Here is a 56,314-nt window from a genome sequence, read left to right as displayed (position 1 = left end):
GAACACTGGCCGCCCAATCTTCGACTGGCCCGGCGCGCCCTCGAACCGCGCGGCGTGCGGGTTGTCGACGTCGCCGAGGACGCTCCGTTCCCGTTTCCCGACGAGACGTTCGACCTGGTCGTGAGCCGGCATCCCAACGTGGTGCTCTGGGACGAGATCGCCCGGCTGCTCACCCCGGGCGGGCGGTACCTGGCCCAGCTGATCGGCCCCGGCTCGAACCGGGAGCTGGCCCAGTTCCTCACCGGCCCCCGGGAGATCAGCGACGAGCGCAGCCCGGCCCGCGCCGCCGCCGACGCGCAAGCCGCCGGGCTGGTCATCGACGAGCTACGGCACGAAGCGCTGCCGACCACCTTCAACGACGTCGCCGCGGTGGTGCACTTCCTCCGCAAGGTCATCTGGACGGTGCCGGACTTCACCGTGGACCGGTACCGGGCCCGCCTCGCCGACCTGCACGAGCACATTCGTCGGCACGGCCCGTTCGTGGCCCACGCCCAGCGCATCCTGGTCCGAGCGCACAAACCCCGACGCTGACCCGAACGAGCACCAGTCGGGCCGGCCGACCACGGATGAACCGCGGCCGGCCGGGTAAGCGGCAACCTTGCCTGGTGGGGAGACGACCGGGTGCACGGGCGGGCGGTGACGAACCAGCCCGCCCGTGCACACCCGGTCAGTTCGAGGAGATCCAGTTCCAGGCCGAGACGACCCACTCCGTCTGCTGGAGCCAGGCCACCCCGAGGCCGGCGAGGAACACCGCGGTCGCCAGGTGGGCACCTCGGGCGCTGCGCCGGACCCGGCCCAACTGCCGCTCCAGCACCACCCTGCCGACCAGCCGGAACAGGGCGAACAGGCCGACCGCCACCAGCAGGCTGAGCACCAGCACCAGCAGCGGGCCGCTCAGGTCACCCTGACCGGACAACGCCCAGATGCCCCAGCACACGAACGCGAAGAGGCCAGCCGCCGCGCTCCACTCACCGCCCCGTCGTAGTTGCGCCATCCGCGAGCTCAGCGAGCGGCGGGGCACCGGCCCACCGGGCCAGCCGGTGCCGGTCGGCTCCTGCTCGACCACCGGGAACGGCTCGGTCCGCAGGGTGCGCGGCTCACCCACCGGGGCGACCCCCCGACGGAACCCGTCGCGCTGCGGCGGCACCCCGACGCCGGCCTGCGGTGGCACCTCCACGGTCCGCTCCGCCCACGGCTGCGTCTGGTCTGCCATCTCGTCCTCCCCCTGACCGACGGCAACAGCACCGCCTGGATTCGAGGGTAGCCAGCCGGCAAATCGGTCGCCGACCCCGGCCGGGACGCGGGGCCCGCGACAGCGGCGGAACACACCCGGGCACGGTACGGTCGGCTGATGGGTGACCCCGACCGACGACGGCGACGGCTGCGCCACCACGCCGACTCCGACCCGGCCAGAGCGGGTTCCGACGCCCCGACGGCCAGCACGCCGGGCGTGCACGACGGTGCCGACCCGCCACCACGGCGCAGGAACACTGGCGACGACCGCGACAACGAGCGCGGGCTGCGCGGGCTTGTCGGCTCCGGCTCGTCCCAGGTGGGGTTGAGCGCCGCGCTACGAGCCCGGGACGCGGCCCGCCCCGACGAGGACGACCTGGCCGAGGCGGAGGCCCGGGTGGTGGTCGTCCGTCGCAACTGGGTGCCCCGCGAGGAGCTGCCCCGCTCGCCGCGCTGAACGCCGCCCGGTCAGGGCAGCTCGGGCAGCTTCCGGGTCTGCTCGTACTCGGCCACCTGGGCGATCCGGCGCGCGTGCCGCTCGTTGCCGGAGAACGGCGTGTTCAGGAACGCCTCGACGATGCCGGTCGCCTCGTCCAGGGTGTGCTGACGGGCACCGATCGCGACCACGTTCGCGTCGTTGTGCTGACGGGCAAGCTGAGCGGTCTCGACGCTCCAGGCCAGGGCGGCGCGGACGCCGGCGACCTTGTTCGCGGCGATCTGCTCGCCGTTGCCCGAGCCACCGATGACCACGCCGAGGCCCGTCTCGTCGGCCACCACCTGATCGCCGGTGTGCAGGCAGAACGTGGGGTAGTCGTCGTCCGGGTCGTAGCCGTGCGGGCCGACGTCGACCACGTCGTAGCCCTGCATGGCCAGGTGGTTGGCCAGGTGCACCTTCAACTCGAAACCGGCGTGATCGGATCCCAGGTAGACGCGCATACCGGGCAGTCTGTCAGGCCGGGCTCGGGGACGTCACAGGGGCGTCCCCGAGCCGAGTTCGTCACACGATCGTGGCGGTGGCGCTCAGTGCGGCAGCTCGGCGACGACCAGACCGCCGCGCGCCTTCGGGGTGAACCAGGTGCTCTTTCGGGGCATCTTCTCCCTGGCCAGGTTGACCGCGACGAAGTCCGCCACGGTCACCGGCGCGATGAGGATGGCCAACTCGGCCCGCCCGGCGTCGACCTCACCGGTGAGCCAGCTCGCCGGGTAGTCACCGCCGACGTAGGTGATCCGCTTGTCACCCGGGTCGAGACCGAGAGCGTCGCGCAGCACCAGCCGCTCGACCAGGGCGTGGTCCAGGTTTTCCAGGTCGCCGGAGGCGGTGGCGGGCAGGCGTACCGCGTACCCCTTGCCGTCGAGGTGCAGGTGCACGGTGCCGCCGGCCGCCGGAACGCCGACCGGGCCGTCGATCGGCTCGACCTCGGCGCCCGCGGCCCGCAGCCGGTCGAGCAGCTCGGCGGGTGTGGTGGTCAGCTCGCTGACCAGCCGGTTGTAGGGCTGGATGGCCACCGACGCGGGCGTGGTGACCACGGCCAGGAAGCGCGGCAGCCCTCCGGTCTGGGCGGCCAGGCTGCGGTGGTTGCCGTCCGCGACGACCAGCTCCCCGCCGCCGGCGAGGGCGGTGAGCGTGGCCTGCTCCGGGCCGGGGCCGAGCAGCCAGATGGCGTGCGTGCGCCCCGCCTGGTCGGTGTCCGTCGCGGCGGGCGCGCCGGCCGTCTCGGTCGCCGCCGCGAGCGCGGCGTGCAGCTCGTCGCCCCGACCGGTCTGCAGCAGGAGTACGGGGGACAGTAGGTGGCCCAGCGCCTCGGCGAGCGCCACCCGCTCGCGCACCTTGGCGATGAAGACGTCCTCGTTGCGGATGACCAGGCCCGGCTCGTCCGCCCGGGTGGAGATCTGGTCGGTGTCCACCATCGCAAACAGCCCGTACGCCGGCTCCTCGCCCGGTGCGGTGATCCGGTAGAGCACCACCACCTGCTCGGCGGGGGTGTAACTGCCGTCGGCCTTGGCCTCGGCGAGGCGGGCCACCGCGTCCGGTAGCGCGTCGAGGAACGACGTGCCCAGACTCTGCGGGGCGCGGTGCGGCATCTCGATGCCGAGAGCACTGTGCGGGTTCGACTCGATGATCGCGGTGATCTCCGCGTCGTCGGCGAACTCGTCGTAGTTTTGCGCGCCGGTGCCGCCAGTGGTGACCCAGGCCCGGGTGATCGGATGCACGACCGTCATGCCCACTGACGCTACCGGCGACGGTGTGGCCGCCGACGGGGACCCGCTGGGCGTCCACCAGATGAAAGGGCCCGGCCGCTCAGCCAGCGCGGTCGGACGTGCCCCGGCGGTGCTTACCCGCGCCCACCGGCCCACCGTTGCCGCGCCGAACGGTCCCGATCGGCCCGGCGTTCAGGGCACGGCGGGGCGACGCGGGCGGCCCCGGCACGGGACGCTCCGGGGGTGGCCCCGGAACGGGCCGCGGGCTCAGCGGCGGCGTCGGCACCGGGCGCGGAGGTGCCGGCGCCGGCGGCGGGGGCGCCGGTTCGGCAGGTGCCGCCCCCGACGGCACCAGCGCCGGCACGACGTCGACGGGCGACGGCAGCGCCGGCACGACGTCGACGGACGACGACAGCGGGTCCACCGAGGCGGGCGGGGTGAGCCGAGAGGTCACCGGGACCCGCGCCACGCCCACCACGATGGGTGGTGCGAGCAGGTCCACCAAATGGGCGGGCAGGTCCGGGCGGACCGTCGGCCAGCGGGAGTCGTCGACCGACCAGTAGTCCGCGCCGGGAGTCTCGATCACCCCCTGCCAGGTCAACTGATCGTCACCGGACGCACGGTGCTTGGCCATCGGGATTGCCTCCACGAGCTGCGGCGCGCGGCCCTGCGGGTCGCTGCGGCGGACACCGAGGGAAACGACGCCGCCTGCCTCCCGGTGACGCCACGAGTCTCCGCCGACCTCGGCCGCCGAACGGAAACGCCCCCGTCCACGCCACTGACGAAGCATGGACGAGGGCGCGGTGGCCGTCGGTCAGTCGAAGATCGGGCTCTGCTCGCGGGTGCGCTTGAGCTCGTAGAAGCCCGGGGTGCCGGCGACCAGCAGCACGCCGTCCCAGAGTCGGCCGGCGGCCTCCCCCTTGGGAGCCGGAGTGATCACCGGGCCGAAGAACGCGACCGGCGTGCCGTCCGGGCCGGGCGCGTGCACGACCGGGGTGCCCACGTCCTGCCCGACCGGGCGCATGCCCGCCTCGTGGCTGGCCCGCAGCGCCTCGTCGTAGTCGGTGCTGTCGGCGGCGGCGGCAAGCGCCGGGTCCAGGCCGACCTCGGTGAGCGCGGCGACGTACAGCTCCGGGCCCCGCGCCTGCTTCTGCAGGTGGATCCGGGTGCCGAGCGCGGTGTAGAGCGGCCGCAGCACGTCGTTGCCGTGCGCCTGTTCGGCGGCGATGCAGATCCGCACCGGGCCCCAGGCGGTCTTCAGGAACTCCTTGTAATCCTCCGGCAGCTCGTCCCGGCCGTCGTTGAGCACGGACAGGCTCATCACGTGGAAGCGGATGTCCACGTCGCGGATCTGCTCGACCTCGAGCAGCCAGCGGGAGGTGATCCACGCCCACGGGCAGGCCGGGTCGAACCACATGTCGGCGGTGACACGTTCGGTCACGGTGAGGTCCCTTCACGATGGGTGGCGCCAGCGGGTCGGCGTCCCAGGAGAATCTTCACCCCGCAGCGCACCGACCGGCACCCGAATGAGAGCGTGACCTCGGCCACCGCGGGCTGCCCGTACATGGAAGACTCGAATCGGGCCAGCCGTCACGAGCGGTAGGCGAACGGGCGCCGCCGGGCGTACGGCGACATGTGGGATGGAGACGAACAGTGCCGGGAGTGCGCAACCTGACGCAGGTCGAGGCGACCGAGCGGGCACGCCTGCTCAACGTGACGGGGTACGACATCAGTCTGGACCTGTCCAGCGCCGTGCTGGCGGCCGACGGCCGCACGTTCTCCTCGACGACCGAGGTGCGGTTCCGCTGCTCCGAACCGGGCGCGAGCACCTTCGTCGAGTTGGCCGCCGAGTCGGTGCGCTCCGCGACGCTCAACGGCACGCCCGTCGACCTCTCCGACTGGTCCGCCGAGAAGGGCCTGACCCTGTCCGGACTGGACAGCGACAACGTCCTTGTCGTCGACGCCGACTTCGGTTACTCCAACAGCGGTCAGGGTCTGCACCGGACGGTCGACCCGGTGGACGGCGAGACGTACCTCTACAGCCAGTTCGAGACCGCCGACGCGCAGCGGGTCTTCGCCTGCTTCGACCAGCCCGACCTGAAGAGCGTCTACACCTGGCACGTCACCGTTCCGGCGCACTGGCGGGCGGTGTCCAACATGCCGGTGCAGCGCGAGGAACCGGCGGGCGAGGCGCTCAAGACAATTCACTTCACCGAGTCGCCGCGGATGAGCACCTACATCACGGCGATGTGCGCCGGGCCGTACCACGAGGTGCGCGACACCCACGACGGCATCGACCTGGGCGCGTTCTGCCGGGCGTCGATGGCACAGTACCTGGACTCCGACGACCTCTTCCTGGTCACCAAGCAGGGCTTCGACTTCTTCCACGAGAAGTTCGGCGTGCGGTACCCGCTGCCGAAGTACGACCAGCTCTGGGTGCCCGACTTCAACGCCGGCGCGATGGAGAACTTCGGCTGCGTGACGCACGCCGAGTCGCACTACCTGTTCCGCTCCCAGGTCACCGACTTCGAGTACGAGCAGCGGGCCAACACGATCCTGCACGAGCTGGCCCACATGTGGTTCGGTGACCTGGTCACCATGCGCTGGTGGAACGACCTGTGGCTCAACGAGTCGTTCGCCGAGTGGGCAAGCCACTGGTGCAACACCAACGCGACCCGGTTCACCGAGGCGTGGACGACGTTCCTGTCCATCCGGAAGAACTGGGGTTACCGGCAGGACCAGCTCTCCTCCACCCACCCGGTCTACACCGAGATGCCGGACATGGAGGCCGTCGAGGTCAACTTCGACGGCATCACCTACGCCAAGGGCGCGAGTGTGCTCAAGCAGCTCGTCGCGTACGTCGGTGAGGAGCCGTTCGTGGCCGGGCTGCGGGCCTACTTCGCCAAGCACGCCTGGGGCAACGCCACCTTCGACGACCTGCTCAGCGAGCTGGAGGCCGCATCCGGTCGGGAGCTGCGCAAGTTCGCCGCGCAGTGGCTGGAGACCGCGCAGGTCAACACGCTGCGGCCGGAGGTGACCATCGGGGCGGACGGCACGTACGAGCAGGTACTGGTACGGCAGGAGGCGCCGGCGGCGTACCCGACGCTGCGGACGCACCGGATCGGCGTGGGCCTGTACGACCTGACCGACGGGCGGTTGGTCCGCCGGGAGCGGTACGAGCTGGACGTGACAGGTGAGCACACCGACCTCGCCCCGCTGCGTGGTGTGCGGGCGGCCGACGTGTTGCTCCTCAACGACGACGACCTCAGCTACACCAAGCTGCGTCTCGACGACCGGTCGATGGCGACGGTGGTGCAGCACATCGGCGGGTTCGACTCGTCGCTGGCCCGCGCGCTGTGCTGGACCGCCGCCTGGGACATGACCCGCGACGCCGAGCTGTCCGCCCGGGACTACGTGGCGCTGACGCTCAGCGGGCTGCCCGCCGAGACCGACATCAACCTGGTCACCGCCACCCTGCGGCAGGCGACCACCACGCTCACGCTGTACGCCGACCCGGCCTGGGCTCCGACCGGCTGGGCCGACCTGGCCCGTACCGCCCGGGACGCCCTCGCCGCCGCCGAGCCGGGCAGCGGGTTCCAACTGGCCTGGGCTCGCGCGTTCACCTCGGCGGTCCGTTCCGAGGACGACCTGGCGACGCTCCGCGGTTGGCTGGACGGCACCGGGGTGCCGGCCGGGCTTACCGTCGACACCGAGCTGCGCTGGTCGGTCCTCGCCGCGCTGGTGGCCAATGGTGCCGCCGACGCCGCCGAGATCGAGGCGGAGCTGAGCAGCGACCGCACGGCCAGCGGTGAGCGGGAGGCCGCGTACGCGCACGCGCTGCTGCCCACGGCTGAGAACAAGGCCGCCGTCTGGGCCCTGCTCACCGGCCCGGACGCGCTGCCCAACTGGCGGCACCGGGCGCTGTTGCAGGGCTTCGCCCACCCGGCACAGGTGGAGCTGGTCGCCCCGTACCGGGAGCGGTACTTCGCCGCGGTCGGGCAGGTGTGGGCCACTCGGGACAGCGAGCCGGCTCAGGAGTTCGCCCAGCTGGCCTACCCGGCCTACCTGGTCGAGGACGACACGGTGGCGGCCACCGACGGGTGGCTGGCCGGTGACGGGCACCCCGGCCCGCTGCGTCGGCTGGTCGCCGAGGGCCGCGACGGCGTGGTGCGGGCGTTGAAGGCCCGCGCGAAGGACGCCGCGCAGAGCTGACCGACGAGGACCCGGCCCGGGCCGGCGTGGGTGCGAACCCACGCCGGCCCGGGCCATTATGGTGGCGAGAGGAGGTGAAGTTGATGGCGCAGCCGACCTACCAGTGGCAGCCCCCGGAGCGGGGTTGGCGCGAGCAGGACCTGTCCGACCTGCCGGAGAACGGAAACCGCTACGAGATCATCGATGGGAGCCTGCACGTGGCACCACCGGCCGACGACGATCACCACGAACTGGCCGACCATATTCGGACGGCTATGGGGGCTACGGCACCGGACGGGTGGCGCGTTATTCGTGAGATCGGGCTGGGGCTACCGTCGGGCAACCTGATTCCGGATGTAACCGTGCTGAAGCCAAACACCCCCCGTGGTGTGCGTTGGCATCAACCGGAGAGCGTCAGTCTCGTTGTCGAGGTGGAGTCTCCGACGAGCCGTCGCCACGATCGCTTCACCAAGCCCGCTCTCTACGCCGAGGCGGGCATCCCGCACTACTGGCGGGTCGAACGGGGCGACTTCGGCCCGGTGGTCTACCGGTATCGGCTTGGCGAGAGCGAACACTACGAACTGTTGGGCACCCTCGGCCCGGACAACCCGGTGAACGTGGACGAGCCGTGGCCGATGAAACTGGACCCGTCCGCCTGGCCTCGCTGACACGACGAAGCCCCGGCCCGCTGCGAGCAGGTCGGGGCTTCGTCGTACGAGTGGGTCAGCCCTTACCCGCGTGACTGGCGAGCTGGTCGAGACCGTTGATGATGCCGCCGGCCAGGTCGCCGCCGCTGAACGCGCCGGCCATGGAGAGCGCGGCGAGCTTGGCGTACGTGTCGGGGATGCGCTTACGGGCGTACCGCCCGGTGATGATCTCCAGCTGACGCTGGTTGGGTGACACCGCGATCAGCACCGACTTGTCGGGCTCGGCGAGCTGCCGGTGCAGCCGCTGGGCGTGCTCGCGGATCGGCTCGTCGAGACCGCCGACGAAGACCGAGAAGACCAGGCCGGTGCCCTGGTCGGCGAGCCGCAGCGCCTCGTCGATGCGCAGCAGCTGGCGGGTCGAGAACGGCCCGTCGAGCACCTCGGGTGGATTCTCCGACCCGGTCTGCTTCTCACCAACGGTCACTTGCGCCTCCGGTTCCACCGGCCGGCGCCTCGACGCTGGCCTGCTCAAGCTTGTGGCTGGTCAACGCGGGCGCCTGCGCCCCCGCCGTCAGCGCGGTGCCGGCCGAATCGGCCAGCTGCTCCGGGCGGCCCAGGAACCAGACCGGAGTGAAGTCGAAGGGTCGGCCGGGACGGTAGCGCTTGGCGCCACCGCCACCGCCGGTGGCACCCCCACGGCTACCGGCGTACGACAGGCCGGCGATGACCAGCACCGCGGCCAACGGGATGCCGACGAAGACCAGCAACGTCTCGGTAACAGACAATCCCAACGCCCCCAGGCGGAAGAAGGACGACCTTGAAAAACCGGGTCGGATGGACGATCACGCTGCCGACCGCCCGACTCCGTCGCCATTCACGTTAGCGGAGTCGGCGGCCCGCCAGATTGCGGGGTGCCGATCCCATCCGTCACTTGAGTTTTCCAGTTGCGCAGCGGTAGCGATAAGCCGCGCGTCGTCCCCGTACCGCCCGGTGAGCAGCACCCCGACGGGCAGGCCGTCGGTCGTGCTGCCCAGCGGCAGGGACACGGATGGATCACCGGTGACGTTGAAGATGGCGCAGTAGGGCGAGAATCGGCGTTGCCGGTCGAAGTCGGCGGCCGGGTCCGCGTCGGCGGTGAACCAGCCGACCGGTGCCTGCGGGGTGGCCAGGGTGGGACAGAGGAGCAGGTCGCAGCCGGCGGTGCGACGGGTGCCGAGCCGCACCTGCGCCTGCAACTCGCCGAGGGTGGCGGCCAGGGTGCCGGCCGAGACCTCGGCGCCCCGGGCCCGGAGCAGCCGCGTCAACGGCAGCAGCTCCGCCTCCCGCTCCGGCGGCACGGGGGCGAGCGCCAGCACGTACCAGAGGATCTCGAACAGCGGCCACGCCGCCGGCCCGAGCGGCGGCGGCACCTCGACCACCTCGTGGCCCGCCGCGGTGAGCAGCGCGGCGGCCCGGTCCACGGCGGCCACGCAGTCCGGGTGCACCGGCTCGTCGGCGAGCATCGGCGTGGTGAACCGGCCGATCCGCAGCGGGCCGGGCTCGGCCCGGCGCGCGACGGCCAGGTAGCCGCCGGACGGCAGACACGGCGGAAGGTAGGGCTCACCGGGGACCGGGACCGCCATGACGTCGAGCAGCGCGGCGACGTCGGTGACCGTCCGCCCGAGTGGCCCGCTGATGGGTAGGCCGAACGCGCCGGAGCCGACCGGCCCGCCGGAGACCAGGCCCCGACTGGGCTTGTAGCCGACCAGGCCGCAGAGCGACGCCGGGATGCGCAGCGACCCGCCGCCGTCGGACCCCTGGGCGATCGGGACCAGCCCGGCCGCGACCGCCGCCGCCGCGCCGCCGCTGGACCCACCAGCGGTGTACGCCAACTGCCACGGGTTGCGGGCCGGCGGCGCGACCCGGCCCTCCGAGTAGAGCGAGCAGCCCAGCTCGGAGGTGGTCGTCTTGCCCAGACTGACCAGACCGGCGGCCTTGATGAACCGGACCACGTCGGCGTCGACAGGTGGCACGAAGTCGACGAAGGCGGCCGAGCCGAAGGTGGTGCGGACCCCGGCGGTGAGCGTCAGGTCCTTGATCGCGGTCGGCACCCCGTGCAGCGGGCCGCGCTCCTCGACGGGCACCGCGTCGGCGGCGCGCGCGGCCTGCCGGGCGAGGTCCGGGGTGACGGTGACGAACGCGCCGACGGTGTCGCCGAGCGCTGCCACCCGGTTCAGCGAGTGCTCGACCAGGTCGACGCTTGACAGCTCGCCGCAGGTCATCGCGGCGGCCTGCTCCAACGCGGTCAGGTCGTGCGGCTCGGCCATGCCGCCATCCTGCCGGCCGTCAGCCCTCCGCGCAGCCGACACGCGCTGGCGACCGGAAACGGACCAACCGGACGCAAGCCCACCCGCCCGGCCCGCCCGCCCGCCCGGCCCGCCCGCCCGCCCGGCCAGCCCGGCCGGCCAGCCAGCCCGGCCGGCCAGCCAGCCAGCCAGCCAGCCGTAGATCTTGGACAGTTTCCGTCAGCGCCGGACGGAAACTGTCCAAGATCTGCTCACGTCTAGAGCTAGGCGGGCGCTCAGCCGTGCAGGAAACGCAGAGCGTTGGTGGACAGGAGCTTGGCGCGCTGGTCGTCGGTGAGGAAGTCGGCCGCATGGACCACCGCGCCGGCCGGTCGTTCGCCCAACGGGTACGGGTAGTCGCTGCCGACCAGCACCCGGTCCTCCCCCAGCGTGTCGACGAGCAGCCGCAGCGCGGGCGGCGCGAAGACCACCGAGTCGACGCTGAAGCGGTCGAGGTAGCTGCTGGGCGGGCCGGCGGACGCGCCCCGGACCAGGTCGCCACGACGGTGCCAGGCGTTGTCGGCGCGGCCGAGCCAGAACGGGAAGCTGCCGCCGCCGTGGGCGAAGCAGATCCGCAGCGTCTCCGACACCCGGTCGAAGACACCGCCGAGGATCATCGCCAGCACCGACAGGTGCGTCTCGGCGGGCATCCCGGTGAGCCAACGGGCCATCCAGCGGTCCAGTCGCGGCCCGCCCGGCATGTCCCACGGGTGGACGAAGACGGGTGCGCCGACCTCGGCACAGTGCTGGAGGAAGGTGACCACGCCGGCGTCGTCCAGGTCCCGGTCGCCGACGTGGTTGCCGATCTCCACGCCCACGTGCCCGTTGGCGAGGCTGCGATCCAACTCGGCGCAGGCCGCGTCCGGGTCCTGGAGCGGCACCTGGCAGAACGGCACCAGCCGGTCGCCGCCGGCCGCGGTGACCTCGAGGGTCAGGTCGTTGAAGATCCGGGCTACCTTCACCGCCTGGTCGGCCGGACGGTCGTAGCTGAAGAAGACGGGCGTGGGTGAGACCACCTGCACGGCCACGCCGTCGGCGTCCATGTCGGCAAGTCGGCGCGACGCGTCCCAGCACTCGGCGCCGACCGGGCGGAACTCCGTCTCCCCCACCATGATCATGGCGGCCCGCTCGGAGTCGACCCGCAACCACGGCCAACCGGACCCACCGCACGCCGCGCCGAGGTCCGGCCAACCCTTGGGTACGACGTGCGTGTGCACGTCGACCACGCCTGCCGGCATCAGCCCTTACCCGGGTGCAGGGTGCCGCAGTTGGCGCAGGTACGCGCCGCCTCGTCGGCGTAGAACGCCTGGAACACCGGCGGCAGGTCGGCGGCGATGTCGCGGACCTGCAACTCCACCTCGTGCACCTTGTTGCCGCACTCGGAGCAGTACCACTGGAAGGTCTCCAGCGTGCCCTCCTCACGGACCCGCTCCACGACCACACCGATCGAGCCGGCCTCCGGCCGCTGCGGCGAGTGCGGGGTGTTGCGCGGCAACATCCACATCTGCCCCTCGCGCACGTGCACCGTACGCGGCCCCTCCGGGGTGACCAGGTTGATGTGCATGTTGCCCTTGACCTGGTAGAAGAACTCCTCGTACGGGTCCACGTGGAAGTCGGTGCGCTGGTTGGGGCCGCCCACCACCATCACGATGAAGTCGTCCCCGCCGGGGAACATCTCCCTGTTGCCCACCGGCGGCTTCAACAGGTGCTGGTTGTCGGCGATCCAGCCCGGAAAGCTGAACGGCTCGGCGATCTCACTCACGACTGACCTCCCGAGGGAAGAAGGGCCACGGCCTGGATTTCGATCAGCAGGTGCGGGTGCGGAAGCTGGTGCACCGCCACCGTCGTACGGGTCGGTCCGGAGGCGTCGAAGAACTCGGCCCACACCTCGTTGTAACCACCGAAGTCGTTCATGTTGACCAGGTAGGACGTCACCTGGACGAGGTCGCCGAGGTCCGCGCCGACCGACCGCAGCAGGTCCCCGACGTTCTCGATCACGGCCCGCGTCTGCACCCGGATGTCGAGGTTGGTCGTGCCGAGTTCGTCCACGGACACACCGGCGAAGCTGTTGTCCGGCCGCCGCGACGACGTACCGGAGACGAAGACGAACCCGCCCGCCACCTTGACGTGCGGAAAAGCCCCCCGTGGGACGGCCTTCCCGGCGACGACCCGCGCGGTCACGACGACGCCCGCAGCGAGGCCGTGCCGAGCTTCTCGACGACGGCACGGACATGGGCACCGGGACGTAGCGGAACGGCGGCGGTCGCGGCACCGGCCAGGAAGACCCAACCGGACTCCAACCGCACCCCGTGCCGACCCGCCAGCCGGATGCCCTCGTCGAGCGCCCGGCGCGGATCACCGAGGATCGCCGCCGTCGAGCCGACCTGCGCCACCCGCCCGTCGACCTCCAGCAGCACGCCCAGGTTGTCAAGCCCCGCCGGCACCGCCGACCACGGCCCGATCACGAAGGCGGCGGCCGAGGTGTTGTCCGCGATCACGTCCGGCAGCGAGAAGCGGAAGTCCGCGTACCGGGAGTCGATCAACTCGATGGCCGGGGCGACCGCGCGCACCGCCGTGGCGAAGTCGCCGACCGGCTCGCCCGGCTCGGGCAGCCGGTCCAGCAGGAACGCCACCTCCGGCTCGACCCGGGGATGGATGTACGCGGTCGGATCCACGGCACCGCCGTCGGGCACCCGCATGGCGTCGGTGAGCCGCCCCCAGATCACCTCGTCCACGCCGACCTGGGCCATCTTCGCCCTGCTGGTGAGGCCCATCTTCAACCCGACCAGCCGCTCACCCGCGCTCAGCCGGCGTTGCAGCAGCGCGGCCTGCACGGCGTACGCGGTGTCCACGTCCAAGCCGGTCTCGGCCGCGAGTTGCGGGATCGCGGTGGCCGTGTCGGCCGCCGCGCCCAGCTTGTCGGCGATCCCCGCGATGTCCACGCCGATCATGACTGCTCCTCCTTGCCGGCCAGGTCGAGTGCCACGTCCACGATCATGTCCTCCTGGCCACCCACCATCCGGCGGCGGCCCAGCTCGACAAGGATCGACCGGACGTCCACGCCGTACTTCGTGGAGGCCCGCTCGGCGTGCCGCAGGAAGCTGGAGTAGACCCCGGCGTACCCCAGGGAGAGGGTCTCCCGGTCCACCTGGACCGGCCGGTCCTGGAGCGGGCGGACGATGTCGTCGGCGGCGTCCATGAGCGCGAACACGTCGCAGCCGTGCTTCCAGCCGTGCAACTCGGCGACCGCGACGAAGACCTCAAGCGGGGCGTTGCCGGCCCCGGCGCCCATGCCGGCGAGGGACGCGTCGACGCGGACGGTCCGGCCGTGCACCGCGTCGGGGCCGGCCGGCGCGGAGCCGGTGACCCGGCCGTGCTCGACGGCGAGCACGCTGTTGGCCACCCCGAGCGACAGGTTGTGGTGGGCGTGGATGCCGATCTGCGTCTCCGGGGCGAGGACCTGCCGGTACGCGTCGACCCGCTGCGCCACGTCGGACATCAGCAGCCGGCCGCCGGAGTCGGTGACGTAGACGCAGTGCGCCCCGTACGACTCCATGAGCTTGGCCTGACCGGCCAGCCCGGCCGCATCGTTCATGTGCGACATCATCAGGAACCCGGCCACGTCCATGCCGTTCTCGCGGGCCCAGGAGATGTGCTGGGCGGAGATGTCCGCCTCAGTGCAGTGGGTGGCGATCCGGACGCTGGTCACGCCGAGCGCCTTGGCGGCCTTCAGGTCGGCGATCGTGCCGATGCCCGGCAACAGCAGGGTGGTCAGCTTGGCCGTGGTCAGCACCTCGGCAGCCGCGGAGATCCACTCGGCGTCGCTGGCGGCTCCGTGGCCGTAGTTGACGCTGGAACCGGCGAGGCCGTCACCGTGCGCCACCTCGATAGCGGCCACCCCGGCCGCGTCCAGGGCGGCGGCGATGGTGCGTACCTGGTCGACTGTGTACTGGTGGGCGATGGCGTGCATGCCGTCGCGCAGCGTCACGTCCTGGATGTACAGGTCGGTCATGGCGCGGCCACCTCCGAAGAACGCACTGCGACCAGCCGCTCCGCGGTGCGCAGCGCGGCGGAGGTCATGATGTCCAGGTTCCCGGCGTACGCGGGCAGGTAGTGCCCGGCACCGGAGACCTCCAGGAAGACAGACACCTGCAGGGCGGTGAGCCGCCGACCGAACGTGGGCAGGTACGCCTCGACCCGGTCGAACTGCACGTCCTGCTTGAGCCGGTAACCGGGAACGTACTCCTGCACGGTCGCCACCATCTCCACGACCGAGGCGGCGATGGCGACGCGGTCGGCGTCGACGTCCGGGCAGAGGCAGTAGACGGTGTCCCGCATCAGCAGCGGCGGGTCCGCCGGGTTCAACACGATGATCGCCTTGCCCCGCTCGGCACCGCCCACCACCTCGATGGCGCGGGCCGTGGTCTCGGTGAACTCGTCGATGTTGGCCCGGGTGCCCGGCCCGGCGGACCTCGACGCGATCGACGCGACGATCTCCCCGTACGCCACCGGGGTGACCCGGCGGACCGCGGCGACGATCGGCACCGTCGCCTGCCCGCCGCAGGTCACCATGTTGACGTTCGGCTCGTGCAGGTGCTCGTCCAGGTTGACCGGCGGCACCACGTACGGACCGAGCGCCGCCGGGGTCAGGTCCACCACCGTCCGTCCGTGGGCGCGCAGCACCTCGTCGTGGCGTCGGTGCGCGCCGGCCGAGGTGGCGTCGAACACCAGCTCCACGTGGGCGAACTCGGGCATCGCGACGAGCCCGTCCACACCCTCGGCGGTGGTGGCCACGCCGAGCCGGCGAGCACGCGCCAGACCGTCGGACGCCGGGTCGATGCCCGCCATCGCCACCATCCGCAGGCTGTCGCTCAGCCGCAACACCTTGATCATCAGGTCGGTCCCGATGTTCCCGGATCCAAGCACCGCCACACCGATGGTCACTGCGCCGCTGTTGTTCGCGACTGCGGGGCTCGCAAGCTCACTCCTCGCGCTCACTTGTTGCCTCCCTTGCTGAAGCAGGTGCGCACCGAGCCGAGGCCGGAGATCCGGGCCTCGTACGCCGCACCGGGGGTGACCGGCACCATCGGACCGAGCGCCCCGGAGAGGACCACGTCGCCGGCGCGCAGCGGGTCACCGGCGCGGGCGAGGGTGCCGGCCAGCCACTGCAGGGCGTGCAGCGGGTTGCCCAGGCAGGCCGCGCCCGCGCCCACCGACACCGGCTCGCCGGCGTGCTCCAGCACCATCCCGCACAGCCGCAGATCCACGTCGGCGAGCCGACGCGGCGTGGTGCCGAGCACGAAGAGCCCGCTGGACGCGTTGTCCGCGACGGTGTCCACGATGGAGATGTCCCAGCCGGCGATCCGGGAGTCGACGATCTCGATCGCCGGCAGCACGTGGTCGACCGATCGGATCAGGTCGACAGTGGTGATCTGCGGGTCCAGGAGGTCCTTGTCCAGCACGAACGCGATCTCCGCCTCGACCCGAGGCTGGAGCAGCCGGTCGATGGGCACCTCCACCCCGTCGCCGACGGCCATCGCGTCGGTGAGCATGCCGAAGTCCGGTTGGAACACCCCGAAGGTCTCCTGCACCGCCCGGGAGGTCAGCCCGATCTTCGCGCCGACCCGGCGTTCACCACGACCCTGCCAGGCCCGCGACTGGAGCTGCTGCACGCGGTACGCAGCCTCGATGTCGCCCTCCGGCAGCAGTCGACCCCGGAGCGGCGCGCACGGCTTGCCGGTGCTGCGGGCGTCGGCCAACTCCCGGTTGGCGGCCTCGATGTCAGCTTCCATGCCTGCTCCCTCGCTTCGAATCAGCACACGTCCACCGCTCACGACAGGTCCACGCAGACGTTCGTGAGTTCGGAGTAGAAGTCCAGCGAGTGCACGCCGCCCTCCCGACCGATGCCGGACGCCTTCACCCCGCCGAACGGGGTGCGCAGGTCACGCAGGAACCAGGTGTTGACCCAGACGATCCCGGCGTCCAGCCGCATCCCGGCCCGGTGCGCGACGCCGACGTCCCGGGTCCACACGGTCGCCGCCAGGCCGTACTCGGTGCCGTTGGCGAGGGTGTACGCCTCGTCCTCGGTGTCGAACGGCGCCACGTGCACCACCGGGCCGAAGATCTCCTCCCGGTTGGTGCGGGCGTCCGGGCCGAGGCCGGTGAGCACCGTCGGCTGCACGTACGACCCGCCGTCGCGGGCGTCGCCGAAGGTCGGGGTGCCACCGCCGATCAGCACCTCGGCGCCCTCGGACCGGGCCAGGTCGTACGCCCCGAGCACCTTCGCCCGGTGCTGCTGCGAGATCAGGGGCATGGTGGCGGTGGCCTCGTCGGTCGGCCAGCCGTACGCCAGTTCGCCGGCCCGCTTCGCCAGCCGGGCGGTGAACTCCTCGAAGACCTGGCGCTGCACGTAGATGCGCTCGGTGCAGAGGCACACCTGCCCGCCGTTGGTGAAGCTGGACCGCACCGACCCGGCCACCGCGGCGTCCAGGTCGGCGTCGGCGAACACCAGGCCGGCGTTCTTGCCGCCCAACTCGAAGCTGACCGCCTTCACCCCGTCGGCGGCGGCCCGCATGATCGCGCCGCCGGTGGCCGACTCGCCGGTGAAGGTGATCGCGTCCACGCCCGGGTGCCGGGTGAGGAACTCCCCGGCCGAGTCCGGTCCGAACCCGTGCACCAGGTTGAACACGCCCTCGGGCACGCCTGCGGCGGCCATCACCTCGGCCAGCACCGTCGCCGAGGCGGGGGTCTCCTCGCTGGGCTTGACCACCACGGCGTTGCCGCAGGCCAAGGCGGGCGCGACCTTCCAGGTGAGCAGCAGCAGCGGCAGGTTCCACGGCACGATGACGGCGACCACACCGACCGGCTTGCGCAGCGCGTAGTTGAGCGCCCGGCCGCCGGTCGGGGTGACGGTGGTGAACGACTCGGTGGGAGCGGTCGCCACGATCTCCGCGAATGCCCGGAAGTTCGCCGCGCCGCGTGGAATGTCCAGCGTGCGGGCCTGGGCGATGGACTTGCCGGTGTCGGCGACCTCGGCGGTGACCAGGTCGTCGAAGCGGCGCTCCAGCTCGTCGGCGACGCGGCGCAGCACCTCGGCGCGTTCCCGCTCCCCCATCCGGCCCCACGGCCCGCGCAGCGCGGCCCGGGCGGCGGCCACCGCGTCGTCCACCGTGGACCGCGACGCCTCGTTCACCTCGAAGACCTGCTCGCCGGTGACCGGGCTGGCCTTGGCGAAGGTCGCACCGCCGTCGACGAACTCGCCGGCGACGAAGTTGCGCAACAGGTGCGGGCCGTCCGGCGCGTGGCCGGCCATCAGTCGCTGGTCCCAGGTGCCGGTCATGCGCGCCTCCCTCGGCTCAGTGCCGCGCCTATCGCGCCGACCACCAGCAGCGCGGCCCCGCCGACGACCGCCCCGAGCACCCGGTGCTGTCGGCGCACGCGGCGGCGCACCTCCGCGTACGGGGTGGTGGAGAACGACACCAGCTCGTACTGCGAAACGTACCGGCCGGGCAGGACCCGTTCCAGTGCGTGCTCCACCCGCCGCCGGGTCTGGAAGACCGGGGAGGCGACCTTGTCCCGCATCTCCACGAAGTTGGTGAGCGCCATCGTCGCGATGGCCTCGGCGTTCTCCTGCCGGCGACGCTGGAACAGCGGCAGCGCCGCCGACCAGTCGTCGGCGCACTCGTCCAGGCAGCGGTCCAGCTCCACCACGTCCTCGAAGGCGCAGTTGGCGCCCTGGCCGTAGAACGGCACGATGGCGTGGGCCGCGTCGCCGAGCAGGCCGACCCTGCCGTTGACCTGCCAGGGGGTGCAGCGCACGGTGCCGAGCACACCCACCGGGTTGTGCTCGAAGTCGTCGACAAGGTGCGGGGCCAGCGGCACCACGTCCGGGTAGTGCGCGGTGAAGTGCCGTTCGATCTCCGCCGGGCCGGTCAGCGCGGCGAAGCTGCCGACACCGTCATTGGGCCAGAAGAGCGTGCAGGTGAAGGAGCGGTCCGGGTTGGGCAGCGCGATCATCATCGAGGTGCCCCGCGGCCAGATGTGCAGGGCGTCCGGGTCGAGGGCGAAGTCGCCGCCCAGCGGCGGAATCGTCAGTTCCTTGTAGCCGTAGTCGAGGAAGTCGACGCTCTCGTTCAGCAGCCCGTACGCCAGCAGTTGCCCACGCACCGCGGAGCCGGCGCCGTCGGCACCAAGCACGACCGACGCGTTCGCCGCGACCTGACCCTGCGGGGTCTCGAAGCTCAGCGCGCCGTCGGTCGGGTCGAGCCCCACGAGACGGTGGTCGAAGACGACCCGAACCCCGGGCAGGGCGGTGGCCTCGTCCAGCAGGGCGTTGTTCAGCGCGCCCCGGCTGATCGAGTTGATCGCCCGGTCGCCGGCCGCGCTGTACGACTGGAACTGCTGCTCGCCCTCGACCGGGTGGATCATCCGGCCGCGCATCGGCAGCGCGTCGGTCATCACCTGCTCGGCCAGCCCGATCCGACGCAACGCGTCCAGGCCGCGCTCGGAGAGCGCCAGGTTGATCGAGCGACCCCGCTCGGCCGTGCCGACCCGCGGGTCGGCACGGCGTTCGTAGAGGGCCACCGGGTAGCCACGCCGGGCCAGGAAGCAGGCCGCCAGACAGCCGGCCAGCCCCGCACCGATGATCGCGATCTCGTCGCGCTGCTTCGTCATGAGGTCGCCCCCACCGTCGCGGCGAGCGCCGCGGCGGCCCGCCAACAGTCGAGGTACGTCGAGTAGAGCGGCACCGGGGCGAACCGCACCACGTCCGGCTCACGGGCGTCGGCGATGACACCGTGTTCGTACCGCAGGCGTCTGGTCAGCTCGGCGGCGCTGCCGGACCCGATGCGGACCGAGAGCTGGCAGCCCCGCCGGGCCGGGTCGCGCGGGGTGACCACCCGCAGCGGACGGTCGGCGACGACCTCGTCCAGCAGCGACTCCAGCCAACCGGTGAGCCGCAGGCTGCGGGCCCGCAGCGCGGGCATGCCGACCGCGTCGAACAGCTCCAGCGAGGTACGCACCGGGCCCATCGCGAAGATCGGCGGGTTGGAGATCTGCCAGGCCTCCACAGTGGCCGGTGGTCGGGACACCGGCGTCATCTCGAACCGGGTGGCCGCAGCGGTGCTCCACCACCCCTCGAAGCGGGGCAGGTCGGGGTCACCGAGGTGGCGCTCGTGCACGAAGACGCCGGCCAGGGCGCCCGGGCCGGAGTTCAGGTACTTGTAGGAGCACCACGCGGCGAAGTCGACGTCCCAGTCGTGCAGAGCCAGCGGCACGTTGCCGACGGCGTGCGCCAGGTCCCAGCCCACCACCGCGCCGGCGGCCCGACCGGCAGCCGTGATCGCCGGGATGTCCAGCAGCTCGCCGGTCAGGTAGTTGACCCCGCCGAGCAGCAGCAGCGCCACCCGGTCGCCCTCGGCGGCCAGGTAGTCGGTCACGTCCTCGGTGCGCAGGGCGTCCTCCCCCGCGCGCGGGCGCAGCCGGACAACCGTGTCGTCCGGGTCCAGGCCGTGGAACCGGGCCTGGCTGCGCACGGCGTAACTGTCCGACGGGAACGCGGCGTCCTCGATGACGATGCGGGTGCGCGCGCCGGCCGGTCGGTAGAAGCTCACCATCAACAGGTGCAGGTTGACCGTGAGCGAGTTCATCACCACGGCCTCCGCGGGCCGGGCGCCGACGAGTCGCGCGGCCGGCGCGATCAACAGCTCGTGGTACGGCAGCCAGGCGCGCTCCGCCTCCAGGTGCCCCTCCACGCCGAGCCGCGCCCAGGCGTCCACGTCGGCGAGGAGTTCGTCGCGGGTGGCCCGTGGTTGCAGGCCGAGCGAGTTGCCGGCCAGGTACGCCGCCTCGGGATGGTCGCCGCCATCGGCCGGCGGCACGTGGAACAGGTGCCGGTGACCCGGGTCGGCCTCGTCGAGGCGGTGCGCTTGCGCTTCGCCAGCGGCGAAGCCCAGCGGCTCAGCTTCTGGGGTCGTCATTGCTTCTTCTCGCTCTCCGGTCACATCGCGGTGCGGGCCGACCACAGCTCCGGGAAGACCACCCGGGCCATACTGCGCTGCAACCACGCCAGGCCGGCGGAGCCACCGCTGCCGACCTTGGCGCCCATCGTCCGCTGCACCGCCTTGACGTGATTCCAACGCCAGTCGCCGAACTCCTCGGCGACAGCGCTCAACGCCTCACCCAGCAGCCGCAGACGGTTGTCCGGGCCGGCGTCGTCGTAGATCCGCACCCAGGCCGCCTCGACCAGCGGGTGCGGGTCGTGCTCGACGGCCACGTTCCGGTCGAGCAGGTCGGCGGGGAGGTCGAAGCCGCTCCGGGCGAGCAGCGCGAGCACATCGTCCCAGAGGCTCGGGGTGGCCAACGCGTCGGTCAGTTCCGCGTACACCTCGGTCTGCCTGCGGAACGGGCGGATCAGCGTCGGGTCGCGCAGCCCGAGCAGGAACTCCAACTGCCGGTACATGGCCGACTGGAAGCCGGAGGCCTCGCCGAGCAGGTTGCGGAACCTGTTGAAGTCGGCCGGGCTCATCCAGCGCAGACCCTGCCAGGCGGCGTTGAGCCCCTCCAGGTGCAGCTTGGCTCGGCCCAGCGGGGCCAGCGCCTCCCAGATCTGGTCGGCGCGGATCAGCCGCTGGGTCTCCCGCAGCTCGTGGCAGGTCAGGCCGAAGTACAACTCCATGATCTGGCTGACCATCAGGAAGGACATCTCGCCCGGGTCGCTGCTCAGCGGGTGCTGCATCTTGTGCAGTGCGCTGGCCTGCACGTACGCGTCGTACGGCACCATGTCGGCGAACTCCAACGTCGGCTCGCCGCCGGTGCGCTCCGCCTGCGCGACCCGCTGCCCGGGAGTCACCGGTCGCACCGTGGCACGGCGGTTCGGCGCCCGCCGCTCCGTCTGATCCACCATCTCGTCTCCCCTCCCGGACTGGCCGCCGTCATGATCTCGCGGTCGGATCGACCTACGGAATGCCGAATCAACGGCTCTCGCCGCGTTCTTCAGGCAAACCAAAGGCAACTAGGCGAAGTTGGTTCACGAAAGTAAGGTCTGAGCGTGGACGACATGGACTGGGCGCTGCTGCGTGAGCTGCAGGCCGACGCGCGGCTCTCCTTCAGCGAGTTGTCCCGCCGGGTGCACCTGTCGCCACCGTCGGTCGCGGAGCGGGTCCGCCGGCTGGAGGAGGCCGGAGTCATCACCGGCTATCACGCCCATGTCGACCTGAGCCGCGCCGGCCGGACCGTGGTCGCCCTGATCCGAATGTCCTGTTACGGCGCGCGCTGCATCCTGCACGACCCGACGGTGGCCGACTGGCCGGAGATCCTGGAGATCCACCGGATCACCGGAGACGCGTGCAGCGTGCTGAAGGTGGCGGCCGGCTCGATCGGCGCGTTCGAGGGTGTCATCGACCGCCTCGCCCCGTACGGCCAGCCGTCAAGCACGATGGTCCTCTCCTCCCCCCTGAACTGGCACCCCGTCACCCCCCTCCCCCACAAACCCCGCTAACCCACCCCCGCACCCCCGCACCCCCGCACCCCCGCACCCTGCGGCGATCTTGCAGTTTCTGTTGAGCTTATGTCCTTTTTGTTGCTATTTGTCGACGCAGAAAGTGCAAGATCGCGGGCTGGGGCGGACGGGTGGGGCGAGCGTCGGCGGGTTTGGCTTCGGGGTGGGGGGTAAGCAGCGCGCGTGCCCAGGGGAGGGTTCCGGCGGTCGTCGCCGGTTGGGGGGAAATCATGCAGGCAGTCCGCACGATCAACCGCGCGCTCTCGTCCGCACTGACACTTGTGGGGCTGGTCGGGGCGTTCGTCCTGTTGTCGGTCGCACCGGCGCGCGCCGGCGAGAACGTCTTCGTCGAGGTGACACCGAACAGCGTCCAGGCCGGCAGCCGGGTCAGCATCAAGGCGAGCTGCGACAACGACAACAACAACCGGCAGTCGAGCGTGCACTCCGACGCGTTCGGGTCCGTGACGCTCAGACCCGACAAGGGCTTCCTCACCGCGCAGGCAAGTGTTCCGCGGGACAAGCAGGCCGGTGACTACCCGGTCGACCTGCGTTGCGACAACGGTCAGACGGCGTCGACCACGGTGACCGTGCTGAACATGGCCTCACCCAGCAAGGGCCCGGCGACCGGCGGCGGCGGAATGGCCGGCGGGCGCGGCACCGGCTCGCTGCTGGTGCTCGGCGGAGTGGCGCTGGTGGCCACGGCGATCGTCCTCGGCATGGCCGGCGGCCGGCGTCGACCGGGAGCCGGCGCCTGAGCCGGACCAACCATGACCCGCAGATCCGCGCGTGCGCGGCAGGACCGCCCTGCCCGCCTCCGGGCCGGGGCGGCGCTGCGCGCGTCCGGCCGACTGGTGGCCCGCGTCTCCGGACGGCTGCGCCGGGTCGCCGGGCAGGCCGTGTCGGCAAGCGTCGCCACCACCGATCCGGCCGCCCGTCCGCTGCCGCCGCGGCGTCCGACCGGGCCACCGTCGACCCGACACCGGTTCGGTACGAGCCCCGGGTTGCCGGTGTTGGCCATCGCCGCGCTGATGGTGCTGATCGTGGCGATGCTCGGCGTCGAGCAGGTGACCGGACTGAGCCTGCTGCCGGACCGGATCAGCGCCGGCCTGCGACCGCCGCCGAAGAAGTACCCGGTGCTGCCGGCCAGCCACCCGACCGGCCTCACCATCGACAAGATCGACCTGCGGGCACCCGTCCACGACGTGGGCATCGCACCGGACGGCACGATAGCCGTGCCGGACGCCGCCCGCGCCCAGGAGGCTGGCTGGTACGACCAGGGCCCCACCCCGGGCCAGTACGGCCCGGCGGTGATCGTCGGGCACGTCGACACCACGAGCGGTCCGGCGGTCTTCCACAAGATCCGCGAACTGCGCCCCGGTGACGAGATCGAGGTCACCCGCACCGACCAGCGCGTGGCGGTATTCGAGGTGAACTCGGTGGAGAAGTTCGACAAGGACCAACTGCCGGTGGACGACGTGTACGGCGACTTCAGCCGCCCGAGCCTCCGTCTGATCACCTGCGGCGGCCAGTGGGTCGGTGGTGAGACCGGCTACGCGGACAACGTGGTGGTCTTCGCCTCGCTGGTCCGGGCGCGTTCCGGTGGTTGAGCAACGTCGAGGTACTCGGCGAGCCGGGCAGCCCCGGTGAGCATGGCCCGGCCCCGCTCGGTGAGTCGTTGCCGCCACTGACTCAGCGACGCGGCGAGTGGTTCCGCACCACCGGCCTCGCGCACCCGGCGCAGCACCTCGGCGATGTGGTCGAGCCGGTACCCGCCGCGACGCAACAGGTGGGCGAGTTCGGCGTCGCGCACGTCATCGGGGCGGTAGAGCCGGTGGTGGGTCGCCGGGTCACGGACCGGCCGCAGGACCCCGGCCCGCTCCCACTTGCGCAGCGTGGCCGGCCGCAGCCCGAGCCGGTGGGCAAGGACGCTCACCGGTACGGCGCGCTGGCTCTGCGGCTGCGGCGGTCTCGCACCCGTGAGCGTCACCACCGCCGCCTCCACCGCGTCCAGGGTTTCCCGATCGCGCTGGAGCAGGGCGTGACTCTGGTCGATGGCGCTCAACGCCGCGCCGATCTCGCCCCGGTTGACGGCTCGCATGATCTCGCCGCTGGCCGCGTAGCCGTGGCCCGTGATCAGCGCGAGGTAGGCACCCAGTGCCCTGACGTGCAGCTCGGTGAAGCGCCGGTAGCCGTTCGGGGTGCGCTCGGCCGGCGGCAGGACGCCGTCTCGTTCGTAATTCCGCACCGCCTGCGCGGAGAGACCGTGGGCGCGCGCGAGGTCGACCGGTCGGCGTACCCCTGGGTTTGAAGGTTTTGTGGTTGTCACCGCGCTCCAACGCTCGTGAGTTTCAACCGCTGGTTCAACGATACGGTTCATGGAATGCCATCTTTTCTCGACCTGCTCGCGGTATCCCCGGACCTGCTCGCGCTCGGTGAGCCGACGCATGGTGAGTCCGCCTTCCTCCAGCTCCGCAACGAGGCCTTCATGTCGCTGACGGAGCACGGTTACCGCTCGATCGCCGTGGAGAGCGACCGGGCGGCCGGGCTGACCGCCGACGAGTTCGTGCAGGGCGTCGCCGGCGTGACGCTCGATCGGGCGCTCGGCGAAGGGTTCAGTCACGGATTCGGGGCCGCGCCGGCCAACCGCGACCTGCTGCTGCGGATGCGGGAGTGGAACGCCGGACGGCCGGGCGGCGAGCGCCTGACATTTCACGGATTCGACGCCCCGCTGGAGCTGGAGAGCGCCCCGAGTCCGCGTCGCCACCTCGATCAGGTCTGCCGCTTCCTCGACCTGGACCGCTCTGCCGAGATCGACGACCTGGTCGGGGACGAGGCGCGGTGGAGTGACCCGGCCGCGATCTGGGAACCGGGCCGGTCGGTCGGCCGCTCGACCGACGCCCAGCGACTGCGGGTGCTCGCCGACGACCTGCTGACCGAGTTGTATCTGCGGGCGCCGTGGACGTCAGCGGGCTGGTCGGCGGCGTTCGTACACGCCACGGCAGCGGTCGCGGTGCTGCGTTACCACGCTGCGGCCGCCGCGCCACTGCCCCAGCAGGAGCGCTTCGCCCGGCTGGCCGCCGTCCGGGACGCGCTGATGGCCGAGAACCTGCTCGCGATCCGATCGGCCGAGGCGCACCGCGGGCCCACCCTGGTCTTCGCGCACAACACGCACCTTCAGCGCCAGGTGAGCACGATGACGCTTGCCGGCACAGGGGTCACGTGGGCCGGCGCCGGGGCGATCATCGCGGCGCTGCTCGGCGACCGGTACGCGGTGATCGCCGGCAGCCTCGGTGCGAGCCCGGCGCTCGGCATCGGGCCGCCCGCCGCCTCCACCTACGAGGGCCGTCTCCAGCAGCAGACAGACCGGCCGCGCTACCTGCCGACGTCGGACATCCCAGCGGCCGAGCAGCGGACGCACGACTACCGCTACTTCCCGCTGGACCGGGCCACCATCGAACACGTCGACGCGGTCCTGCACGTCCCGACCGGCGTCGACCCGGCAGTGCTCGCCGAGCGGATCGTCGCGTTGCCCGGCGTCGAGCAGGTCGTGGCGAGCGAGGAGGACGGATCACCGGAGGCGGCCTGGGGCGACAGGTTCTTCTTCGTCGGCCCGGACCGCCGCCAACCGTTCGCCACCATCGTCGAGCACGACGTGCCCGGCTTCGACGAGGCCGCAGAACTCGACCGCCCCGGTGTGTTCCGCCTGAACGTGGACCTGGGCCGGACCGAGTTCGAGCGACTGTTCGGCTTCCCGCCGAAGGCTTTCGAGGACCATCGACACGAGTTCGACTTCGCCCGGCTGGACACCCTCGCACCGCACCCGGGCTACGCGCTCCACGGCTTCGCCAGCATCGTGATGCCCGGCCCGCACCTGCTGCCCGAGGTGGACCGGCTGCTGACGATCGCACACGACCGTGCGGTGCGTCGCCATGGGCGCGCGGCACGCCGGGCCGCTGGGCAGCGGGACTGACCGGGGTCAGGCGGCCGCTTCGGGCTCGCGCAGGTCGAGCCAGTCGGCCCAGCGGGGGTCGGGGGCGCGGTGCCCGAGGACCCGCCAGGCGGTGCCCTTCGGCGCGGCCGGCAACGCGTGTAACCGCCACCCCATCTCGGCCGGTGTCTTGTCGCCCTTGGTGTGGTTGCAGCGGGCACACGCGGCGACCACGTTCTCCCAGGCGTGCCGGCCGCCCCGGCTGCGCGGAAAGACATGGTCGATGGTCTCGGCCGGGCCTCGGCAGTAGGCGCACCGCCACCCGTCCCGGGCGAAGATCGCCCGTCGGGACAGCCCGACATGGGTGCGGTACGGCACCCGGACGAAGCGCGTCAGCCGGACCACCGATGGCACCGGGAGCGCGTCCCGGGCGCTGTGCAGGATGCCGTCACCATCGGCGACGCAGACCGCCTTGGCGGAGAGGACGAGGATCGCGGCGCGACGCACCGACACGACACACAGCGGCTCGTAGGTGGCGTTGAGGACCAACGCGCCGGAGCCCACCGTGGGTCGTATGTCAGGCATCGCGCTCACCCTCCCGGTTCAGCGGCTGCTGGGGACCGCCGCCGACCGGGACCGGGCACGACGGCCCACACGGTCGACGCCGGGCCGATCACCGACGTCCGTTGCGCCAATAGTCCCTGATCGGGCCCCGGATTGCACGTACTAATCCCGCATGGGGTATGAGGATCATCCGCATCCGGGCCGATCGCCGACGTCTGACGAAGGAGGAGACCCGAGCGGGCCCACTGATTCGGCCGGTGGGTCGGCGACGGGGCCTCAGACCCCTTGCGGTACGACTACAGGGTGAGTGCCGCAAGCGTGACGCCCCTGGCCCTGCCCGACACCGCCTCGGTGAGCTGCCAGGGCAGCACCTCCTGTGAGTGGATCTACCGGATCACCGGGTCGGCCTGGTTCGCCGAGGGGAGTTACTGGATCCTGCTCAAACCGCTGCGGGTGTTGCTGATCCTGGCCCTGGCGATGGTGGCCCGCTGGGCGCTGCACCGGACGATCGACCGGCTGGTGCGGACGACCACCGACGGTGCGGTGCCGACGATGCTGCGGCCGTTGCGCGAGCGGGTGCCCACCGCCGCGGTCGACCCGGCCGAGTTCGTACCCGAACGACGGCGGCAGCGGGCCGAGGCGATCGGGTCGGTGCTGCGCAGCCTGACCACCGCGTTCGTCTTCGGCATCGCACTGCTGATGATCCTGCGCGAGTTCAGCTTCGACCTGGCTCCGCTGCTGGCCAGCGCGGGGATCGCCGGCGTAGCGCTGGGCTTCGGTGCGCAGAGCCTGGTGAAGGACCTGATCGCCGGCCTCTTCATGCTGATCGAGGACCAGTACGGCGTGGGTGACAACGTGGACCTGGGTGAGGCGATGGGCGTGGTCGAGTCGGTCGGCCTACGGGTCACCACCGTGCGCGACGGCCGCGGCGTGCTCTGGTACATCCGCAACGGCGAGATCATCCGGGTGGGTAACAAGAGCCAGGGCTGGGCCCTCGTGGTGGTCGACCTGCCGATCGGCTTCAACAGCACCGAGGAGGCCACGGCGGTGCTACGGACCGCGGCCGCCTCGGTCGCGATGGACCCGGAGCTGTCGCCGGAGATCGTCGAGGAGCCCGAGGTGCTCGGTGTCGAGCAGGTGACGGTGGACGGCGCGGTCATCCGCACGGTGGTGAAGACGACCGCGGACGGGCAGTTCGCGGTGGGCCGGGAACTGCGTCGACGTCTCGCGGAGGCGCTGGAAAACTCGGGAATCACCGCGCAGATCGCGGCCGCCCGCATCTATCCCGGCCTGTCGACCAGGCCGCTTCCCGAGGGTGAGACGGGTCAGGGCGGCGCAACCTGACCGGCGATACTGTCCTGAAATTCAGGGGTCGCGATCCGGCCGGCCCCTCGGGTATCGTCCGTTCGTTCAGTCGGGGAGGCGACGAACGACCCGTTCGACCTAGCTAGTTGTCAGACGATCGGGCAGAATCCGGAGCACGCGTTCCCACCAAAGCGTGATCACATCCTCGCTGATCCGTAGATCTGACGAGAGCTTCCGGTCGGGCTGCCACGAGCGGCCGAGCTGGGGCCGATGGAGGCGACGGTGCCTGACGAGCGACCTTCCGCGGAAGGCCCCGCCACGTTTCGCGAGGTGTTCGCCCAGCCCGAGTTCCGGGCCGTGTTCGTTGCTGGCACTCTCTCCTGGGTCGGCGACTATGTCGCGAAGGCAGCGGTCACCCTGCTCGTCTACCAGCAGACCGAGTCCGTCGCGCTCTCCGCAACCGCCTTCGCCGTCAGCTTCCTGCCCTGGCTGCTCGGCGGTCCCGTGCTCGCCGCACTCGCGGAGCGGTACGCGTACCGCCGGGTGATGGTGGCGTGTGACCTCATCCGAATGGCGTTGATGCTGCTCATCGCCATTCCCAGCCTGCCGTACCAGGCGGTGCTGGTGCTCATCTTCGCCGCCACGTTGGCCAATCCGCCCAGCCAGGCGGCGAAGTCCGCGCTGATTCCGCAGTTGCTCACCGGGGACCGACTGGTGGTGGGGCTCTCGCTGAACAGCAGCGTCGGGCAGGCCGCCCAGATCGTGGGGTACGTCTTCGGCGCCGCCGTCTCCGCGATCGACCCGGGGGTGGCGCTGCTGTTCAACGCGGCCACCTTCGGTCTCTCGGCGTTGCTGGTCCGCTTCGGCGTGCGCAACCGTCCGCCGGTGACGAACCCGGCGCACCGCAGCCACCTGCTGCGGGAGACTCGCCAGGGGTTCGGCATGGTCTTCCGCACACCGGTGCTGCGGGCCATCGCGGTTCTGGTGTTCTGCGCGATGCTCTTCTCGATCGTCCCCGAGGGGCTGGCCGCGGCCTGGGCCCACGAGGAGGGCCGCGGCGCGCTGAGCGCGGGCACCGCGCAGGCAGCGATCATGGTGGCCAGCCCGGTCGGCTTCATCCTCGGCGGTCTGCTGGTGAGTCGCCTGTTCGGGCCGGCTCGCCGGCTGACGTTGATGCGACCGCTCGCGGTGCTCGCCCCGCTGGTGCTCGTGCCGGTGCTCCTCGATCCCCCGCCACTTGTGGTCGCGCTGCTCGCCGCGCTCTGCGGGTTCGCGGTCGCCGGCATGCTGCCGATGGCCAACGGCCTGTTCGTCCAGGCGCTGCCGAACGGGTTCCGGGCCCGCGCCTACGGTGTGATGGCCACCGGCATGCAGGTCATCCAGGGTCTCGCGGTGCTCGTCACCGGGTTGCTCGCCGAGCGGTTCCCGATCCCGATCGTGGTCGGGGTGTGGAGCGCCGCCGGGGTGCTGCTGATGACGGTGGCCACGCTGCACTGGCCGGACCGGCAGACGGTGGACGACGCGATCGCTGCCGCCTCGGCGGCCAACGCCGATCCGCAACCCTCCGCAACTGAACGCGGAGCCAGCAACCACCCGGTGGGCGGCGCGTCCGACCCGCACGCCGGGAACGGCCACCGCAGGCACCTTGTCACCTGACCGTCGGGCCGACGTCTCACCGAACGGGCCGGCGCCCCGGCATTCGGGGACGTCGAACCGGCGTGATCCGACGCACGCCGTGCGGGTCGGGTGGGTACCGGGCGCACCTGGCAGGATGGAAGTGTGACTTCCGCAGGTGAATCCGACCGTGCCGGTGCGTCGACGACCCTCTTCGAAGCGGTCGGCGGCGAACCCACCTTCCGCAGGCTGGTCGACGAGTTCTACGCCGGCGTCGCCACCGATCCCCTGCTGCGGCCGATGTACCCGGAGGAGGACCTGGGCCCGGCCGCTGACCGGATGACCCTGTTCCTCATGCAGTACTGGGGCGGGCCGAACACCTACTCCGCCCAGCGCGGGCACCCGCGGCTGCGGATGCGCCACGCGCCGTTCCGGATCGGCGCGGCCGAACGGGACGCCTGGCTGCGCAACATGCGCCGGGCCGTGGACCGCCTCGACCTCGAGCCGGAGATCGCCGACACCCTCTGGGACTATCTGGAGCGGGCCGCGTACTTCATGGTCAACGTCGAGGACGACCCCGCCAACGGCGGCTGACCCACTCGACCCGGGGCGGCGTCAGAGCAACGCGCCCTCGTCGTGCAGCCAGTCCACGAAGCTGGTGGCGACCGCCGCGCCGCAGTCGAGCATCTCGACCAACAGTGCGTCGTGGGTGCCGGCACCGAGCGGCACCTGAAGCTCCGCGTAGATCGGCAACTGGCCGCGCTCGGTCGGGTCACCGATGTACGCCTTGCAGAACCGGCGGGTGTGGTTCCACTCGTTGACCACCCGGTACGCCCGGTCGGCCCAGTCCGGTGGGACGGTGGCGTGCGGGCGTGCCCGCATGACCAGGATCTCGTCCTCCGGGCCTTCGAGGGTGACCAGCACCGCGTGCCGCTCCCACATCGCCAGCAGGTTGCCGTCGCCGTCGGCCAGGTAACGCACGTCGAGCAGATCGAGCGCGTCACAGACCCGGCGCAGACTCACCGGCTCGACGGTGGCGGGCATCTCGGTCAGCACGGGCCGCTCGTTGGACGGGCAGTCGTCCCCCGGCTGGCGAGGGCTGGGCGGCCCGATCCGGACCGCGCTATCGACTGTGATCCCGCTTCGGGTTTCCGGTTCGCCGCCGTCGGCGGGACCGGGGCGCCATGACCACCACGGCATCGCTCGCGCACCTCACTCCCCAGCGGATCCAGTCGCCTACGGTGCGTTGGATCCGAGGATGGACGGTACCCGGACAGCCGGGTTGAAGCACCCCCCCAACGACCGCCCCTGACCAGAAGAATGATCCGGGGTCATCCGTTCGGACGAGCGTTCAGGGGTGTCACGGCAAGATCGGTGGCCTTCTGCAACCAGGCCGCTCCGTGCGGTCCCACCAGGCCGACCCAACGCCCCGCGACCCGCACCTGAACGGTGTTCCCTGCCGCGCCGGCCGCCGTACCGCCGAGGAAGCCCATACGTACCAACCCCTGTACCAGCCGCTGCGGCACCTCGACGGGCGCGGCGACCGTGCCCTCCGGGGTGATCAGCACCGCCACGTGGTCGAGCAGCGCGTCCCGCAGCGCCCGCTGGCCCACGGCACGACCGGCCACACCCTGCTCGCTAGCCGTCCGCAGGGTGCCCGCCGCCGCGTCCGCGATCCGTCGCACCTCGGCGACGGGCAGCGCCTCCACCTGCCGACTCCGCGTCGGTGGCAGCGGCCACCGCCACTGGGCATCCCGCCGGGCGGGCAGGGCGGTGCCGCCCCGCTCCAGCTCCGCGAGCAACTCCCCGGCGTTCACCGTGACGTCCTCGGCGACGCCGTCGGCCGGCCCGCCGGCAACCGTGCTGACCACCAGGACCTGCCACGGCAGCCGGGCCCACAGGGCGACCCGGCCCGGTGCGCCGGCCGGCCGCAGCCGGACCGGCGCGACCGGATCCAACCGGACCAGCCGAGCCAGGAAGGCGCCCGCGTCCGTCACCCCGGCGACGCCGTGGGTGGACGCCGCCACCCGGCCCGGCTCGGCGGTGCCCGGCCGGGTCACCCCAGACCGCCCTGCGGCGCGTACGTGAGCAGGAAGTCCCGTTCCTCGGTGGTGATCCGCCGGGGCACCTGATGAGTCAGGTCGAACGGCACCAGCACCGAGCGGGCACGGCTGGCCAGCACGTCGCCGTCGTACAGCTCGTAGGCGACGGTGAACCGGGAGGCCCGGATCTCCTCCACCCACAGCTCGATCCGCACCGTGGGCGCCGCCTCCGCGGTGGCCCGGCCGAGCGCGTAGTCGACCGGACGGAGGTAGTCGACCTCGTGCCGGCGGATCACCACCCCGTCGGCGAACGAGCCGACTCCCCAGGCCCGGCCGCCGGCGAACATCAACGCCACCCGCGCCTCCTCGTAGAGGGTGAGGAAGCGCGAGTTGTTGACGTGGCCGTACGCGTCCAGGTCGGACCAGCGCAGGGTGCAGTGGTAGACGAAACGGTCAGACACCTTGTCGGCCGGTCAGTCGCGGGTCAGCTTGCGGTACGTCACCCGGTGCGGTCGAGCTGCTTCCGCGCCGAGACGGTCGATCTTGTTCTTCTCGTACGCCTCGAAGTTGCCCTCGAACCAGAACCACCGGGTCGGATCCTGGTCGTCGCCCTCCCAGGCCAGGATGTGCGTGGCGACGCGGTCCAGGAACATCCGGTCGTGCGAGATGACCACGGCGCAGCCGGGGAACTCCAGCAGCGCGTTCTCCAGGCTGGAGAGCGTCTCCACGTCCAGGTCGTTCGTCGGCTCGTCGAGCAGGATGACGTTGCCGCCGATCTTGAGGGTCAGCGCCAGGTTGAGCCGGTTGCGCTCACCGCCGGAGAGCACCTTCGTCGGCTTCTGCTGGTCCGGTCCCTTGAAGCCGAACGCGGCGATGTACGCCCGCGACGGCATCTCGACCTTGCCCACCATCAGGTAGTCCAGCCCGTCGGAGACGACCTCCCAGACGGTCTTGTCGCCGTTGAGGCCCTCGCGGTTCTGGTCGACGTACGACAGCGAGACGGTGGGGCCGACCCGGACCTGGCCGCCGGTCGGCTCCTCCAGCCCGACGATGGTCTTGAAAAGGGTGGTCTTGCCGACGCCGTTGGGGCCGATGATGCCGACGATGCCGTTGCGCGGCAGCGAGAACGACAGGTTGTCGATCAGCAGCCGGTCGCCGAAGCCCTTGCTGAGGTTGACCGCCTCGATCACCGTGCTGCCCAGACGCGGGCCCGGCGGGATCTGGATCTCCTCGAAGTCGAGCTTGCGGGTCTTCTCCGCCTCGTTGGCCATCTCGTCGTACCGGTCCAGGCGGGCCTTGGACTTGGTCTGGCGGGCCTTGGCGTTGGAGCGGACCCACTCCAGCTCCTCGGTGAGGCGCTTCTTCATCTTGGCGTCGCGGCGACCCTCGACGGCCAGGCGGGCGGCCTTCTTCTCCAGGTAGGTGGAGTAGTTGCCCTCGTAGCCGATGGCCCGGCCGCGGTCCAGCTCCAGGATCCAGCCGGCCACGTTGTCGAGGAAGTACCGGTCGTGGGTGATCGCCATGACGGTGCCGGCGTACTTCGCCAGGTGCTGCTCCAGCCAGGAGACGCTCTCCGCGTCCAGGTGGTTGGTGGGCTCGTCGAGCAGCAGCAGGTCGGGCGCCTCCAGCAGCAGCTTGCAGAGCGCGACCCGGCGACGCTCGCCACCGGAGAGCTGGGTCACGTCGGCGTCCGGCGGCGGGCAGCGCAGGGCGTCCATGGCCAGTTCGAGCTTGGAGTCGACGTCCCAGGCGTCGAGATGGTCCAGCTCCTCCTGGAGCTTGCCCATCTCCTCCATCAGCTCGTCGGAGTAGTCGGTGGCCATCTGCTCGGCGATCTTGTTGAACCGCTCCAGCTTGGCCTTGGTCTCGGCGACCGCCTCCTCGACGTTGCCGAGCACGGTCTTGGCCTCGTTGAGCGGGGGCTCCTGGGCGAGCATGCCGACGGTGTAGCCGGGCATGAGCCGGGCCTCGCCGTTGCTCGGCTTGTCGAGGCCTGCCATGATCTTGAGGAGGCTGGACTTACCGGCGCCGTTCGGACCGAGCACACCGATCTTGGCCCCCGGCAGGAAGCTCAACGTCACATTGTCGAGCACGACCTTGTCGCCGTGCGCCTTGCGGGCCTTTTCCAGGACGTAGATGTACTGGGCCACGGTGCGGGCTACCTCCGTCGGTTGCTGTCGCTGATCGGCGGCGCGGGCGCGGGCTGCGAGGACCGCCCGCCGCCGCCGGCCGGGAGCCGGCCGCGCGCACGCCATCGTCAATCCTGACAGGTACGGCGCGCTTCGCCCACATCACCCCGCCCCAGGGGTACGCGGGCGCGCCGCCTTGCCGACCGTGGTATCACCCATTAGCGTTCTTGGTATGACCAAGAAGATCGCCATCAGCGTGCCGGATGACGTGGCGGAGCGGCTGGCCGAGGAGTCCAACGTCTCAGCCTTCATCACCGACTCCGTTCGTCAGCGGATGGCTGGCGAGCGCACACGACGGGCACTTCGTCAGGTGGGCTTCCAACTCACTGATGAAGGTCTCGCCGAGGCGGGCAGGAAGCTCGACGAGGCGCATGCGAAGGTCACTCCGGAGTTGCGCGCGAAGGCAGCCGCCCTGCTGAGCGAGGCATCTCGCGGACGGTTGACGATTCGTGACTGACGCAGGTCTCGTACTCGACACCGCATGCCTTCTCGCCTACTCCGAAGGCGCGGAGGTGGTCGGGGAGCAGATCGCGAAGGTCGCGGACAAGCGACAGGCCGTGATCGTCCCGGCGCTCTGCCTGGCCGCCGCGTACCGCCAGGTGACGCACGACGGGTGGCCCCTGCTCGACATTGTCGGCGACCTGGAGCAGGTCGTTGTGACACCCGTGGAGCACGACATGTGCGCGATACTGGGCGGCTGGTCACGAACCCTCGGCGGCATGGACCTGGCCCAGGCGGCGATGGAGGCCGCTCGAGCGACCACACCGATCATGACGGATCGGCGGGAACTGCTCGGTGAGGTGCTGCCCAAGGAATGGCCGATCATCGACCTCTGACCAGCGCGGCTGTCGATAAGATCACCTTCAGGGTTCGGCCCGACCGAGGCGGGTAGGAGACTCCGGCACTAGGCACAAGACGCCGCAGCTACGCTCAGTACGCTCATCGCGGTGGACCCGTCAGTACCCGGAGGTGGCCGATCGTGACCGTCCGTAGCTCCTTTGTCGTAGTGGCGAACCGTCTGCCGGTCGACGAGGTGAGCACACCCGAGGGCCGGCAGTGGCGACGCAGCCCTGGTGGGCTGGTCACCGCGCTCCATCCCGTACTCGCCGAACACAAGGGCACCTGGGTCGGCTGGGCCGGTGGCACCGGCGCGGCCCCCGAACCGTTCGACCTGGAGGGGATCCGGCTGCACCCGGTCCCGCTCAGCGCCGAAGAGTTGGAGCGCTACTACGAGGGCCAGTCCAACGCGACGATCTGGCCGCTCTACCACGACGCGGTGGAGACGCCCGCCTACAAGCGTCGCTGGCGCGAGGCGTACCGCCTGGTCAACGCCCGGTTCGCGGAGGCCGCAGCCGACGTGGCGGCCGAGGGCGCGACGGTCTGGGTGCAGGACTACCAGCTCCAACTGGTGCCGGCGATGCTCCGTGAGCTGCGGCCAGACCTGCGGATCGGGTTCTTCCTGCACATTCCGTTCCCGCCCATCGAGCTGTTCATGCAGATGCCGTTCCGGACCGAGATCCTGCGCGGTCTGCTCGGCGCCGACCTCGTCGGGTTCCAGCAGCGGCTGGCCGCGCAGAACTTCGTCCGGCTGGCCCGGCACCTGCTCGGGCTCCGCTACGAGGGGCAGATGATCCAGGTCGACGGTCGGCAGGTGAAGGCGGGCGCCTTCCCCATCTCGATCGACACCCAGGAGATGGAACGGATGGCCGCCGACCCGGCGATCCAGGCCCGGGCCAAGCAGATTCGCGCGGAGCTGGGCGACCCGAAGACGATAATTTTGGGCGTGGACCGGCTGGATTACACCAAGGGCATCGAGTTGCGGCTCAAGGCCTTCCGGGAGCTGCTGGCTGACGGAAAGTTGACAGTTCCCGACGCGGTCATGGTTCAGGTCGCCACGCCCAGCCGCGAGCGCGTGGAGCACTACCAGGCACTACGGGTCAAGGTGGAGCGCGAGGTCGGCCGGATCAACGGCGAGTTCGGTCGGGTCGGCGTGCCGGCGGTCCATTACCTGCATCAGTCGTACAGTCGCAGTGAGCTGGCGGCGATGTACGTTGCTGCCGACGTGATGATGGTGACCCCGTTGCGAGACGGAATGAACCTCGTGGCGAAGGAATACGTAGCATCACGTGCCGACCAGGGTGGCGCACTCGTACTCAGTGAGTTCGCCGGTGCCGCCACCGAGCTTCGCCAGGCATTTTTGTGTAACCCGCACGACCCGGACGCGGTCAAGGACGCCCTCCTCCGGGCAGTGCACGTGGAGAAAACCGAGGCGCGCCGCCGGATGCGGACAATGCAACGTCACCTGCGTACCCACGACGTGGGCCACTGGGCCAAGTCTTTCCTCTCGGAGCTCGGAGTTCCCGAAGCGGAGGCCGAGTGAACACGTCCGTCAACGATGGGGCGGCAGTCGCCACCGGGGTCATGGACCCTGAGTTGCGCTCCGCCATCGGGCGGATAGCCCGGGTCCCCCAACTCCTTGTCGCCTGCGACTACGACGGCACACTGGCGCCGATCGTGGAGGACCCGAGCACAGCCGTCCCGCTGCCCGAGTCGGTAGCAGCGGTCCGCGCGCTCGCCGCGCTGCCGCAGACCACCGTGGCGGTGGTCTCCGGTCGGGCGCTGCGCGACCTGGCCGCGCTCTCCCGACTGCCGAGCGAGGTGCACCTCGTCGGAAGCCACGGCTCCGAGTTCGACATCGGCTTCGTCGAGCGGCTCTCCCCCGAACTGGTCGCCGTACGCACCCAGGTCCGCAACGCGCTGCGTGAGATCGCCGCCGAGCACCCGGGCATCCGGCTGGAACGCAAGCCGGCGAGCGTCGCGATGCACACCCGGGGAATCGACCCGCAGGTCGCGGCCTCGGCCATCGAGGCGGTGCTCAACGGTCCGGCCACCTTCGACGGCGTCACGGTGACCCAGGGCAAGGAGGTCATCGAGCTCTCCGTCGTGGCCACCCACAAGGGCACGGCTGTCGACCAGCTCCGGACCCAGCTCGCCGCCAGCGCGGTGCTGTTCATCGGTGACGACATCACCGACGAGAACGCGTTCGGCAACCTGCACGGTCCCGACCTGGGCATCAAGATCGGCACCGGTGACACCCAGGCCGACTACCGGGTGGCCGACCCGTTGGAGGCCGCCCGGGCACTGGCGCTGCTGTTGGAGACCCGCCGGCACTGGCTGTTCGGCGAGCGGGCGGTGCCGATCGAGCGGCACTCCATGCTTGCCAACGGTCGTACCGTCGCACTGCTCACCCCCGAGGCGAAGGTGAGCTGGCTCTGCCACCCCAAGCCGGACTCGGCGGCGATCTTCGCCGATCTGGTCGGTGGCAGCCCGGCCGGTCACTTCAGCGTCGCCCCGGAGCGCGGCGGCATCCCGCTCGGCCAGCGCTACCGCTCCGGCACGATGACCGTGGAGACCCGCTGGTCCGGGCTCACCGTCACCGACTGGCTGGACAAGCCGGCCCGGGAGACCACCCCGGACGACAGCCCGGCGGTCATCACCGGTGACTCGACACTCGTGCGGGTGCTCACCGGTGCGGGCAAGGCCACTGTGGAGTTCGCGCCGAGGCCGGAGTTCGGCCAGGTGGCCGTCCAGTTGCAGCCGCTCGGCGACGGCCTGCTGGTGCTCGGCTCCAACGAGCCGGTGGCGCTCTACTCGCCCGGCGTGCAGTGGGAGGTCCGCAACGACGGTGGGTACGAGACCGCCAAGGCGGTCGTCGACCTCTCCGCCGCCGGTGGGCAGGTCGTGCTGGAGCTGCGCTTCGGCACGCACAGCCTGGAGCATCACCGGGTGCCGATCCACGAACGGCAGGCCGCCGCCGAGCAGCCGTGGAAGGACTGGGTGGCCTCGCTGCGGCTGCCGTCCACCGCCCGTGACCTTGTCGCGCGCAGCGCCCTCACCCTGCGCGGGCTCTGCCACGAAGCCACCGGCTCGATCCTGGCCGCGGCGACCACCTCGCTCCCCGAGGAGCTGGGCGGCGTCCGCAACTGGGACTACCGCTACTGCTGGCTGCGCGACGCCGCGCTGACCGCCCGCGCCCTGGTCGACCTGGGCTCCGTCGAGGAGGCCGAGGCGCTGCTGCGCTGGGTGGACGGCTGCATCGAGCGCACCGGCGGGCACCCGGAGCGACTGCACCCGCTCTACACCATCGACGGGTACGAGCTGGGCGCCGAGGCGGTCATCGACACGCTGCCCGGGTACGCCGGCTCCCGGCCGGTCCGGGTCGGCAACCTCGCCAACCACCAGTTGCAGCTGGACGTCTTCGGCCCGATCGCCGACCTGATCGCGGCCGTCGCCGACGCCCGCGGCTCGGTCCGCGACGACGAGTGGCGGGTCCTGGAGAACATGGTCGAGGCGGTCCGCCGCCGCTGGCACGAGCCGGACCACGGCATCTGGGAGGCCCGCCTCCCACCCCGGCACCACGTCTTCTCCAAGGTGATGTGCTGGATGACCGTCGACCGCGCACTGCACGTGATGCGCGAGCACGGCGGCGAGGACCGGCCCGAGTGGAAGGACCTGCGCGACCGGATCGGCGCCAACGTGCTGGAGCACGGCTGGCACTCCGACGTCGAGGCGTACAGCGTCGCGTACGGGGACGAGGACATGGACGCCTCGTCGCTCTGGATCGGCCTCTCCGGCCTGCTCCCGGGCGACGACCCGCGCTTCCTGTCCACGGTCCTGCGGATCGAGGCGGACCTGCGCAGCGGCCCGGTCGTCTACCGCTACCACTGGGACGACGGCCTGCCCGGCCGTGAGGGCGGCTTCCACATCTGCACGGCGTGGCTGATCGAGGCGTACCTGCGCACCGGCCGCCGCACCGACGCCGAGGAGCTGTTCGCCCAGATGGTGCTGACCGCCGGCCCGACCGGGCTGCTCCCCGAGCAGTACGACCCGCTCGCCGAGCGCGGGCTGGGCAACCACCCGCAGGCGTACAGCCACCTCGGTCTGATCCGCTGTGCCCTGCTGCTGGACAACATGCTCAAGCAGTAGTTCGACAGCTCGTACGACGGGCCGGAGGCGCAAGCGCCTCCGGCCCCGTGTCACTTCGGCTCCGCCGTCTCAGTGGCCGCACCGGCTGGAACACCGGCGACCCGAGCGGCTGCTTAGGCCGTCACACGACGGCTGGGAGCCCTCTTCCGCCCCGATTGCCCGCCCGCCACGGGTGCCGGGGCCGACCGCAGTCCGGCCTTCATGACGAAGATTGACCGGCGGGCCACCGCGTCGCCCTTCTTATTGATCTCGTATCCGTCGAGCCAGACCCACCCGTCGTAGGTAATCCAGTCGAGCACGCGGATCACGCGGAATCTGATGGGATGGATGAACTGCACGCTGGCCTCGCGGGTGACGTAGAGCAAGTCACCCGCTTTCACGGCAGCCATCCCACGAACCTCCGATGCAGCAGCCCCGCAGGAGCCCAGCCCATGTCCTGCGAAGCGGAGACCAGGCACGAACTCATGTAGAGAACCAAGGACACGGGGGCTCGGTCGTACTCGGCTTGCAGCTCAGCGCGACGGGTACGACATGGCCAAGGCGCACCGCACCCGCCACAGGCCCAGATCGGCAGAATCGGCCCATGGGTGGTCACAAATTCTCTCCCGGCCAATGACCCCGGTTGATCGGGATCTTGTATCTCGCCCGGCACGGCAGTTCGTTCCCGCATCGGCAGACGTTCCGCCATCTCTGCCACGACCACACCCGGCGATGTCGTCTTGCCAGGGTCAGAGCTGCTGCCATGACGTACTCGTCGTAGGTAACGCGACTGCCCATCCGCCCCTCCTTGCGTGAGGGGCATGGCAGCCGAGCCACGCACGGCTATCCGGCCACCACACCCAACGTCATCGTTTACTCACGGCCGGAGATATGCAATATTACATCTTGGATGAAACGTAAGAGCAGATTTCATCTTGATAGATTCCATTGCTAAGCGTGGCCGACAGGTGTTACATATCGAGCGCAGGTTCCGCCCGGTATGTAGTCACGGAGAGGAAGTAGTCAGTGACGACTGACACCGGCTCGACAGTTCCGAGGCGGCAACTCGGGCGGTATCTGCGGCAGCTCCGCGAGGAAGCGCGCATGACGGTCAAGGCAGCAGCCGACTCGCTGGAGTGGTCGACCCCGAAGATTTGGCGCATCGAGACCGGCGCTACTTCGATGCGGTCGCTCGACGTGGAGGCGATGTGCAAGGTCTATAGAGCGTCGCCAGAACTGACCGAGGCTCTGATGGGTCTTGCCAAGGAGACCAAGGGGCGGGGCTGGTGGCACTCCTACGGCGACGCCATCCCCGAGTGGTTCGAGCTGTACGTCGGACTCGAAGCCGCCGCGACTCGTCTGCGGAAGTACGAAGCGCAGTTGATTCCGGGTTTGCTTCAGACGAAGGCTTACGCCACCCGCGTCTACCAGGTCGCACGGCCCGACATGACCGCCGAGGAGGTTGACCGAGGCGTCGCGGTACGACTTGGCCGGCAAGCGCTGTTGACCCGCACCACACCCCGCGCGCCACAAGTCGACATCATGCTTGACGAGGCTGTCCTACGCCGAGGCGCGGACGCTGAACAACTCGGCCACCTGGTGGCGGTCAGCCGTCAGCCCAACGTGTCTCTGCGGGTGGTGCCGTTCAGCGTCGACCTGCACCGTGCCAGCATGACCAACGGGGCGTTCACGATCCTCGACTTCGACGGGGGCAGTGAGCCATCGATCATCTACTCCGACGGACTGACCGGCGCCCTGTACCTCGACAAGCCTGCGGAGGTCGAGGCGTACGGAGACGTATGGTCCGCCACCGAAGAAAAAGCCCTCAGCGAGGCGCAGTCTCGCAAGCTCATCGCATCAATCGCAGAGGAACAGACATGACCACGCTCAACTGGAAGAAGAGCACGCGGAGCAACGGGGGCGGAGATTGCGTCGAGGTCGCTGCCCCGCCCCAGGTCGTCATGGTCCGCGACAGCAAGGACCGGCAGGGACCGATGCTGTCCTTCAACGCCGACCAGTGGGCCGGCTTCGTCCGCGGCGTCAAGGCCGGCAAGTTCGACGCCTGACATCGGTGCCGGGTGTGGTGACCGTTAGTGACCGCACCTGGCTACCGGAGACGTCTGTTGGCTGTCAGGGCGCACGGCGGAACCATGACCCAATGCGGAACAGTTCCCCGAGTGCCTTCAGTACCGCCGGAAGTCGCTCCGGCGGGATCTTGAAAAGTGCAACCAAGGCCACGATTAGCCTCGGCACGGCGTACACCAAGGCAAGGATTACCAGCGCCCAAGGCCCCGCAGCTAGAACAGGCTCAAGGATCGAGAGCCCCACGATTCTCTGCCCCTCACTCTGGTCGAGTGAGGCACGCAGGGCTCAGCTCGACCAGTACGCAATGACTGGTGAAGCTGAGTTCCTGCACCGACTGCACAAGATCTCAGGTGTTACTGAGTGCCTTCAGGGCACTCGAAGTATCGCTTTGACCACCTTGAGAACGGCGAACAGGCTTAGCTAGGTGAGCGTCCGTCGGCGACTCCCACCCCAGGGCTTCCAGCTTCCCGAAATTACATTTATACATTTAGGGAAGGCCCTGTGCCCTACGGCCGGTTGCAACCGGCGGCATGACCTGGACAGAGTAACCGATCCACGCAACGTGATGCCAGCGCGAACACGTTTCAGATCGCACCGCAGGCGCGGACATGGCCCGGCGGTAGTTGGGGTACCAACCGAACCCCATCACACTTGTCTTGCAAGATGCGGTCGGCTTCCTGGCATCACGCAGGGGTTGGAGCATTCAGCCCTGCCGGACCCGCGAACGGCTGTGCCAGAGGCGCGACCTCGTCCTCGCTGGAGTAGCGCCGGAGCCCGTCCGCCCCTCAGGCGTCGAGGGCGTTCACCACATCGCCGACCACGACTACTGCGGGTGGGCGGATGTCAGTCGCTAGCGCGTCGGCGGCCACCGCGTCAAGCGTGGACCGCAGGACCCGCTGCGTGCCCGTGGTGGCTTCCTGGACGACTGCGGCCGGCGTCTCCGGTGACCGACCTTGGGCGATCAGGGTGGCCGTGATGGCAGCGAGGTTCTTCAGCCCCATCAGGATCACCAGGGTGCCGTGCAGCCCGGCGAGGGCGTCCCAGCGCACCAGTGAGGCCGGCGCGTCGGGTGCCAGGTGTCCGGAGACCACGGTGAACTCGTGCGCCACCCCCCGATGGGTGACCGGGATGCCGGCCGCGGCCGGCGCGGCGATCGAGCTGGTCACCCCGGGCACCACCGTCACCGGCACTCCGGCCGCAGCGCAGGCCAGCAACTCCTCACCGCCGCGCCCGAAGACGTACGGGTCACCGCCCTTGAGCCGCACCACGACGGCACCGGCCAGGGCCCGGTCCACCAGGATCTGGTTGATCTCCTCCTGCGCCCGGGACGGGCCGTAGGGGATCTTCGACGCGTCCACTAGCTCGATGTCCGGGCGCAGCTCGTCGAGGAGCAGCCCGGGCACCAGCCGGTCGGCGACCACCACGTCGGCCTCGGTGAGCAGCCGCCAGCCCTTCACGGTGATCAGCTCCGGGTCCCCCGGCCCGGCCCCGACCAGCGCCACCCGTCCGGCCTGCCGTCCGCCGGTCGTCTGAGTGGCAGCGTCGGGCCGGCCAGCGACCCCGTCCGGGGCCAGGCGCACGGCGAGGAGGTCGCGGATCGCGTCGCGGACGGTCATCGCCCGGCGGGGGTCGCCGCCGCCGAGCACCGCCACGGTGACCGGACCGTGCCGGGTCACGGCCGGGGTCCAGGCGGTGGCGGCAGTCCGGTCGTCGGCCCGGACACAGAAGATCCGTCGCTCGGCGGCGGCGGCGCTCACCGCAGCCGCCGCCATCGGGTCGTCGACAGCGACCTGGACCAGCCAGGCGCCGTCCAGGTCCTCGGGCACGAACCGGCGCGGCACCCAGTGCAGCCGGCCCGCGTCGGCCCGCGCGCGCAGCGCCGGGGTCAGCTCCGGGGCCACCAGCAGGACGTCCGCGCCGGCGTCCAGCAGCGCGGGTACGCGCCGGGTGGCGACCGCGCCGCCACCCACCACGACCACCCGCCGCCCGTGCAGCCGCAAACCCAGGGGGTACGGATTGGAGGTCACCGCGCACCACCGGGGCGGTCGGTTCGTTCATTGCACGTGGTCACTTCTCGGCCACCCCGGCGGAGTCGAACGTGGCCACCTCGTGCAGCACCCGGACCGCGCCGGTGACCACGGGCAGCGCCAGCAGCGCTCCGGTGCCCTCGCCGAGGCGTAGCCCCAGGTCGATCAGCGGATCGAGGCCGAGGTGCCGCAGCGCCACGGTGGCACCGGGCTCGGCCGAACGGTGGCCGGCCACCATGGCGCAGACCGCGTCCGGGGCGAACGTTGCGGCGGCGAGCGCGGCCGAGACCGCGATCACCCCGTCCAGCAGCACCGGCGTACGGCGGGCAGCCGCCCCGAGGATCAGCCCGGCCAGGGCGGCGTGCTCCAGACCACCGACGGCGGCAAGCACCCCCAGCGGGTCGGCCGGGTCGGGGGTGTGCCGGGCCAGCGCGGCCCGCACCACCGCCACCTTGTGCGCGTACGTCGCGTCGTCGACCCCGGTGCCCCGCCCGGTGGCGTCGAGCGGGTCGGCGCCGGTGAACGCGGCGATCAGCGCGGCGGCCGGGGTGGTGTTGGCGATGCCCATGTCCCCGGTGAGCAGGATGCCGGCGCCGGCGTCGATCAGCTCGTCGGCGATCCGGATGCCGGTCTGCACCGCCGCCAGCGCCTCGTCTCGGGTCAGCGCGGCGGTCACCGTGAGGTCGCGGGTGCCCCGGCGGACCGACGCGACAACCAGCCGAGGCACGGCCGGGTCGAGCACGGCTGCTTGGGCGGTGGGGTCGGTGGGCAGCGGGGTGGCCACGCCGACATCCACCACGGTGACCGAGGCGCCGGCCTGGCGGGCGAACGCGTTGACCACCGCTCCACCGGCCAGGAAGTTGCCGATCATCTGCGCGGTGACCTCCTGCGGCCACGGGCTCACCCGCTGGGCGTGCACGCCGTGGTCGCCCGCGAAGATCGCCACCGCGGCCGGCTCGGGCAGCGGTGGCGGGCAGGTTCCGGCCAGGCCGGCGAGGCGTACCGAAAGCTCCTCCAGCGCGCCAAGCGAGCCCGCCGGCTTGGTCAGCCGGCCGTGCAGCTCCCGGGCGGCGGCCATCGCCGCTTCGTCCGCCGGGCGGATCGCCGCGATCGTGGTCTCCAACATCATGCCTCCATGATCTCGCGCAGCACGTCGATGAACGCGTCGGTGGTGTCCTGGTCGCGGACGGCCACCCGCAGCCAGTCCGGGCCGAGGCCGGGAAAGGTGTCGCCGCGGCGCACCGCCCAGCCGCGCTCGCGCAGGGCGGCCCGGATGGGGGTGGCGCCGGGCAGGTGCAGGAGGACGAAGGCGCTTGCGGGACGGCCGACGACGCGTACACCTGGCAGGTCGGTGAGGCGCGCGACCAGGTGGTCGCGGTCGGCGGCGAGTTCGACGGCGATCGCGCGCTCGGCCTGGACCGCGACGGCGCTGGCGCAGGCCGACGCGGCGGCCAGCGCGGGCGTGGAGACGGCCCAGAGCGGTTGGACGGCGGCCAGCCGGGACAGCAGCTCCGCGGCGCCGAGCAGGTAGCCGATCCGGAGGCCGGCCAGACCCCACGTCTTGGTGAGGCTGCGGACGACGAGCAGGCCGGGCAGGTCGCGCCGCTGCGCCAGCGACTCCGGTTCGCCGGGGTGCCCGCTGGCGATCGTGGTGTCGGCGAACGCCTCGTCGACCACCAGCACCCGGCCGGGGCGGGCCAGCGCGGCCACCGTCCGGGCGGGGTGCAGCACCGAGGTCGGGTTGGTCGGGTTGCCGATCATCACGAGGTCGGCGTCGGCGGGCACCCGGGCCGGGTCGAGCCGGAAGCCGTCGGCGGCGTCGAGCAGCACCCGCTCGACCTGGTGACCGGCGGCCCGCAGCGCAGCCTCCGGCTCGGTGAACTGAGGGTGCACCACCACCGGGCGGCGAACGCCGCGCAGCGCCTGGGCGATGAGCACGAACCCCTCGGCGGCACCGGCGGTGAGCAGCACCTCGTTCGGGTGACGGCGATGTCGGGCGGCGACCGCGGCGCGGGCCGGTGCCGGGTCCGGATAGCGGGCCAGGTCGGTCAGGGTCGCGGCGATCGGGTCGGCCAGCCAGGCGGGAGGTCGCGCCCGACGGACGTTGACGGCGAGGTCGATCAGGCCGGCGGTGGCCTCCGCATCGCCGTGGTGTGTCAGGTCGGCGTCGCAGTCGGCCGTCGGCTCGGGCATGTCCGCGATCCTGCCGGGAAGGCGGCCGGGGGGACAGACGATCTCGGCGTAAGCCGCGTCACCACTCGCCGGCTTAAGAGTTCTTCTCATGTACGAATCGGAAATGTCATAACTTGACCCTGTGAGCAACCGACCCCTTGCTGCCGCTGGTCGACTCGTCCCTCTCCTCCGCGCCGGGCTGATCGCCGGAATCGTGATCGCCGCCGTCGCCTACCCGGTGGTCGCCCTCACCGGGATCGGCGCGAAGGCCACCGCACACGCCGTGGACCAGAAGACCCGGGTGCTGAAGACCGCCCTGCCCGCCGAAACCTCCTACCTCTACGCCCCCGACGGCAAGACCGTGCTGACCATGTTCTACGAGGAGTACCGGCAGTACACCAAACTGTCCGACATGTCGCCGAACATCCAGCAGGCGATCGTGGCGGCCGAGGACTCCCGCTTCTACCAGCACCACGGCGTCGACCCGAAGGGCGTGGCCCGGGCCTTCGTCTCCAACGCCCGCTCCGGTGGCTCCCAGGGCGCGTCGACGCTGACCATGCAGTACGTCCGGATGGCTCTGCGGGACAGCGCTACCACGCCCAGGGAGGTCCAGGAGGCGACCCAGCAGACGAGCATCCGCAAGGTCAAGGAGATGCGGATGGCGCTGGACCTGGAGAAGGAGTTGAGCAAGGAACAGATCATGGAGCGCTACCTGAACTCGGCGTACTTCGGGCACCGGGCGTACGGCATCTACGCGGCCAGCGAGATCTTCTTCTCCAAGACCCCGAAGGACCTCACCCCGGTCGAGGCAGCCACCCTCGCCGGCCTGGTCAAGTCCCCCTCCGAGTACGACCCGGCGGACTCCGACCAGAAGGAGGCCACCGGACGGCGCAACTACGTGCTGGACCGGATGAGCCAACTCGGCTACCTCTCCCCCGACTCGGCCACCGCCGCCAAGTCCGAGCCGATCCGGCTCAAGCTGACCACCCCACCGCACGACTGCGCGGCCATCCCGGAGAAGTACAACAGTTGGGGCTTCGCCTGCGACTACCTGAAGAACTGGTGGAGCGCACAGCCCGCGTTCGGGGCGAACCGGCTGGATCGGATGGACAACCTGCGCCGGGGCGGCTACCGGATCGTGCTCAGCCTCGACCCGAAGGTCCAGGAGGCGGCCGAGAAGAACGTGGGGGCCAAGGACGCCACCGGAAGCCCGTTCGCCAACGGCATCGTGGTCTCCGAGCCGGGCACCGGGCGGGTGAAGGCGATGGCGGTGAACCGCACGTACTCGCTGGACCTGGCCGACAACCCGCAGAGTTCCAACCCCGAGGCCGGGCCGAAGGTGAAGGCCAACTACCCGAACACGGTGGCGCCGCTGCTCGGTGGCGGCGACCTGGCCGGTTACCAGGCCGGGTCGACGTTCAAGATGTTCCCGATGCTTGCCGCGCTGGATTCCGGGATGACCCTCTCCACCTCGTTCAACGCGCCCTACCGCTACAAGTCGGCGGTGTACGACGGATGGGCGCCCTCGAACGCCAGCGGCGCGATGACCGGCCAGCAGACCATGTGGTCCGGCTTCGGCAAGTCGGTCAACACGTACTTCGTGTGGCTGGAGGAGAAGGTCGGCGCGGACCGGGCGGTCCGGTTGGCCGAACAACTCGGGCTGCGGTGGCGGACCGACGTCGACCGGGAACAGGCGTCCCCGGCCAAGGCGAAGAAGTGGGGAGCGTTCACCCTGGGCGTCTCCGACGCCACCCCGCTGGAGATGGCGAACGCGTACGCGGCCATCGCTGCCGACGGCCGCTACTGCGAAGCCATCCCGGTGCAAGCGATCATGAACCGGGACGGCACGCCCGCCACGTACGCCACACCCGGCGGTCTGCACCGCGAGGTGGCCAAGCCCCGCTGCCGGCAGGTGGTGAGCGCGGACGCCGCGCGGGCGGCCACCGACGCGGCCCGCTGCCCCACCGGGGACACCCCGGCCCGCGGAAGCTGCGGCGGCTGGTCCACCGCCGACAGCGTGCGGGGCACCGTCGGACGCCCGGTCGCCGGCAAGACCGGTACGACGGACAGCACCCGGTCCGCCTGGTTCGTGGGCTACACCCCGGAGTTGGCCGCGGCGAGCTTCATCTCCGACCCGGACAACCCGTTCAACGCGGTCGGTGACGGACAGTCCCAGATCCCGATCCAGGCGGTTTCGCAGACCCTGCGCGACGGTCTGAAGGGCACACCGACCCGCCAGTTCACCCCACCATCGGACGCCATCGTCGGCTGAGCCCGCACGTCAGCGCAGGTCAGCGCGGCTCAGCACAGGTCAGCGCAGGTCAGCGGCGACGAACGACCAGAGCTCCAGATCCACCCGGCCGCCGCTGACGAACCCGGCGTTGCGCAGCAGACCCTCGTAGCTGAACCCGGCCTTCTCCGCGACCCGGCGCGAGGCCAGGTTGCCGGGTGCCACCCGCAGCTCGACCCGTTGGAAGCCGTGCTCGAGGATCAGCGCGATCGCCACCGCGTCGACCGCCTCGGCGGCGAGGCCGAAGCCCCGCGCGGGTGCCGCCATCGCGTAGGAGATCTCGGTGAGGCGCGCGCCCCAGTCGGTGCGCCGGGTCCAGAGCGAGCCCACCACCTGGTCGTCCTCCCGCCGGAGCACCGCGTAGTGGTCGCCCTCCCCGCTGTCGCGCCGCTGTCGGGCCAGATCGGTGCACCAGGCCAACCCGTCGATCGGGCCGGAGTCGTCGGGCAGCGGCAGCCAACGCCGGGTCAGCTTGTCGGCGAAGATCTCCCCGGCCGCCGCCGCGTCGGCCGCCGTGAGCTGACGCACCTCGGTACGCGGGGTGGAGACGGTGAGCGCCGGGAATCGGCGCACCGCCACCTGACCGATCACACCGACACCCCGCCCGGCTGGGCGGGCACCACCTCGCTCGTCGGATCGGTCGCCGCCGCCGCGACCAGCCGGGCGGCCGTCGCCGGATGACCGGCCCAGTGCAGGGTGAGCTGCGAGGCGTGCACGTTGCGCCAGACGAAGCCCTCCGGCGTGCCGCCCTCCCAGCTCCAGGCCGGGCGCTGACCAGCACGCGGGGTGAGCACGGCACGGTGTGCCTTGTGCCCGACCAGCACCGTGCCGGTGGCGGCGACCACGCTGTCGGTCTGGGCGGTCGCCTCCCGGTAGCCGGCCACCACCCCGTCCCGGCTGACGCCGACCGCGTCCAGCACGCCGCACATCGGCAGGCCGTCCAGCTCCCGGGCCAGCCAGAGCAGCCCGGCGCCCTCGGCGATCACCGGACGCCCGGTCCGCGCCAACTCGGCCACCGCGATGCAGAGCCGCCGGTTGGCCGACAACTGCTCGGCGTACGCCTCGGGCAGCGCGCCGCCGACGACGAGCGCGCGGGTGCCGACCGGCAACGCCTCGTCGCGAAGCGGGTCGACGACGACGACCTCGGCACCGGCGGCCCGGAGCAACTCGGTGGTCTCCGGGTGGCTGAAGCTGCCGCCCGACCCGCCGGCCACCGCCACCAGCGGACGGTTCGCCGGGGGCGTGAACGCGCCGAGGGCCTCCTCGGCCGACCAGGCCGGTGCCGGCAGCGGCGGTGCCGAGCGGGCCAGCCCGAGCAGCCGCTCCAGGTCGACGGTGGCGGCGACGGCCTCGCCGAGCCGGCGGACCGCACGGACGGCGTCGGCCGAACCCTCGACCACCGGGGCCACGCCGTGCCGCCGCGACGGCAGCACCGCCGGCAGGTCCTGGCGGCGCAGCGCGCCGTAGACCGGCACCCCCACGTCGTCCAACGCCTCGCGCAGCAACGCCTCGTGCCGCGACGAGGCCACCCGGTTGAGGATCACCCCGCCGAGCCACAACTGCTCGTCGTACGAGCGGAAACCGTGCACCAGGGCCGCCACCGACTGGCCCATCGCAGCCACGTCGACGACGAGCACCACCGGGCTGCGCAGCGCGGCGGCCGCCGCAGCCGTGGACTCCTGCTCAGGACGCCCACCGACCGAGTCGTACAGCCCCATGCTGCCCTGCACCACGGCCAGCCCGGCACCGGCGGCGCCGTGCGCCACGAGCGGGGCGAGGAGATCGGCGCCGACCAGCCTGGGGTCGATCATCCGACCGGGTCGACCGGAGGCGAGGCCGAGGTAGGCGGCGTCGACGTAGTCCGGCCCGAGCTTGAACCCGGCGACGTCGATCTCTCGCTCGGCCAGGGCGGCGAGCAGCCCGATCGCCAGCGCGTTCTTACCGTGCCCGGAGGACGGCGCGCTGAGCACCAGGCGCGGCACGACGGTCATCATCGACTCCTCGCGAGCGGCGGCGGGTACGCGACGGGACGACCGAGGCCGATCCGTCGGCGTGACGATACCCGTCCGTCCGAAGGCGCGAGCACCGCCAACCGGGGCCGACGATCCGGCCCTGGCCGGGGCCCACGACGCCGGTCCCGGCGCGGTGCGGCCCGGTCCAGGTCAGTGGCGCCGGTCATACGAGTAGCCTCGGTGCCGTGTACCGGTTCCTGCTGAGCCCACGCTGGCTGGGCGCTCTCGCGCTGACCCTGGTCGCCGCCGCGGTCATGGTGTTCCTCGGCAACTGGCAGCTGGACCGCTACCGGGGGCGTACCGAGGTCAACGAGCGGATCGACGCGGGCCAGCGGATGGCTCCCGCGCCGCTCGCCGACGCCCTGCGCGCGCCCACCGGGGGCGCGGGGACGGCCGGTCCGGCCCCCGCCGAGGACAAGGTCTGGACCCGGGTCACCGTTACCGGTCGGTACGACCCCACGAACACCGTGCTGGTCCGTGGCCGGACGGTGGACAGCCGGGTCGGCTTCGAGGTGCTCACCCCGCTGGTCCTCGCCGACGGCACGGCGCTGCTCGTGGACCGGGGCTGGATCCCGCCCGCCCCGGGTGGGGCGTCCGCCCAGCCGACGGTGCCCGCCGCGCCAACCGGCGACGTGACGGTGGTCGGCCGGGTGCACGAGCCCGAGAGCGGCGCGGGCGCGGTCAACCGGCGCGACGGGCTGCTGGAGATCCGGCGGATCGGGGTGTCCCGGCTGGCCGGCGAGCTGCCCTACCCGGTCTACGGCGCGTACCTGCTGCTCGACGAGCAGACCCCCGCAGCCGACCCGGTGTTCAAGGCGGTGCCGGTCGGGCACGCCAACAACTGGCAGAACTTCGGCTACGTCGTGCAGTGGTGGCTCTTCGCCGTGATGGCGCTGTTCGGCTACGGCTGGGTGGCCCGTCGGGAGGCGCGTCGGGCCGCCGGCATCGGCACCACGGCGGCGCCCCTGGACCGGGCCGCCGAGCCGACGCCCACCGCGTCCGCCTGATTTCCCGTCAACCACTCGCCCGGCCGGCGTGGATGGCGCGGACCGCGTCGATGGTGTCCGCCTCGGCAGCCGACTTGTCGTCGCGGTAACGCACCACCCGGGCGAACCGCAGCGCCATCCCCCCGGGGTAGCGCGAACTCGTCTGCACCCCGTCGAAGGCGATCTCCACCACCTGCTCGGGACGGACCCGGACCACCCAGTCGCCGCGCTCCACGGCGAGGTCGAGGAAGCGCTCGGTCTGCCACCGCAGCAACTCGTCGGTGAGCCCCTTGAACGTCTTGCCGAGCATGACGAAGTCGCCGGTGCGCGCGTCCCGGGCACCCAGATGCAGGTTGGACAGCCAGCCCTTGCGTCGGCCGCTGCCCCACTCGACGGCGAGCACCACCAGGTCGAGGGTGTGCCGTGGTTTCACCTTGACCCAGGCGGCACCGCGCCGGCCGGCGTCGTAGGGCGCGTCCGGCGCCTTGACCACCACGCCCTCCTGCCCGGCGGCGAGCGCGGCGGCGAAAGCGGCACCGGCCTGCTCCGGGCCGTCGACCTCCATCCGCCCGACCAGCAGCGACGGATCGACCGCACCGGCCAGGGCGGCCCACCGCTCCCGGCCGGGCAGGTCGATCAGATCCTGGCCGTCGAGGTGCAGCAGGTCGAAGAAGTACGGGGTGAGCACCGTCGCGCCCGTGCTGGCGGCCGCCGCGAGCACCGCCGGGGCGACGGGTGTGCGGCCGGTGGTGCTGGGGGTGGTGCGTCGGGCGGCCCGGCTCGACGTCTGCTGGAACGGCAGTGGCCGACCGGTCTCGTCCAGGCCGATCGCCTCGCCGTCGAGGACCAACTCCCGGCCGGGCAGGGCACGGACCGCGGCGACCACCTCGGGCACCCGTGTGGTGATCTCGTCGAGGCTGCGGGTGAACACGGCGATGTCGGCGCCGGAGCGGTGCACCTGGATGCGGATGCCGTCGAGCTTCACGTCGACCACCGCCGGTGTGCCGGTCGCGGCGAGCGCCTCGTCGACCGAGGGGGCGCTCTGCGCGAGCATCGGCGCCAGCGGGCGGCCGACCCGCAGACCGAACCCGGCCAACTCGGCGGCCCCTCCGGCGAGCGCGGCCACCGCCACCGCCCGCAGGTCACCGGCGAGCAGCAGCGCGCGGCGGACCGCCGCCACCGGCACCTCGGCGGCCCGGGCCACCGCGTCGGCGAGGAGCCCGGCCTGGGCGCCCTGGCGTAGCTCACCACTGAACAGGCCGCTGAGCAGGCGTTGCTCGTCGGCCGTCGCCGCCGCGTAGAGGGCACCGAGCAGCGCCCGCCGCCGTGCCTGCGAGCCCGACCCGTGCACGGCGGCGATCTGCGCGATGGCCGCGTCCACGGCGGCCACCGTCAACGTCGGCTCGGCTGCCGGTGGCGGCAGGTCACGAAGGCTCGCATAGCCGACGCCGGTCTGCCGTTGACGCAGCTCACCGGCGAGATAGCCGGAGCCGGGCTCGACCTCGTCGGGGTCGAGGCGGCGCAGCGCGTCGGCGAGCAGCTCCACCTTGGCCCGTCGGCCACTGGTGGCACCGACGGCGGCGGAGGTTGCTGCCAGATCGAGGAACCGCACGCCGCTCATCCTGCCAGTCACCTCCGACACCGCCCGGGCATTGCCGTGCCCGGGCGGTGTCGGCAGGGTGCCGCCCACTCACGCGGACGACGGATCAGGGCGCCCTAAGCGGAGACGGGCTCCTCGATGCGCAACCCTCGGGCGCGGACCTCACCGGCGACCCGGGAGAGCACCGAGTCGAGGGCGACCAGAGCGGCGGAGAGCTCACCGAGCTGTTCGTTGAGCGTGTCCTCGGACCACGCGGAGACATCGACATCTCCCAGCGCGCTGACAGCGGCCCCCAACCGGGCCATCACCTCGTTCGTACTCATGTACGAAAGGCTATAACAGCTGACCATCCGACACGCCGTAAACTCCCAGATCAGGCCCAAAGTTGTCGTTCTGCTGCCTAACTGCCGGTCGCCGCCACGTTGCGCAGCAGCAGCGCCTCGGCGAGGCAGACCCGGGCGAACTCCCCGAGGTGCAGGCTCTCGTTCGGGCCGTGCGCGCGGGCGTGCGGGTCCTCCACGCCGGTCACCAGGATCGCCGCCTTCGGGAACATGTCCTGGAAGGTGGCGATGAACGGGATCGAGCCGCCGACGCCGATGTCCACCGGCTCGGTGCCGTCCCAGGCGGTCCGGAAGGCCGAACGGGCAGCGTCGAACATCGGCCCGGACGCGTCGATCACACACGGGTCACCGTCGTGTTCGAAGGTGACGGTCACCTGCGCTCCCCACGGCGCGTGCCGCTCCAGGTGCGCGCGCACCGCCGCGTACGCCCGCTTGGGGTCGTCGCCCGGGGCGAGGCGGATGCTGAGCTTCGCCTTCGCGGCCGGGACCAGGGCGTTCGGCGCCTCGCCGGTGGACGGCGCATCGACACCGAGGATGGCCAGCGCCGGCTTCGTCCAGAGCCGGTCGGTGATCCGGCCGCTGCCGATGAACTGCACGCCGTCGGCGAGCCCCGCCTCGGCCCGGACCCGGTCCTCCGGGTAGTCGACGGTGGCGCCCTCCCGGCCCACCAGACCGTCCACTGCCACGTCGCCGGCATCGTCGTGAAGCGTGGCAAGCAATCGCACGAGCGCGGTGAGCGCGTCCGGCACGGCACCGCCGAACATGCCGCTGTGCACCGCGTGGTCGAGCGTGCGCACCTCGACGAAGCAGTTGACGATGCCCCGCAGCGAGGTGGTCAACGCCGGTACGCCGATGTCCCAGTTGCCGGAGTCGGCGATCACGATGACGTCGGAGGTGAGCTGCTCGCGGTGCTCGGCGAGCAACTGCTCCAACGAGTCGGAGCCGTACTCCTCCTCGCCCTCGATGAAGAGGACCACGCCGACCGGAAGCGCGTCGCCGTACGCGCGCAGCGCCGCGACGTGCGCCATGATCCCGGCCTTGTCGTCGGCCGCGCCCCGCGCGTAGAGCCGGCCGTCCCGCTCCACCGGCTCGAACGGGTCGGACTCCCACAGCGACAGGTCACCGACCGGCTGCACGTCGTGGTGGGCGTAGAGGAGCACGGTGGGTGCGCCGGGCGGGGCGGCCCGCCTGCCGATCACCGCCGGCTGCCCGCCGGATCGCACGATGTCGACGTCGAGGCCACAGCCGCGCAGCAGCTCGGCGACCGCCGCGGCGGAGCGTTCCACGTGCGAGTGGTCGAAGCCCTCGAAGGCGATGCCGGGGATGCGGACGAGGCGCTCGAGGTCGGCGCGGACGCCGGGCATCTCCCGCTCGACGGCGGCCCGCACCTCGGACTCGGACATGATCGGTGAGGTCATGACCGGCATCGTATGCCGGCCTTACCTGGGCGTGCCGCCGGAGCCCGTACCGTCACCGCCGTCGGTGGGGCCGGCGCCGGCCCGCGCACCGGGGGCGGCCCGACCGGCGCGGTGTGCGCGGCCGGCCGCCTCGGTGGCGGCGTCCATCCACGAGCGGGCCCGACCGGCGGTGCCGCCCACCCACTCGCCGACGTCGCTCGCGCCGTCACCAAGCCGGCGCAGCAACCCGACGAGCGGGTCGGTGGACCGGCTGAACTCCTCCCGGTACGACTCGGCAGCCGCCTTGATCTCCTCCGAGACGCTTGTCGAGCTGTCGTCCTCCCGGCGCGGATAGTCCCCGGCCAGCACCCGCCCGTACGCCCCGGAGTCGATCCACTGGCGCAGCTGCGCCGCCCGCGCCACAGGCGTCGGGTGGGTGCTCCACGCGGTCATCCGGATCTTGTGCAGGCTGTCGCGCAGGTCGCCACCGCCGGCGTACTCGGCGGCCTGCTCCAGGAAGGCGGTGGTGTCGATCTGGGACAGGTCGCCGCCGCCCGCCAGCTTCATCAGCAGCCGCAGCGCGGCGGCCGGGTCCTGCCCGGCGAGCAGGCCGGCCCGGTCGGCGGACAGCTCGGCCTTGCGCCACCACTCGAGCATCGCCGCGATGATCGCCCGCAGCGCGATCGCGCCGACCGGCAACCAGCTCAGGTTGGCCGCCCACCGGGTGAGGATCATCAGCATGGTCTTGTAGACGGCGTGCCCACTGCCCACGTGCCCCAACTCGTGGCCGAGCAGACACCGCAGCTCGTCCTCGTCGAGTTGCTGCACGCACGCGGAGTTCAACACGATGAACGGCCGCTCCAGGCCGACCGCCTCGGCACCCAACCAGGGTGACTGGGTCACGTACAACTCGGGCAACTCGGCCACGTCGAGCGCCGCCGCTGCCTCGGTGTAGCGCTGCCACACCGCCGGATACTGACGGTGGTCGACCCGGATGCCGGAGGCCAGCACGGACAGCCGGAAACCACGCTCGTTCCACATCCCGAAGAACGCCCGCACCACGTCGTCGAAACCGCGTAGCTCCCGCAACGCGACCAGGGCACCCCGGTCGGCCGGATGCTCCCAGGCCCGCGAGCTGATGCCGGTGAGGGTGATCCGACGCCGCGCTGGCGCGTCCGCTGCCGTCATGGTGGCTCCCCGTTCGCCGTAGCTCTCCCGCATCGTGCCGCAGTCACCGCCCGGCGTCCATGGCTGCTCGCCCCGTGCGGCCTGGCCATGAGCCCACTCAGCGCAGCCGCACGTAGTACCGGTCCGCGTCGTGCGGCAGTGTCGGCGCGCCGTCGACAAGCAGGTCGACCTGGCTCGCGGTTCCGTCGGCGGCGAAGTGCGCCCGCTCCCCGTCATGCCAGCGACGCAGCTCGGGCAGGATCTCCGGCCCGTCCCGAGCCACCGCGCGTGCCAACCGCACCGCCGCGGGCGCGGTGACGAACACGCCGAGCGTCAGCTCCGGCCGGACGACCGCCCGAGCGGCGCTCACCCCCTCGACCACAAGCACCGGGGCCACCGGCACGGCGATCGGCCTCGGGAGAAAGCACTTCCGGACCCAGCTGTACCGCCGGTAGGCGCCCGGCTCCCCGTCACGCAGCGGGGCGAGCACCCCCTCCTCGAGCCGGGGCCAGAAGGTGACCTGGTCGTCCCACCCGTCGAGCAGGTCGTCGGTGTGCACCACCGGCGGCCGACCGCCGAGCGGGACCGCCAGGGCATCCGCGAGCTGCGCGGCGAACCGGCTCTTGCCCGCGCCACTCGGCCCGTCGACAGCCACCAGCCGGGTCCGCCCCAACCGCGCCGGGCCCGCGAGCACCCGACGAGCCAATTCGGCGTACGCCTCGACAACCGCCACGGTCGACCCACCAGTCTCCGGGTTCAACACAACCTCCGATCGACTCGGCTTCATTGACGTCGCGGTATCCCTGTCGGCAGGACACCGCGACGTCATTGAAGTCGTGTCGATCATGCCCGGTGGGGCGGCATGGTGGGCCACGTCGACACGTCCGGCTGACGGCCCCCGGCCGGCCACCGTCACGTCCGGGGGAATTGGGGCGGCGACGGGTGACGGGCAGCCCGTTCGCCGTTCGGGGTGCCACCGAATCGGGATGATCTGGTGGTGCTCCGAGACGTGATGAGCCCCGGCATAGACGCCCTACTCGAACAGGCCCGCGCCGGGCTGCACCGACTGACTCCGCAACAGACCGTCGAGGCGGTCCGCGGCGGTGCGTTGCTGGTCGACACCCGTACCGAACCGCAGCGCCGCGAACAGGGCGACCTGCCTGGCGCGGTGGTCATCGACCGGACCGTACTGGAATGGCGCCTCGACCCGGCCAGCGCCTGGCGGATCCCGGAAGCCACCGGATACGACCGGGAGATCGTGCTGGTGTGCCGGCAGGGTTACAGCTCCAGTCTGGCCGCCGCCAGCCTGCAGACCCTCGGCCTGCGGCGGGCCACCGACATGATCGGCGGCGTGGACGCCTGGCTCGCCGCCGGTCTACCCACAACCGACCGCCCCGCCGACATCCGCCCCTGATCCGCGCTGGACTCCATGCGCACTTTCTCCGGGGTAGTTCCATCCTGAGTTGGCTGGTCGGGGGGTCTTGACGGTGTGGGGGTGGTGGGTGGGGGTGCAGGTCGTTGCGGGGGTGATCTTTGGGT

Annotated in this window: 56 protein-coding genes (1 of these 56 cut by a window edge); 20 read left to right on the top strand and 36 right to left on the bottom strand. The window is 71.5% G+C overall.

Annotated features, from left to right (window positions below; genetic code table 11):
* Positions 1-531, top strand: the 3' portion of a protein-coding gene (locus AB0C15_RS27495; protein WP_357356631.1) for a class I SAM-dependent methyltransferase. The gene continues 234 nt to the left of window position 1, outside the view; only the last 531 of its 765 coding nucleotides appear in the window; its start codon lies off the left edge, out of view; it ends in the stop codon at positions 529-531.
* Between the two features lie 136 nt (positions 532-667).
* Here AB0C15_RS27495 and AB0C15_RS27490 read toward each other — a convergent pair whose 3' ends face one another.
* A complete protein-coding gene (locus AB0C15_RS27490) occupies positions 668-1,213 on the bottom strand; it encodes a hypothetical protein (protein WP_357356629.1) in 546 nt (181 codons plus the stop codon).
* Positions 1,214-1,351: 138 nt separating this feature from the next.
* Between AB0C15_RS27490 and AB0C15_RS27485 the strand changes: the two genes are divergently transcribed.
* Positions 1,352-1,690 (top strand): hypothetical protein, encoded by a 339-nt coding sequence (locus tag AB0C15_RS27485; RefSeq protein WP_357356627.1) that lies wholly within the window; start codon positions 1,352-1,354, stop codon positions 1,688-1,690.
* A gap of 11 nt (positions 1,691-1,701) precedes the next feature.
* Here the strand turns inward: AB0C15_RS27485 and AB0C15_RS27480 are convergent, their stop codons facing one another.
* The 4 genes from AB0C15_RS27480 to AB0C15_RS27465 all read right to left on the bottom strand — a co-directional run bounded on the left by AB0C15_RS27480 (position 1,702) and on the right by AB0C15_RS27465 (position 4,873).
* The gene (locus AB0C15_RS27480; RefSeq protein ID WP_357356625.1) at positions 1,702-2,169 is read right to left on the bottom strand and encodes a ribose-5-phosphate isomerase; all 468 of its coding nucleotides are present in this window, start codon (positions 2,167-2,169) and stop codon (positions 1,702-1,704) included.
* Positions 2,170-2,253: 84 nt separating this feature from the next.
* The gene (locus AB0C15_RS27475) at positions 2,254-3,453 is read right to left on the bottom strand and encodes a DUF1015 family protein (RefSeq protein ID WP_357356623.1); all 1,200 of its coding nucleotides are present in this window, start codon (positions 3,451-3,453) and stop codon (positions 2,254-2,256) included.
* Between the two features lie 79 nt (positions 3,454-3,532).
* Positions 3,533-4,066 carry a hypothetical protein gene (locus tag AB0C15_RS27470; RefSeq protein WP_357356621.1) on the bottom strand — a complete coding sequence of 178 codons (534 nt, stop codon included), beginning with the start codon at positions 4,064-4,066 and terminating at the stop codon, positions 3,533-3,535.
* A gap of 180 nt (positions 4,067-4,246) precedes the next feature.
* Complete coding sequence (locus AB0C15_RS27465) at positions 4,247-4,873, bottom strand: disulfide bond formation protein DsbA (RefSeq protein WP_357356619.1); 627 nt, start codon at positions 4,871-4,873, stop codon at positions 4,247-4,249.
* A 221-nt stretch (positions 4,874-5,094) separates the two neighbouring features.
* Here AB0C15_RS27465 and pepN point away from each other — a divergent pair, with 221 nt between their 5' ends.
* Positions 5,095-7,644: an aminopeptidase N gene (pepN, locus tag AB0C15_RS27460; protein ID WP_357356617.1), complete on the top strand. Its 2,550-nt coding sequence runs from the start codon at positions 5,095-5,097 to the stop codon at positions 7,642-7,644.
* An 83-nt stretch (positions 7,645-7,727) separates the two neighbouring features.
* Positions 7,728-8,291: a Uma2 family endonuclease gene (locus AB0C15_RS27455; protein ID WP_357356615.1), complete on the top strand. Its 564-nt coding sequence runs from the start codon at positions 7,728-7,730 to the stop codon at positions 8,289-8,291.
* Between the two features lie 55 nt (positions 8,292-8,346).
* Here AB0C15_RS27455 and AB0C15_RS27450 read toward each other — a convergent pair whose 3' ends face one another.
* From AB0C15_RS27450 to AB0C15_RS27385, 14 genes are all read right to left on the bottom strand, one after another.
* The gene (locus AB0C15_RS27450) at positions 8,347-8,754 is read right to left on the bottom strand and encodes a DUF5130 family protein (RefSeq protein ID WP_357356614.1); all 408 of its coding nucleotides are present in this window, start codon (positions 8,752-8,754) and stop codon (positions 8,347-8,349) included.
* Positions 8,741-9,037: a hypothetical protein gene (locus AB0C15_RS27445; RefSeq protein WP_112584149.1), complete on the bottom strand. Its 297-nt coding sequence runs from the start codon at positions 9,035-9,037 to the stop codon at positions 8,741-8,743. The genes AB0C15_RS27450 and AB0C15_RS27445 overlap by 14 nt, the downstream gene beginning before the upstream one ends.
* Positions 9,038-9,112: 75 nt before the next feature.
* A complete protein-coding gene (locus tag AB0C15_RS27440) occupies positions 9,113-10,576 on the bottom strand; it encodes an amidase (RefSeq protein ID WP_357356612.1) in 1,464 nt (487 codons plus the stop codon).
* A gap of 254 nt (positions 10,577-10,830) precedes the next feature.
* Positions 10,831-11,832 carry an amidohydrolase family protein gene (locus tag AB0C15_RS27435; RefSeq protein ID WP_357356609.1) on the bottom strand — a complete coding sequence of 334 codons (1,002 nt, stop codon included), beginning with the start codon at positions 11,830-11,832 and terminating at the stop codon, positions 10,831-10,833.
* Complete coding sequence (locus AB0C15_RS27430; RefSeq protein WP_357356607.1) at positions 11,832-12,356, bottom strand: 3-hydroxyanthranilate 3,4-dioxygenase; 525 nt, start codon at positions 12,354-12,356, stop codon at positions 11,832-11,834. Before AB0C15_RS27430 ends, AB0C15_RS27435 begins: the two co-directional genes overlap by 1 nt.
* Complete coding sequence (locus AB0C15_RS27425) at positions 12,353-12,775, bottom strand: RidA family protein (RefSeq protein WP_357356605.1); 423 nt, start codon at positions 12,773-12,775, stop codon at positions 12,353-12,355. The genes AB0C15_RS27430 and AB0C15_RS27425 overlap by 4 nt, the downstream gene beginning before the upstream one ends.
* Complete coding sequence (locus AB0C15_RS27420; RefSeq protein ID WP_357356603.1) at positions 12,772-13,545, bottom strand: fumarylacetoacetate hydrolase family protein; 774 nt, start codon at positions 13,543-13,545, stop codon at positions 12,772-12,774. Before AB0C15_RS27420 ends, AB0C15_RS27425 begins: the two co-directional genes overlap by 4 nt.
* Positions 13,542-14,606: a 4-hydroxy-2-oxovalerate aldolase gene (dmpG, locus tag AB0C15_RS27415; protein WP_357356601.1), complete on the bottom strand. Its 1,065-nt coding sequence runs from the start codon at positions 14,604-14,606 to the stop codon at positions 13,542-13,544. Before dmpG ends, AB0C15_RS27420 begins: the two co-directional genes overlap by 4 nt.
* Positions 14,603-15,538, bottom strand: coding sequence for an acetaldehyde dehydrogenase (acetylating) (locus AB0C15_RS27410; protein WP_357356674.1), 936 nt, complete (start codon positions 15,536-15,538; stop codon positions 14,603-14,605). Before AB0C15_RS27410 ends, dmpG begins: the two co-directional genes overlap by 4 nt.
* A gap of 50 nt (positions 15,539-15,588) precedes the next feature.
* Positions 15,589-16,386, bottom strand: a complete 798-nt coding sequence (locus AB0C15_RS27405) for a fumarylacetoacetate hydrolase family protein (protein WP_357356599.1) — start codon at positions 16,384-16,386, stop codon at positions 15,589-15,591.
* A 38-nt stretch (positions 16,387-16,424) separates the two neighbouring features.
* Entirely contained in the window at positions 16,425-17,906 is a 1,482-nt protein-coding gene (locus tag AB0C15_RS27400) for a 2-hydroxymuconic semialdehyde dehydrogenase (RefSeq protein ID WP_357356672.1), read from the bottom strand.
* A gap of 23 nt (positions 17,907-17,929) precedes the next feature.
* Positions 17,930-19,267, bottom strand: a complete 1,338-nt coding sequence (locus AB0C15_RS27395) for an NAD(P)/FAD-dependent oxidoreductase (protein ID WP_357356597.1) — start codon at positions 19,265-19,267, stop codon at positions 17,930-17,932.
* Positions 19,264-20,571 (bottom strand): kynureninase, encoded by a 1,308-nt coding sequence (gene kynU, locus AB0C15_RS27390; RefSeq protein ID WP_357356595.1) that lies wholly within the window; start codon positions 20,569-20,571, stop codon positions 19,264-19,266. The genes AB0C15_RS27395 and kynU overlap by 4 nt, the downstream gene beginning before the upstream one ends.
* 20 nt (positions 20,572-20,591) lie before the next feature.
* Positions 20,592-21,494, bottom strand: a complete 903-nt coding sequence (locus AB0C15_RS27385; protein ID WP_357356670.1) for a tryptophan 2,3-dioxygenase family protein — start codon at positions 21,492-21,494, stop codon at positions 20,592-20,594.
* Positions 21,495-21,641: 147 nt separating this feature from the next.
* Here AB0C15_RS27385 and AB0C15_RS27380 point away from each other — a divergent pair, with 147 nt between their 5' ends.
* From AB0C15_RS27380 to AB0C15_RS27370, 3 genes are all read left to right on the top strand, one after another.
* A complete protein-coding gene (locus AB0C15_RS27380) occupies positions 21,642-22,091 on the top strand; it encodes an Lrp/AsnC family transcriptional regulator (protein ID WP_357356593.1) in 450 nt (149 codons plus the stop codon).
* A gap of 230 nt (positions 22,092-22,321) precedes the next feature.
* Positions 22,322-22,846, top strand: coding sequence for a hypothetical protein (locus tag AB0C15_RS27375; RefSeq protein WP_357356591.1), 525 nt, complete (start codon positions 22,322-22,324; stop codon positions 22,844-22,846).
* A gap of 75 nt (positions 22,847-22,921) precedes the next feature.
* The gene (locus AB0C15_RS27370; RefSeq protein ID WP_357356668.1) at positions 22,922-23,698 is read left to right on the top strand and encodes a class F sortase; all 777 of its coding nucleotides are present in this window, start codon (positions 22,922-22,924) and stop codon (positions 23,696-23,698) included.
* Here the strand turns inward: AB0C15_RS27370 and AB0C15_RS27365 are convergent.
* Complete coding sequence (locus AB0C15_RS27365) at positions 23,641-24,417, bottom strand: TioE family transcriptional regulator (RefSeq protein WP_357356666.1); 777 nt, start codon at positions 24,415-24,417, stop codon at positions 23,641-23,643. The two genes, AB0C15_RS27370 and AB0C15_RS27365, sit on opposite strands and share 58 nt — an antisense overlap.
* Positions 24,418-24,471: 54 nt before the next feature.
* On the opposite strand from AB0C15_RS27365, the gene AB0C15_RS27360 reads away from it, so the two are divergent.
* Positions 24,472-26,061: a DUF6194 family protein gene (locus tag AB0C15_RS27360; protein WP_357356589.1), complete on the top strand. Its 1,590-nt coding sequence runs from the start codon at positions 24,472-24,474 to the stop codon at positions 26,059-26,061.
* A gap of 6 nt (positions 26,062-26,067) precedes the next feature.
* Here the strand turns inward: AB0C15_RS27360 and AB0C15_RS27355 are convergent, their stop codons facing one another.
* A complete protein-coding gene (locus tag AB0C15_RS27355; protein ID WP_030333470.1) occupies positions 26,068-26,604 on the bottom strand; it encodes an HNH endonuclease in 537 nt (178 codons plus the stop codon).
* A gap of 306 nt (positions 26,605-26,910) precedes the next feature.
* On the opposite strand from AB0C15_RS27355, the gene AB0C15_RS27350 reads away from it, so the two are divergent.
* The 3 genes from AB0C15_RS27350 (at position 26,911) to AB0C15_RS27340 (ending at position 30,096) form a co-directional block, all read left to right on the top strand.
* Positions 26,911-27,927, top strand: coding sequence for a mechanosensitive ion channel family protein (locus AB0C15_RS27350; RefSeq protein ID WP_357356664.1), 1,017 nt, complete (start codon positions 26,911-26,913; stop codon positions 27,925-27,927).
* A gap of 231 nt (positions 27,928-28,158) precedes the next feature.
* Positions 28,159-29,544, top strand: a complete 1,386-nt coding sequence (locus AB0C15_RS27345; protein WP_357356587.1) for an MFS transporter — start codon at positions 28,159-28,161, stop codon at positions 29,542-29,544.
* Between the two features lie 123 nt (positions 29,545-29,667).
* Positions 29,668-30,096, top strand: a complete 429-nt coding sequence (locus AB0C15_RS27340) for a globin (protein ID WP_357356585.1) — start codon at positions 29,668-29,670, stop codon at positions 30,094-30,096.
* Positions 30,097-30,117: 21 nt separating this feature from the next.
* On the opposite strand, the gene AB0C15_RS27335 is transcribed toward AB0C15_RS27340, so the two are convergent.
* From AB0C15_RS27335 to ettA, 4 genes are all read right to left on the bottom strand, one after another.
* The gene (locus tag AB0C15_RS27335) at positions 30,118-30,702 is read right to left on the bottom strand and encodes a YbjN domain-containing protein (protein WP_357356583.1); all 585 of its coding nucleotides are present in this window, start codon (positions 30,700-30,702) and stop codon (positions 30,118-30,120) included.
* 131 nt (positions 30,703-30,833) lie between these two features.
* Positions 30,834-31,562 (bottom strand): hypothetical protein, encoded by a 729-nt coding sequence (locus tag AB0C15_RS27330; RefSeq protein WP_357356581.1) that lies wholly within the window; start codon positions 31,560-31,562, stop codon positions 30,834-30,836.
* Positions 31,559-32,005, bottom strand: a complete 447-nt coding sequence (locus tag AB0C15_RS27325) for a thioesterase family protein (RefSeq protein ID WP_357356579.1) — start codon at positions 32,003-32,005, stop codon at positions 31,559-31,561. The genes AB0C15_RS27330 and AB0C15_RS27325 overlap by 4 nt, the downstream gene beginning before the upstream one ends.
* Positions 32,006-32,017: 12 nt before the next feature.
* Entirely contained in the window at positions 32,018-33,694 is a 1,677-nt protein-coding gene (gene ettA / locus AB0C15_RS27320; protein WP_099856650.1) for an energy-dependent translational throttle protein EttA, read from the bottom strand.
* Between the two features lie 211 nt (positions 33,695-33,905).
* Between ettA and AB0C15_RS27315 the strand changes: the two genes are divergently transcribed.
* The 4 genes from AB0C15_RS27315 to otsB all read left to right on the top strand — a co-directional run bounded on the left by AB0C15_RS27315 (position 33,906) and on the right by otsB (position 38,719).
* Positions 33,906-34,190 (top strand): hypothetical protein, encoded by a 285-nt coding sequence (locus AB0C15_RS27315; RefSeq protein ID WP_357356578.1) that lies wholly within the window; start codon positions 33,906-33,908, stop codon positions 34,188-34,190.
* On the top strand, positions 34,183-34,569 hold the full coding sequence (locus AB0C15_RS27310; RefSeq protein ID WP_357356576.1) for a hypothetical protein: 387 nt from the start codon (positions 34,183-34,185) through the stop codon (positions 34,567-34,569). The genes AB0C15_RS27315 and AB0C15_RS27310 overlap by 8 nt, the downstream gene beginning before the upstream one ends.
* A gap of 143 nt (positions 34,570-34,712) precedes the next feature.
* Entirely contained in the window at positions 34,713-36,113 is a 1,401-nt protein-coding gene (locus AB0C15_RS27305) for a trehalose-6-phosphate synthase (protein ID WP_030333449.1), read from the top strand.
* Positions 36,114-36,154: 41 nt separating this feature from the next.
* The gene (otsB, locus tag AB0C15_RS27300) at positions 36,155-38,719 is read left to right on the top strand and encodes a trehalose-phosphatase (RefSeq protein ID WP_357356662.1); all 2,565 of its coding nucleotides are present in this window, start codon (positions 36,155-36,157) and stop codon (positions 38,717-38,719) included.
* Between the two features lie 113 nt (positions 38,720-38,832).
* On the opposite strand, the gene AB0C15_RS27295 is transcribed toward otsB, so the two are convergent.
* Positions 38,833-39,108: a hypothetical protein gene (locus tag AB0C15_RS27295; protein ID WP_357356574.1), complete on the bottom strand. Its 276-nt coding sequence runs from the start codon at positions 39,106-39,108 to the stop codon at positions 38,833-38,835.
* Positions 39,109-39,724: 616 nt separating this feature from the next.
* Between AB0C15_RS27295 and AB0C15_RS27290 the strand changes: the two genes are divergently transcribed.
* Both AB0C15_RS27290 and AB0C15_RS27285 read left to right on the top strand, forming a co-directional pair.
* Entirely contained in the window at positions 39,725-40,579 is an 855-nt protein-coding gene (locus AB0C15_RS27290) for a helix-turn-helix transcriptional regulator (RefSeq protein WP_357356573.1), read from the top strand.
* Positions 40,576-40,764: a DUF397 domain-containing protein gene (locus AB0C15_RS27285; RefSeq protein WP_357356571.1), complete on the top strand. Its 189-nt coding sequence runs from the start codon at positions 40,576-40,578 to the stop codon at positions 40,762-40,764. Before AB0C15_RS27290 ends, AB0C15_RS27285 begins: the two co-directional genes overlap by 4 nt.
* 804 nt (positions 40,765-41,568) lie before the next feature.
* On the opposite strand, the gene cobA is transcribed toward AB0C15_RS27285, so the two are convergent.
* Genes cobA through cobC form a run of 3 tightly spaced genes read right to left on the bottom strand, consistent with a single transcriptional unit; the run spans position 41,569 to position 45,003 of the window.
* The gene (gene cobA / locus AB0C15_RS27280; RefSeq protein WP_357356569.1) at positions 41,569-42,810 is read right to left on the bottom strand and encodes a uroporphyrinogen-III C-methyltransferase; all 1,242 of its coding nucleotides are present in this window, start codon (positions 42,808-42,810) and stop codon (positions 41,569-41,571) included.
* Positions 42,811-42,850: 40 nt separating this feature from the next.
* Positions 42,851-43,936: a nicotinate-nucleotide--dimethylbenzimidazole phosphoribosyltransferase gene (gene cobT, locus AB0C15_RS27275; RefSeq protein ID WP_357356659.1), complete on the bottom strand. Its 1,086-nt coding sequence runs from the start codon at positions 43,934-43,936 to the stop codon at positions 42,851-42,853.
* The gene (gene cobC / locus AB0C15_RS27270; RefSeq protein ID WP_357356567.1) at positions 43,936-45,003 is read right to left on the bottom strand and encodes an Rv2231c family pyridoxal phosphate-dependent protein CobC; all 1,068 of its coding nucleotides are present in this window, start codon (positions 45,001-45,003) and stop codon (positions 43,936-43,938) included. The genes cobT and cobC overlap by 1 nt, the downstream gene beginning before the upstream one ends.
* 121 nt (positions 45,004-45,124) lie before the next feature.
* Between cobC and AB0C15_RS27265 the strand changes: the two genes are divergently transcribed.
* Positions 45,125-47,254 carry a transglycosylase domain-containing protein gene (locus AB0C15_RS27265; protein ID WP_357356564.1) on the top strand — a complete coding sequence of 710 codons (2,130 nt, stop codon included), beginning with the start codon at positions 45,125-45,127 and terminating at the stop codon, positions 47,252-47,254.
* Between the two features lie 39 nt (positions 47,255-47,293).
* Here the strand turns inward: AB0C15_RS27265 and AB0C15_RS27260 are convergent, their stop codons facing one another.
* Entirely contained in the window at positions 47,294-47,863 is a 570-nt protein-coding gene (locus tag AB0C15_RS27260) for a GNAT family protein (protein ID WP_124777776.1), read from the bottom strand.
* A complete protein-coding gene (locus tag AB0C15_RS27255; protein WP_357356562.1) occupies positions 47,860-49,263 on the bottom strand; it encodes a cobyrinate a,c-diamide synthase in 1,404 nt (467 codons plus the stop codon). The genes AB0C15_RS27260 and AB0C15_RS27255 overlap by 4 nt, the downstream gene beginning before the upstream one ends.
* Before the next feature lie 206 nt (positions 49,264-49,469).
* On the opposite strand from AB0C15_RS27255, the gene AB0C15_RS27250 reads away from it, so the two are divergent.
* A complete protein-coding gene (locus AB0C15_RS27250; protein ID WP_357356560.1) occupies positions 49,470-50,291 on the top strand; it encodes an SURF1 family protein in 822 nt (273 codons plus the stop codon).
* A 7-nt stretch (positions 50,292-50,298) separates the two neighbouring features.
* Here AB0C15_RS27250 and AB0C15_RS27245 read toward each other — a convergent pair whose 3' ends face one another.
* The 5 genes from AB0C15_RS27245 to AB0C15_RS27225 form a co-directional block, all read right to left on the bottom strand.
* On the bottom strand, positions 50,299-51,891 hold the full coding sequence (locus tag AB0C15_RS27245; protein ID WP_357356558.1) for an ATP-dependent DNA ligase: 1,593 nt from the start codon (positions 51,889-51,891) through the stop codon (positions 50,299-50,301).
* Positions 51,892-51,986: 95 nt separating this feature from the next.
* Positions 51,987-52,193, bottom strand: coding sequence for a hypothetical protein (locus tag AB0C15_RS27240; RefSeq protein WP_030333429.1), 207 nt, complete (start codon positions 52,191-52,193; stop codon positions 51,987-51,989).
* Between the two features lie 77 nt (positions 52,194-52,270).
* Complete coding sequence (locus AB0C15_RS27235; protein WP_357356658.1) at positions 52,271-53,614, bottom strand: dipeptidase; 1,344 nt, start codon at positions 53,612-53,614, stop codon at positions 52,271-52,273.
* A gap of 36 nt (positions 53,615-53,650) precedes the next feature.
* Entirely contained in the window at positions 53,651-54,796 is a 1,146-nt protein-coding gene (locus tag AB0C15_RS27230) for a M48 family metallopeptidase (protein WP_357356556.1), read from the bottom strand.
* 97 nt (positions 54,797-54,893) lie between these two features.
* Positions 54,894-55,562, bottom strand: coding sequence for a hypothetical protein (locus AB0C15_RS27225; protein WP_357356554.1), 669 nt, complete (start codon positions 55,560-55,562; stop codon positions 54,894-54,896).
* A gap of 225 nt (positions 55,563-55,787) precedes the next feature.
* Here AB0C15_RS27225 and AB0C15_RS27220 point away from each other — a divergent pair, with 225 nt between their 5' ends.
* Positions 55,788-56,189, top strand: coding sequence for a rhodanese-like domain-containing protein (locus AB0C15_RS27220; RefSeq protein ID WP_030488216.1), 402 nt, complete (start codon positions 55,788-55,790; stop codon positions 56,187-56,189).
* The last annotated feature ends 125 nt before the right edge of the window (positions 56,190-56,314 follow it).

The sequence above is a fragment of the Micromonospora sp. NPDC048835 genome (genome assembly GCF_040649995.1).
Classification (GTDB): domain Bacteria; phylum Actinomycetota; class Actinomycetes; order Mycobacteriales; family Micromonosporaceae; genus Micromonospora.
This window is presented reverse-complemented; position numbering and strand designations above follow the sequence as displayed.

Bases quoted from the DNA above. Each gene is read 5' to 3' on its own strand.
- otsB (WP_357356662.1), top strand. From the start codon at position 36,155: ATGGACCCTGAGTTGCGCTCCGCCATCGGGCGGATAGCCCGGGTCCCC.
- AB0C15_RS27400 (WP_357356672.1), bottom strand. From the start codon at position 17,906: ATGGCCGGCCACGCGCCGGACGGCCCGCACCTGTTGCGCAACTTCGTC.
- AB0C15_RS27375 (WP_357356591.1), top strand. From the start codon at position 22,322: ATGCAGGCAGTCCGCACGATCAACCGCGCGCTCTCGTCCGCACTGACA.
- cobT (WP_357356659.1), bottom strand. From the start codon at position 43,936: ATGTTGGAGACCACGATCGCGGCGATCCGCCCGGCGGACGAAGCGGCG.
- AB0C15_RS27295 (WP_357356574.1), bottom strand. From the start codon at position 39,108: ATGGCTGCCGTGAAAGCGGGTGACTTGCTCTACGTCACCCGCGAGGCC.
- kynU (WP_357356595.1), bottom strand. From the start codon at position 20,571: ATGACGACCCCAGAAGCTGAGCCGCTGGGCTTCGCCGCTGGCGAAGCG.
- AB0C15_RS27440 (WP_357356612.1), bottom strand. From the start codon at position 10,576: ATGGCCGAGCCGCACGACCTGACCGCGTTGGAGCAGGCCGCCGCGATG.
- AB0C15_RS27420 (WP_357356603.1), bottom strand. From the start codon at position 13,545: ATGATCGGCGTGGACATCGCGGGGATCGCCGACAAGCTGGGCGCGGCG.
- AB0C15_RS27475 (WP_357356623.1), bottom strand. From the start codon at position 3,453: ATGACGGTCGTGCATCCGATCACCCGGGCCTGGGTCACCACTGGCGGC.
- AB0C15_RS27235 (WP_357356658.1), bottom strand. From the start codon at position 53,614: ATGTCCGAGTCCGAGGTGCGGGCCGCCGTCGAGCGGGAGATGCCCGGC.
- AB0C15_RS27225 (WP_357356554.1), bottom strand. From the start codon at position 55,562: ATGAAGCCGAGTCGATCGGAGGTTGTGTTGAACCCGGAGACTGGTGGG.
- AB0C15_RS27285 (WP_357356571.1), top strand. From the start codon at position 40,576: ATGACCACGCTCAACTGGAAGAAGAGCACGCGGAGCAACGGGGGCGGA.
- AB0C15_RS27355 (WP_030333470.1), bottom strand. From the start codon at position 26,604: ATGCCTGACATACGACCCACGGTGGGCTCCGGCGCGTTGGTCCTCAAC.
- AB0C15_RS27245 (WP_357356558.1), bottom strand. From the start codon at position 51,891: ATGAGCGGCGTGCGGTTCCTCGATCTGGCAGCAACCTCCGCCGCCGTC.
- AB0C15_RS27335 (WP_357356583.1), bottom strand. From the start codon at position 30,702: ATGCCGTGGTGGTCATGGCGCCCCGGTCCCGCCGACGGCGGCGAACCG.
- AB0C15_RS27345 (WP_357356587.1), top strand. From the start codon at position 28,159: ATGGAGGCGACGGTGCCTGACGAGCGACCTTCCGCGGAAGGCCCCGCC.
- AB0C15_RS27315 (WP_357356578.1), top strand. From the start codon at position 33,906: ATGACCAAGAAGATCGCCATCAGCGTGCCGGATGACGTGGCGGAGCGG.
- AB0C15_RS27405 (WP_357356599.1), bottom strand. From the start codon at position 16,386: ATGGAAGCTGACATCGAGGCCGCCAACCGGGAGTTGGCCGACGCCCGC.
- AB0C15_RS27435 (WP_357356609.1), bottom strand. From the start codon at position 11,832: ATGCCGGCAGGCGTGGTCGACGTGCACACGCACGTCGTACCCAAGGGT.
- AB0C15_RS27395 (WP_357356597.1), bottom strand. From the start codon at position 19,267: ATGACGAAGCAGCGCGACGAGATCGCGATCATCGGTGCGGGGCTGGCC.
- cobC (WP_357356567.1), bottom strand. From the start codon at position 45,003: ATGCCCGAGCCGACGGCCGACTGCGACGCCGACCTGACACACCACGGC.
- AB0C15_RS27490 (WP_357356629.1), bottom strand. From the start codon at position 1,213: ATGGCAGACCAGACGCAGCCGTGGGCGGAGCGGACCGTGGAGGTGCCA.
- AB0C15_RS27485 (WP_357356627.1), top strand. From the start codon at position 1,352: ATGGGTGACCCCGACCGACGACGGCGACGGCTGCGCCACCACGCCGAC.
- AB0C15_RS27360 (WP_357356589.1), top strand. From the start codon at position 24,472: ATGCCATCTTTTCTCGACCTGCTCGCGGTATCCCCGGACCTGCTCGCG.
- AB0C15_RS27240 (WP_030333429.1), bottom strand. From the start codon at position 52,193: ATGAGTACGAACGAGGTGATGGCCCGGTTGGGGGCCGCTGTCAGCGCG.
- AB0C15_RS27480 (WP_357356625.1), bottom strand. From the start codon at position 2,169: ATGCGCGTCTACCTGGGATCCGATCACGCCGGTTTCGAGTTGAAGGTG.
- dmpG (WP_357356601.1), bottom strand. From the start codon at position 14,606: ATGACCGACCTGTACATCCAGGACGTGACGCTGCGCGACGGCATGCAC.
- AB0C15_RS27470 (WP_357356621.1), bottom strand. From the start codon at position 4,066: ATGGCCAAGCACCGTGCGTCCGGTGACGATCAGTTGACCTGGCAGGGG.
- AB0C15_RS27255 (WP_357356562.1), bottom strand. From the start codon at position 49,263: ATGACCGTCGTGCCGCGCCTGGTGCTCAGCGCGCCGTCCTCCGGGCAC.
- AB0C15_RS27220 (WP_030488216.1), top strand. From the start codon at position 55,788: ATGAGCCCCGGCATAGACGCCCTACTCGAACAGGCCCGCGCCGGGCTG.
- AB0C15_RS27455 (WP_357356615.1), top strand. From the start codon at position 7,728: ATGGCGCAGCCGACCTACCAGTGGCAGCCCCCGGAGCGGGGTTGGCGC.
- AB0C15_RS27230 (WP_357356556.1), bottom strand. From the start codon at position 54,796: ATGACGGCAGCGGACGCGCCAGCGCGGCGTCGGATCACCCTCACCGGC.